This is a genomic window from Desulfosoma sp. (assembly GCF_052743555.1).
Genome location: NZ_JBRAHS010000010.1, coordinates 57,672 through 115,342 on the forward strand (window position 1 = coordinate 57,672; position 57,671 = coordinate 115,342).

General features: G+C 57.7%; 55 protein-coding genes, 2 tRNA genes and 2 pseudogenes (2 of these 59 cut by a window edge). 8 read left to right on the plus strand and 51 right to left on the minus strand.

Annotation, left to right across the window (positions count from 1 at the left end; all coding sequences use genetic code 11):
- The 26 genes from ACUVSA_RS07965 to ACUVSA_RS08090 form a co-directional block, all read right to left on the minus strand.
- Positions 1-808 carry the start of an aldehyde ferredoxin oxidoreductase family protein gene (locus ACUVSA_RS07965; protein WP_445894407.1) on the minus strand. The gene continues 959 nt to the left of window position 1, outside the view, so 808 of the gene's 1,767 nt are visible here — the first part of the coding sequence; the start codon lies at positions 806-808; the stop codon falls past the left edge of the window.
- 26 nt (positions 809-834) lie between these two features.
- A complete protein-coding gene (locus ACUVSA_RS07970; RefSeq protein ID WP_445894408.1) occupies positions 835-1,377 on the minus strand; it encodes a hypothetical protein in 543 nt (180 codons plus the stop codon).
- The gene (locus ACUVSA_RS07975; RefSeq protein ID WP_445891130.1) at positions 1,378-1,602 is read right to left on the minus strand and encodes a transcriptional coactivator p15/PC4 family protein; all 225 of its coding nucleotides are present in this window, start codon (positions 1,600-1,602) and stop codon (positions 1,378-1,380) included. It lies immediately after the preceding gene.
- Positions 1,603-1,685: 83 nt separating this feature from the next.
- Complete coding sequence (locus ACUVSA_RS07980) at positions 1,686-2,681, minus strand: RluA family pseudouridine synthase (protein WP_445894409.1); 996 nt, start codon at positions 2,679-2,681, stop codon at positions 1,686-1,688.
- A gap of 7 nt (positions 2,682-2,688) precedes the next feature.
- Positions 2,689-3,714: a PIN/TRAM domain-containing protein gene (locus ACUVSA_RS07985; RefSeq protein WP_445894410.1), complete on the minus strand. Its 1,026-nt coding sequence runs from the start codon at positions 3,712-3,714 to the stop codon at positions 2,689-2,691.
- 134 nt (positions 3,715-3,848) lie between these two features.
- Positions 3,849-4,328, minus strand: a complete 480-nt coding sequence (locus ACUVSA_RS07990; protein ID WP_445891127.1) for a CarD family transcriptional regulator — start codon at positions 4,326-4,328, stop codon at positions 3,849-3,851.
- A gap of 225 nt (positions 4,329-4,553) precedes the next feature.
- The gene (locus tag ACUVSA_RS07995) at positions 4,554-6,548 is read right to left on the minus strand and encodes a sodium-translocating pyrophosphatase (RefSeq protein ID WP_445894411.1); all 1,995 of its coding nucleotides are present in this window, start codon (positions 6,546-6,548) and stop codon (positions 4,554-4,556) included.
- Positions 6,549-6,602: 54 nt separating this feature from the next.
- On the minus strand, positions 6,603-7,202 hold the full coding sequence (gene pth, locus ACUVSA_RS08000; RefSeq protein WP_445894412.1) for an aminoacyl-tRNA hydrolase: 600 nt from the start codon (positions 7,200-7,202) through the stop codon (positions 6,603-6,605).
- Between the two features lie 66 nt (positions 7,203-7,268).
- Positions 7,269-7,898, minus strand: a complete 630-nt coding sequence (locus tag ACUVSA_RS08005; RefSeq protein WP_445894413.1) for a 50S ribosomal protein L25/general stress protein Ctc — start codon at positions 7,896-7,898, stop codon at positions 7,269-7,271.
- Between the two features lie 41 nt (positions 7,899-7,939).
- On the minus strand, positions 7,940-8,875 hold the full coding sequence (locus tag ACUVSA_RS08010) for a ribose-phosphate pyrophosphokinase (RefSeq protein ID WP_445894414.1): 936 nt from the start codon (positions 8,873-8,875) through the stop codon (positions 7,940-7,942).
- Positions 8,876-8,979: 104 nt separating this feature from the next.
- Positions 8,980-9,054: transfer RNA gene (locus ACUVSA_RS08015), tRNA-Gln, on the minus strand.
- Positions 9,034-9,933 carry a 4-(cytidine 5'-diphospho)-2-C-methyl-D-erythritol kinase gene (gene ispE / locus ACUVSA_RS08020; RefSeq protein WP_445894415.1) on the minus strand — a complete coding sequence of 300 codons (900 nt, stop codon included), beginning with the start codon at positions 9,931-9,933 and terminating at the stop codon, positions 9,034-9,036. Before ispE ends, ACUVSA_RS08015 begins: the two co-directional genes overlap by 21 nt.
- A 291-nt stretch (positions 9,934-10,224) precedes the next feature.
- Positions 10,225-10,677 carry a DUF1844 domain-containing protein gene (locus ACUVSA_RS08025; protein WP_445891121.1) on the minus strand — a complete coding sequence of 151 codons (453 nt, stop codon included), beginning with the start codon at positions 10,675-10,677 and terminating at the stop codon, positions 10,225-10,227.
- 302 nt (positions 10,678-10,979) lie between these two features.
- Positions 10,980-12,563, minus strand: a complete 1,584-nt coding sequence (serA, locus tag ACUVSA_RS08030) for a phosphoglycerate dehydrogenase (protein ID WP_445894416.1) — start codon at positions 12,561-12,563, stop codon at positions 10,980-10,982.
- Positions 12,564-13,152: 589 nt separating this feature from the next.
- Positions 13,153-14,562, minus strand: coding sequence for a M48 family metalloprotease (locus ACUVSA_RS08035; RefSeq protein WP_445894417.1), 1,410 nt, complete (start codon positions 14,560-14,562; stop codon positions 13,153-13,155).
- Between the two features lie 2 nt (positions 14,563-14,564).
- Entirely contained in the window at positions 14,565-14,975 is a 411-nt protein-coding gene (gene rsfS, locus ACUVSA_RS08040) for a ribosome silencing factor (RefSeq protein WP_445891118.1), read from the minus strand.
- A 31-nt stretch (positions 14,976-15,006) separates the two neighbouring features.
- The gene (gene nadD / locus ACUVSA_RS08045; RefSeq protein WP_445894418.1) at positions 15,007-15,696 is read right to left on the minus strand and encodes a nicotinate-nucleotide adenylyltransferase; all 690 of its coding nucleotides are present in this window, start codon (positions 15,694-15,696) and stop codon (positions 15,007-15,009) included.
- Positions 15,697-15,720: 24 nt separating this feature from the next.
- Entirely contained in the window at positions 15,721-16,977 is a 1,257-nt protein-coding gene (locus ACUVSA_RS08050) for a glutamate-5-semialdehyde dehydrogenase (RefSeq protein ID WP_445891116.1), read from the minus strand.
- 34 nt (positions 16,978-17,011) lie between these two features.
- Positions 17,012-18,142, minus strand: a complete 1,131-nt coding sequence (gene proB, locus ACUVSA_RS08055; protein ID WP_445894467.1) for a glutamate 5-kinase — start codon at positions 18,140-18,142, stop codon at positions 17,012-17,014.
- 772 nt (positions 18,143-18,914) lie between these two features.
- Positions 18,915-19,382, minus strand: a complete 468-nt coding sequence (locus tag ACUVSA_RS08060; protein WP_445894419.1) for a hypothetical protein — start codon at positions 19,380-19,382, stop codon at positions 18,915-18,917.
- Positions 19,366-20,367, minus strand: a complete 1,002-nt coding sequence (locus ACUVSA_RS08065) for a YihY/virulence factor BrkB family protein (protein WP_445894420.1) — start codon at positions 20,365-20,367, stop codon at positions 19,366-19,368. Before ACUVSA_RS08065 ends, ACUVSA_RS08060 begins: the two co-directional genes overlap by 17 nt.
- A gap of 14 nt (positions 20,368-20,381) precedes the next feature.
- Positions 20,382-21,728: a protein kinase domain-containing protein gene (locus ACUVSA_RS08070; protein WP_445894421.1), complete on the minus strand. Its 1,347-nt coding sequence runs from the start codon at positions 21,726-21,728 to the stop codon at positions 20,382-20,384.
- A gap of 39 nt (positions 21,729-21,767) precedes the next feature.
- Positions 21,768-22,499, minus strand: a complete 732-nt coding sequence (locus tag ACUVSA_RS08075; RefSeq protein WP_445894422.1) for a metallophosphoesterase family protein — start codon at positions 22,497-22,499, stop codon at positions 21,768-21,770.
- 59 nt (positions 22,500-22,558) lie between these two features.
- Positions 22,559-23,680: a glycosyltransferase family 4 protein gene (locus ACUVSA_RS08080; RefSeq protein WP_445891112.1), complete on the minus strand. Its 1,122-nt coding sequence runs from the start codon at positions 23,678-23,680 to the stop codon at positions 22,559-22,561.
- Positions 23,677-24,966, minus strand: coding sequence for a glycosyltransferase (locus ACUVSA_RS08085; RefSeq protein ID WP_445894423.1), 1,290 nt, complete (start codon positions 24,964-24,966; stop codon positions 23,677-23,679). Before ACUVSA_RS08085 ends, ACUVSA_RS08080 begins: the two co-directional genes overlap by 4 nt.
- Positions 24,957-26,138 carry a glycosyltransferase family protein gene (locus tag ACUVSA_RS08090; RefSeq protein WP_445894424.1) on the minus strand — a complete coding sequence of 394 codons (1,182 nt, stop codon included), beginning with the start codon at positions 26,136-26,138 and terminating at the stop codon, positions 24,957-24,959. The genes ACUVSA_RS08085 and ACUVSA_RS08090 overlap by 10 nt, the downstream gene beginning before the upstream one ends.
- Before the next feature lie 260 nt (positions 26,139-26,398).
- Here ACUVSA_RS08090 and ACUVSA_RS08095 point away from each other — a divergent pair, with 260 nt between their 5' ends.
- Positions 26,399-26,782, plus strand: coding sequence for a Rid family detoxifying hydrolase (locus tag ACUVSA_RS08095; protein WP_445891109.1), 384 nt, complete (start codon positions 26,399-26,401; stop codon positions 26,780-26,782).
- A gap of 164 nt (positions 26,783-26,946) precedes the next feature.
- Positions 26,947-27,021: transfer RNA gene (locus tag ACUVSA_RS08100), tRNA-Thr, on the plus strand.
- Positions 27,022-27,418: 397 nt separating this feature from the next.
- Here the strand turns inward: ACUVSA_RS08100 and ACUVSA_RS08105 are convergent.
- Positions 27,419-27,943 (minus strand): annotated as a pseudogene (locus ACUVSA_RS08105) (FprA family A-type flavoprotein); the annotation flags it as partial.
- 208 nt (positions 27,944-28,151) lie between these two features.
- Complete coding sequence (locus ACUVSA_RS08110) at positions 28,152-28,346, minus strand: ferredoxin (RefSeq protein WP_445891108.1); 195 nt, start codon at positions 28,344-28,346, stop codon at positions 28,152-28,154.
- Between the two features lie 634 nt (positions 28,347-28,980).
- On the opposite strand from ACUVSA_RS08110, the gene ACUVSA_RS08115 reads away from it, so the two are divergent.
- The gene (locus tag ACUVSA_RS08115; protein ID WP_445894425.1) at positions 28,981-29,709 is read left to right on the plus strand and encodes a DUF72 domain-containing protein; all 729 of its coding nucleotides are present in this window, start codon (positions 28,981-28,983) and stop codon (positions 29,707-29,709) included.
- 325 nt (positions 29,710-30,034) lie between these two features.
- Here ACUVSA_RS08115 and ACUVSA_RS08120 read toward each other — a convergent pair.
- The 18 genes and pseudogenes from ACUVSA_RS08120 to ACUVSA_RS08205 form a co-directional block, all read right to left on the minus strand.
- Positions 30,035-31,521 (minus strand): annotated as a pseudogene (locus tag ACUVSA_RS08120) (helicase HerA-like domain-containing protein).
- Positions 31,522-31,621: 100 nt separating this feature from the next.
- The gene (locus ACUVSA_RS08125; RefSeq protein ID WP_445894426.1) at positions 31,622-32,101 is read right to left on the minus strand and encodes a pyrimidine dimer DNA glycosylase/endonuclease V; all 480 of its coding nucleotides are present in this window, start codon (positions 32,099-32,101) and stop codon (positions 31,622-31,624) included.
- Positions 32,102-32,409: 308 nt separating this feature from the next.
- Positions 32,410-32,556, minus strand: a complete 147-nt coding sequence (locus ACUVSA_RS08130; protein WP_445894427.1) for a hypothetical protein — start codon at positions 32,554-32,556, stop codon at positions 32,410-32,412.
- A 552-nt stretch (positions 32,557-33,108) separates the two neighbouring features.
- Positions 33,109-35,781: a formate dehydrogenase subunit alpha gene (fdhF, locus tag ACUVSA_RS08135; RefSeq protein WP_445894428.1), complete on the minus strand. Its 2,673-nt coding sequence runs from the start codon at positions 35,779-35,781 to the stop codon at positions 33,109-33,111.
- 97 nt (positions 35,782-35,878) lie between these two features.
- The gene (locus tag ACUVSA_RS08140) at positions 35,879-37,342 is read right to left on the minus strand and encodes an NADH-quinone oxidoreductase subunit N (RefSeq protein WP_445894429.1); all 1,464 of its coding nucleotides are present in this window, start codon (positions 37,340-37,342) and stop codon (positions 35,879-35,881) included.
- Positions 37,343-37,357: 15 nt separating this feature from the next.
- A complete protein-coding gene (locus tag ACUVSA_RS08145) occupies positions 37,358-38,947 on the minus strand; it encodes an NADH-quinone oxidoreductase subunit M (protein ID WP_445894430.1) in 1,590 nt (529 codons plus the stop codon).
- Complete coding sequence (locus ACUVSA_RS08150; protein ID WP_445894431.1) at positions 38,944-40,725, minus strand: Na(+)/H(+) antiporter subunit D; 1,782 nt, start codon at positions 40,723-40,725, stop codon at positions 38,944-38,946. The genes ACUVSA_RS08145 and ACUVSA_RS08150 overlap by 4 nt, the downstream gene beginning before the upstream one ends.
- The gene (locus ACUVSA_RS08155; RefSeq protein WP_445892998.1) at positions 40,718-40,975 is read right to left on the minus strand and encodes a hypothetical protein; all 258 of its coding nucleotides are present in this window, start codon (positions 40,973-40,975) and stop codon (positions 40,718-40,720) included. Before ACUVSA_RS08155 ends, ACUVSA_RS08150 begins: the two co-directional genes overlap by 8 nt.
- Complete coding sequence (locus ACUVSA_RS08160; protein ID WP_445894432.1) at positions 40,972-42,477, minus strand: monovalent cation/H+ antiporter subunit D family protein; 1,506 nt, start codon at positions 42,475-42,477, stop codon at positions 40,972-40,974. The genes ACUVSA_RS08155 and ACUVSA_RS08160 overlap by 4 nt, the downstream gene beginning before the upstream one ends.
- Before the next feature lie 7 nt (positions 42,478-42,484).
- Positions 42,485-42,787, minus strand: coding sequence for an NADH-quinone oxidoreductase subunit NuoK (gene nuoK, locus ACUVSA_RS08165; protein ID WP_445892996.1), 303 nt, complete (start codon positions 42,785-42,787; stop codon positions 42,485-42,487).
- A gap of 34 nt (positions 42,788-42,821) precedes the next feature.
- Positions 42,822-43,337 (minus strand): NADH-quinone oxidoreductase subunit J family protein, encoded by a 516-nt coding sequence (locus ACUVSA_RS08170; RefSeq protein ID WP_445894433.1) that lies wholly within the window; start codon positions 43,335-43,337, stop codon positions 42,822-42,824.
- Positions 43,325-43,948 (minus strand): NuoI/complex I 23 kDa subunit family protein, encoded by a 624-nt coding sequence (locus tag ACUVSA_RS08175; RefSeq protein WP_445892994.1) that lies wholly within the window; start codon positions 43,946-43,948, stop codon positions 43,325-43,327. The genes ACUVSA_RS08170 and ACUVSA_RS08175 overlap by 13 nt, the downstream gene beginning before the upstream one ends.
- Positions 43,945-45,018: an NADH-quinone oxidoreductase subunit NuoH gene (gene nuoH, locus ACUVSA_RS08180; protein WP_445892993.1), complete on the minus strand. Its 1,074-nt coding sequence runs from the start codon at positions 45,016-45,018 to the stop codon at positions 43,945-43,947. The genes ACUVSA_RS08175 and nuoH overlap by 4 nt, the downstream gene beginning before the upstream one ends.
- Positions 45,019-45,020: 2 nt before the next feature.
- On the minus strand, positions 45,021-46,211 hold the full coding sequence (locus ACUVSA_RS08185; protein ID WP_445894434.1) for an NADH-quinone oxidoreductase subunit D: 1,191 nt from the start codon (positions 46,209-46,211) through the stop codon (positions 45,021-45,023).
- A gap of 25 nt (positions 46,212-46,236) precedes the next feature.
- The gene (locus ACUVSA_RS08190) at positions 46,237-46,719 is read right to left on the minus strand and encodes an NADH-quinone oxidoreductase subunit C (RefSeq protein WP_445892991.1); all 483 of its coding nucleotides are present in this window, start codon (positions 46,717-46,719) and stop codon (positions 46,237-46,239) included.
- Between the two features lie 28 nt (positions 46,720-46,747).
- Positions 46,748-47,275, minus strand: a complete 528-nt coding sequence (locus ACUVSA_RS08195) for an NADH-quinone oxidoreductase subunit B (RefSeq protein ID WP_445893003.1) — start codon at positions 47,273-47,275, stop codon at positions 46,748-46,750.
- A gap of 32 nt (positions 47,276-47,307) precedes the next feature.
- Entirely contained in the window at positions 47,308-47,661 is a 354-nt protein-coding gene (locus tag ACUVSA_RS08200; protein WP_445894435.1) for an NADH-quinone oxidoreductase subunit A, read from the minus strand.
- Positions 47,662-47,869: 208 nt separating this feature from the next.
- Positions 47,870-49,243, minus strand: a complete 1,374-nt coding sequence (locus tag ACUVSA_RS08205) for a B12-binding domain-containing radical SAM protein (RefSeq protein ID WP_445894436.1) — start codon at positions 49,241-49,243, stop codon at positions 47,870-47,872.
- A gap of 95 nt (positions 49,244-49,338) precedes the next feature.
- On the opposite strand from ACUVSA_RS08205, the gene dtd reads away from it, so the two are divergent.
- The 4 genes from dtd to ACUVSA_RS08225 all read left to right on the plus strand — a co-directional run bounded on the left by dtd (position 49,339) and on the right by ACUVSA_RS08225 (position 52,175).
- Positions 49,339-49,788: a D-aminoacyl-tRNA deacylase gene (gene dtd, locus ACUVSA_RS08210; protein WP_445892988.1), complete on the plus strand. Its 450-nt coding sequence runs from the start codon at positions 49,339-49,341 to the stop codon at positions 49,786-49,788.
- A 132-nt stretch (positions 49,789-49,920) separates the two neighbouring features.
- Complete coding sequence (locus ACUVSA_RS08215; protein ID WP_445894437.1) at positions 49,921-50,466, plus strand: hypothetical protein; 546 nt, start codon at positions 49,921-49,923, stop codon at positions 50,464-50,466.
- A 40-nt stretch (positions 50,467-50,506) separates the two neighbouring features.
- Positions 50,507-51,163: a metallophosphoesterase family protein gene (locus tag ACUVSA_RS08220; RefSeq protein ID WP_445894438.1), complete on the plus strand. Its 657-nt coding sequence runs from the start codon at positions 50,507-50,509 to the stop codon at positions 51,161-51,163.
- Positions 51,099-52,175, plus strand: a complete 1,077-nt coding sequence (locus tag ACUVSA_RS08225; protein ID WP_445894439.1) for an Lrp/AsnC ligand binding domain-containing protein — start codon at positions 51,099-51,101, stop codon at positions 52,173-52,175. Before ACUVSA_RS08220 ends, ACUVSA_RS08225 begins: the two co-directional genes overlap by 65 nt.
- 45 nt (positions 52,176-52,220) lie before the next feature.
- Here ACUVSA_RS08225 and ACUVSA_RS08230 read toward each other — a convergent pair whose 3' ends face one another.
- Positions 52,221-52,361: a hypothetical protein gene (locus ACUVSA_RS08230; protein WP_445894440.1), complete on the minus strand. Its 141-nt coding sequence runs from the start codon at positions 52,359-52,361 to the stop codon at positions 52,221-52,223.
- A gap of 240 nt (positions 52,362-52,601) precedes the next feature.
- Positions 52,602-53,183: a Tll0287-like domain-containing protein gene (locus ACUVSA_RS08235; protein WP_445894441.1), complete on the minus strand. Its 582-nt coding sequence runs from the start codon at positions 53,181-53,183 to the stop codon at positions 52,602-52,604.
- A 220-nt stretch (positions 53,184-53,403) separates the two neighbouring features.
- Here ACUVSA_RS08235 and ACUVSA_RS08240 point away from each other — a divergent pair, with 220 nt between their 5' ends.
- Positions 53,404-53,979, plus strand: coding sequence for a rhodanese-like domain-containing protein (locus tag ACUVSA_RS08240; RefSeq protein WP_445894442.1), 576 nt, complete (start codon positions 53,404-53,406; stop codon positions 53,977-53,979).
- 89 nt (positions 53,980-54,068) lie between these two features.
- Here ACUVSA_RS08240 and ACUVSA_RS08245 read toward each other — a convergent pair whose 3' ends face one another.
- The 3 genes from ACUVSA_RS08245 to carB all read right to left on the minus strand — a co-directional run.
- Complete coding sequence (locus ACUVSA_RS08245; protein WP_445894443.1) at positions 54,069-54,458, minus strand: metallopeptidase family protein; 390 nt, start codon at positions 54,456-54,458, stop codon at positions 54,069-54,071.
- Between the two features lie 57 nt (positions 54,459-54,515).
- Complete coding sequence (locus ACUVSA_RS08250) at positions 54,516-55,841, minus strand: DUF362 domain-containing protein (RefSeq protein WP_445894444.1); 1,326 nt, start codon at positions 55,839-55,841, stop codon at positions 54,516-54,518.
- Between the two features lie 266 nt (positions 55,842-56,107).
- Positions 56,108-57,671: the end of a carbamoyl-phosphate synthase large subunit gene (gene carB, locus ACUVSA_RS08255; protein ID WP_445894445.1), read on the minus strand. Its footprint extends 1,640 nt past the window's final position; only the last 1,564 of its 3,204 coding nucleotides appear in the window; the start codon falls outside the window, past its right edge — the gene reads right to left on this strand; it ends in the stop codon at positions 56,108-56,110.

Below are 57,671 nucleotides of genomic sequence, written 5' to 3' on the forward strand. Positions count from 1 at the left end.
TTCTCCAGGATTCCAGGGCCCCCTTGGCCCAATATCGGGTAGGGAAGCCGCCCACGGTGTTTAATAGGGCCACCATCATGGGCGTGCCATGGGTTCGGTAGGCCTGAGTGGCTTTGTGGTCCTTGAGGTCCTGGACGGTTCGGCGAGCGTAGGCCTTGATGCCCTCGGGATTCGCCACCGGCCTCGATCGGGATCCGTGGAAGACTACGGCCTTGATTTTCTTGGATCCCAGCACTGCACCCATGCCGCATCGGCCTGCGCTACGCCAGTAATCGTTTTCCACGACGGCGTACCGGACCAAATTTTCTCCCGCGGGACCAATGACCACCGCGGCGGCGCCATCCACGCCGCAGCGCTCCAACACCGCATCTTCCGTGGCAAAGGTGTCTTTTCCCCAAAGATCCGCCGCGTCGTGGAACTGCACTGTGCCATCCGAGATCTCCAGCCATACGGGCGTTGAGGAGGCCCCTTGAAGAACGATGGCGTCATAGCCCGTGCGGCTCATGGGAATGGCCGCACGGCCTCCGGAATAGGATTCCCCGTACAAGCCCGTCAAAGGAGATTTGGAAAAGATGCCGTGCCGGCACGAGCCGTAAATGGCCGTGTCGCTGGCAGGACCCAGAGCAAAAATAAGGTGATTTTCCGCCGACAAGGGATCCACACCCGCAGGATTTTTTTCCAGGAGCAACTGCGTGGCCAGCCCTTTGCCCCCAAGAGTACGCCGAAGGCGCTCTTGGTCCAACGGCACCACTTCCCAACGGCGTGCCCCCACATCCACCATCAGGTATCGCCCGAAAAAGCCCTGCATACAGCCTCCTTGCATTTTTTTCGGGTCTAGAGCGGCTTGAGGACGAAGACCTGCTTGACGGCTCGAGCCACGCGCACTTCGCTGACGTTCATGAGGCTTTCCGGGTTGGATTCCAGGTCGGACCAAGAGGCGAGGACGGTGGCATGGCCGTTGTGCGAAATGAGCACGGGCACGGTCTGCTTGGGCGGTTTTTTCCCTTCATAGAGGATGTCCGCCTTGTCCTCCGGTTTCACGAAGCGGCGTTCCACGGAATAGCTTCCCAAGGTTTCGTACAGGGGCGCTCGACTGTACTCTTGGGGTTCCAGATCCCGGACTGTTCCGTTGTCCACGATGAAAAAACGCGACGGGCTCTGTTCCTGGGCTACCTGCGGTCGAGCCTTGGGTTTCATAGTGTAGGTCTCCTTGATTTTTCCTTGCGCCATCCATCGCGCCGCATGCCAATCCACGGTCTCAGATGACAGCACTCCGCAGCCCAACCGGCACGTAAGGCATCGCAGCACCGGAACGAACCGCTCCTCCTTGGGGCACCAGACAAAATGGCTGCGAGGTGGGCTGGAGTCCGCGGGCATTTACGCCTCGAGGGCTTCCTCTAATTTCTTCACGGCGTCCTGAAGATCGGGAAGTAGTTCCGGGGAAAGGGTAACCCCTTTTTTGGACGGATGATATTCTCCGTCGTCGCCTTTGTAATAGATGCGAATGTCGATGTATTCCTTGCCTCGAAAAACATTGAGCGAGACGCGTATTTCTTCAAGAGCGTTTTTTTGAAAGGAATGAATGAGTCGATTTTCCGCCATGAATTCGCTATCTCCTTTTTTAGGGGCTTTCCACAGCCCTAACAAATCTTTTTCAGGGGGTCTTGTCAACGACTTTTGCCTGATCACGAAGACCTGGACGCTACAGCGCGTTCCAGGGCATTCCAGAGCCCTTGAAAATCGGCTGGAATCGGCGCCTCAAAGGCCATGGGGGATCCATGGCGCGGATGGACGAGGCTCAGACGCCACGCATGCAGCATGGTGCGGCGGGCGTGAGCGGCAACCGCCGCCCGTGTGGCGGGGTGAGGAATCTGGAGAGCGCGCCGCGGTCCGCCTCCGTAGGTCCCATCCCCGACCACGGGATGCCCCATGGCCTGGCAGTGCACACGAATCTGGTGTGTGCGTCCCGTAAGAATCCGCACCTCCAACAGCGAGACGGCATCCTGCCAGCTTTGACGCACCTGCCAGAACGTGACGGCTTCTTTGCCAAGCCGCTCCACCACGGCCATCTTTTTTCTGTGAATGGGATGTCGGCCGATGAGGGAGCGCATCTCTCCAGAAGATTGGGGCAAGGTGCCGTACACAAAAGCCAGATAGGTTTTGCGCACTGCATGGTCTTTGAACTGATCAATAAGATGCAGGTAGGCCGCATCGCTTTTGGCCACCACCACCACGCCGGATGTCTCCTGGTCCAATCGATGCACAATGCCCGGTCGCAGCGGCGCTCCTTGACTCGCTAGATGCCCGCAATGTGCCAAAAGGCCATGGACCAAGGTTCCTGAGAAATGGCCCGCTCCAGGGTGCACCACCAGCCCCGCAGGCTTATTGACAACGATCATGTCCCCGTCTTCAAAAAGCACTTCCAGGGACATGGGTTCCGGAGAGATCGCCCCGGCGCCCTCGTCGTTTACCCCGTGCACACACACCTCGTCCCCCACCTGCAGCATATAGGCGGGCTTGACTTTTCGCCCGTTGACGAGCACGCATCCCATGTCGATCCATTTCTTATACTGGGACCGGGATCGTGGCGGGTCCTGAGCGCTCAAAAAAACATCCAGGCGCCGTCCTTCGTCCGGCGCCTGAACATGGAGGATCTTGGTCACCTGGTTGCGATGGGGCATGGAGCTATCAGTGGCGCCGTCCCGATTCCGACGGCTTGAGAGTGGTAAAGATCATTCGACCTCCGGTGGTCTGCAAAATGCTCGTCACGGAGGCTTCCACTTCCTGGCCCAGCAGCTTGGCCGCATTTTCCACCACCACCATGGTGCCGTCTTCCAGATAGGCAATCCCCTGACCTTCCTCCTTGCCCTCCTTGAGAATCTGCAGGCGCAGAATCTCCCCCGGAAGCACCACGGGCCGCAGCGCACTGGCCAGGCGGTTGATGTTGAGGACCTTGATGCCTTGCACCTCAGCCACTTTAGACAAATTGTAGTCGTTGGTGACGATGGAAGCGTTCAGGCGCACGGCCAGGGCCGCCAGCTTGGCGTCCACTTCGTTAAGGTGAGGGAAATGCTGCCGTTCGATGCGAATCTCCGCCAATTCTTCTTCCTGAAGCCTTTTGAGCATATCCAAACCCCTTCGCCCTCGAAGCTTTCGCGACGGGTCGGGGCTGTCGGCAATGTGTTGCAGTTCTTGAAGGACAAATTCGGGAACGACAAAGGTTCCCTCTAAAAAGCCAGCTTGAAGAATGTCGATGATGCGCCCGTCAATGATGGCGCTGGTGTCCAAAATCTTAAGGGGGACGCCTCGCCCTCCGGGTCTTTGAAAAAACTGCCAGCTGGGCCAACCCAATTCTTCAATTTTTATGCTGCCCACCACCAGGCCCACATAGCCAAAGATGCACACCAAAACCACGGAACTGGCCACACGAATGGTGGCGTTTTCGATCCCGATAAAAGCAAAGCTCAGAAGCTTGACGATGAGCAAACCCATCACCAGGCCCAAGGTGCCTCCGACGAGCACTTTGATGGGTAAGCGGCGAACCGTCTTGACCAGCCAGACGGTAAAGAGCGCAAAACAAAACCCCACACCCACCCCTGCCCACGGGGCCCACGCATAGGGACTCAGACGCTCAATCTGGCCAGCGATGAGATACCCTCCCACACTGCAGACCACTATCAAAATAATCTTGGTGACCAGACTGGCCCAAGCCACATATTTCACCCCCTTTCTTCGCCAGATGCCGTCTCTTCACAACGGATTTGAGTAGTCCTGGAGAAAAACCCTTGAAGAACATCCAGCGGGAACGCCTGACCCCTGACACTCAACGACCTCAGCGGCCGGAAATGTTACCGAAGTATCTCGTCTATCTCACAGGCAATCTGGCTTTCCTGCGCCCCTCTCGCCATGGCCACTTCCGTCACCAGAAGCGCCCGAGCGGTCTCCAGCATCTTGCGTTCCCCAAAACTCAGTTCCTTGTCGTTTTGCAACACGGTGAGGTCTCGCAAGACTTCCGCCAGTTCGTAAATGGAGCCTGTTTTGATCTTTTCCATGTATTCCCGGTAACGACGGTTCCATGTGCTGGAATTGACCGAGATCTCGCGGCGACGCAAAATCTCGTAGACTCGGTGAACCTCCTCCACCTCGATGATCCGGCGCAGTCCCACCATCTGCGCGTTCTGGACCGGAATCATGATCTTCATGTCATTTTCCAGAATGCGCATGATATAGAAGTCTTGGGAATGACCGCCGATGGATTTGGTTTCAATGGCTTCAATCTTGCCGACGCCATGCGCCGGGTACACGGCAAGATCCCCGACCTTAAACATCCTGACCTCCCTGCCCCTCCACTACGCCCCATGCTGTGAAGGGGACGACCTGACCCAAGAGTCCCACACGGTAGGTCAAAAATTCGTAACTCTTAAGATAATAACACCTTGACAGGGCACTGCAAAGGGCAAACCGAGGTCGGGGACTGCGGCTGGAATGAATCTCGGGGAACCAAAGGCCCCCGCCGATGCGGGGGCCTTTTCGATCATACCACGGCAACGCCCTTAGCGGATGAGCAACGGAGCGATGACCAGCGAAATGACCGACACGAGCTTAATGAGAATGTTCATGGTCGGACCGGAGGTATCTTTGAACGGGTCGCCGACGGTGTCGCCCACAACCGCCGCCTTGTGGTTGTCGGAACCCTTGCCTCCGAAATGACCCTTTTCAATGTACTTCTTGGCATTGTCCCACGCGCCACCGCCATTGGCCATGAACAGGGCCAGCATGACGCCGGAGATGGTGCAGCCCAGCAGTGTGCCGCCCAGAGCTTCCGGACCGATAAGGAAGCCGACCACTACGGGAACCGTCACACCCACGAGGCCTGGCAGCATCATGCGGCGAATGGCGCCCTTGGTGGCAATGGCCACACAGCGGGCCGGATCGGGTTTTCCCTTGCCTTCCATGAGACCAGGAATTTCGCGGAACTGACGGCGGATTTCTTCCACCATGTCAAACGCCGCATCGCCCACGGCTGTCATGGTTAAGGCGGCCACGACAAAGGGCACAATACCGCCGATGAGCGCACCGATGGTCACATACGGGTTGGTGATGTCAATGCTAGTGAGTTTCGCCGCCTGCGCAAAGGCCTGGAACAAGGACACCGCCGTCAGGGCCGCCGCACCGATGGCAAACCCTTTGCCGATGGCCGCCGTGGTGTTGCCCAAGGCGTCCAAGCTGTCCGTGATAGCTCGGGTCTCGGGACCCAGTTCCGCCATTTCGGAAATGCCGCCGGCGTTGTCCGCAATAGGACCATAGGCGTCCACAGTCATGGTGGCCCCTACGGTAGCCAACATACCCACAGCGGAAATACCGATGCCGTAAATACCGCCCGTTATATACGCAACGTAGGTGGCCGCGCAGATTCCGATCACCGGCAGCGCCACACTTTCCATACCCACGGCCAAACCGGCGATGATCACCGTGGCCGGACCCGATTCAGACTGCCCGGCAATCTTGCGCACCGGCGCCATCGACGTGTAGTATTCCGCCAAAAGCCCGATAATGATGCCCACCACAAGACCGCTCACCACGGCATAAAAGACACCGTTGGGAAGCCCAAGGGCCTTGACCAAGTAGTAGGTGATCCCCACAAAAGCAATGGCCGCCACAAAGGTCGTATTCCGCAGCGCACTCTGCGGATTCATGCCGCTCATGGCCTTGAGACTGAACACACCCAGCAGCGAGGCCACCAAGCCGCCCATAACCAGCAAAAGCGGCATGGCCATGTAAGCAAACCGGTCCGCACCTTGGAGCATTTCCTGGGGCATGGTCGCCGCAATGGCAATGGTGGCGATAATGGCTCCCACGTAGGATTCGAAAATATCCGCACCCATGCCGGCAATGTCCCCCACATTGTCCCCCACGTTGTCGGCGATGACACCGGGGTTGCGCGGGTCGTCTTCCGGAATACCGGCTTCCAGCTTGCCCACCAGGTCAGCGCCCACGTCAGCCGCTTTGGTGTAAATGCCGCCGCCCATACGAGCAAACAAAGCGATGGAGCTGGCGCCCATGGCAAAGCCGTTGATGTAGTTGGCCGTCGCCGGATCTTTGGCGAAAAGATAATAGGCGATCCCTACGCCCAAAAGGCCAAGGCTGGCCACCGAAAGCCCCATGACCGCACCGCCGAAATAGGACACGGTCAAGGCCTTGGCCTGACCCCATTGATTCGCCGCCCAGGAAGTGCGGGAATTGGCCCGCGTGGCCGCCGTCATGCCCGTAAAACCGGCCAGAATCGAACAGGCCGCGCCACCCAGGAAGCAATAAGCCGTCTGAGGATTAACACCGAAATAAAGAAGACCGGCCACCACGGCAATGAAAATCAACAAAACCGAATATTCGGTCTTGAGAAAGGCCATGGCCCCGGCGTGAATCATCTCTTCCAGTTCTTTCATCTTGTCGGTGCCGTTGGGCTGTTTCTTGATCCAGCCAAAGATCAAGAAGGCGAACAAGAAGCCGACGACGCCAAAGATTGGTGCATAGGTCGTGTAATTGAGCATCGCTTCCATCCTCCTTTACCTTGTGCAAAATTTAACTTGGCAGGCCAAAAAAGTTTACTCCCCCTTTTCCACCCGAAGCGGCATTATTCCGGCCACGCCCCTGTGGTTATAAAGGTTCATGGCGGCATCTACGCCCTGAACCACCACGGCTCGAGCCGCCTCAGCACCCAGGGTCACCATACGTTCGAACCGATCCCGTTCGTCTTCGTAGGGCTCGCTCAGCACAAACACCTCCACGGGTTCACCGTGTCGAGGCCGGCCGATGCCCAATTTGAGACGGGGAAAGCCGCTGTCGCCCACCCGTTCCATGATGGATGCCACGCCCCGATGCCCCCCCGCACCCCCTTGGCGCACGATCTTGAGCCGCCCCAGGGGCATGTCCAGATCGTCATGAACCACGAGCATGTGACGGGGCAGAATCTTGAAGTAGTGCAGCATGGATTCGACGGCTTCTCCGCTTCGATTCATGTATGGCGTCGGCTTGATGCAGAGGATCCGCCGTCCTTGCACCAGAGCCTCACCCCACTGCGCTGCAAACTTCCGCTCCTCAAGGCTCGTTCCCCACGCCGCCGCCAAGGCATCCACCACGGCAAAACCCACATTGTGCCGTGTGCCTTCATAGCGCCGCCCTGGGTTGCCCAGTCCGACCACCACGTGAATCGGTGCCGAAACGGAAGGCTTTCGGCTCTCTGCCTTCGGGCAGAAACCTCCCTCAACCACCTATGCCTTTTTCACCCCCTCTCCACTTTCAGTTGGCGATTCCGACCCTTCATGCGCTTTTTCCGATTCCGGTGCGGCCACAGTGACCACAGTATAGCTGTCGTCGTCCAAGATCTCAAAGGGATAGTTGCCGCGAAGATCAGAAATGTGCAGCGATTCTCCTACGCGCAAATGACTCACATCCAGCGTGATCTTTTCGGGAATGTCCGTCGGCAGGCACCGCACGGACAAGCTGTAGCGCACCTGGTTGAGCATACCGCCCTCGGCGACGCCCACGGGTGTACCTACAAGTTCCACCGGCACGTCCGCCGTCATGGGCTCATCCAGCGCCACTTCGTGAAAGTCCACGTGCAGGACGCGCCGCTTGAACGGATGGAACTGCACTTCACGAATGACCACCTTTTTGGTCGTTTGTTGAGCTCCATCATCCACCATCAGCGGAACCAGCCGCGTTTCTTCCCCCATGTCCTTGAGACACTTCAGCAGCTGGTTCAAGGGAACGGATAAGGGCAGGGGGGAGGTTTTCGGGCCGTAGCACACGGCCGGAATCCAACCCTTTTGACGCAGCCGCCTGGATGGGCCTTTACCGGTTTGCGTTCGCACTTTCGCCGACAACTCCAACATCGCCATTGATCGCCTCCAGATGAAAGATGCATCGAGGAATCGAACCGCTAGGCAAAAAGGCGGCTCACGGGTTCATCTCGATGAATGTGATCCATCACTCGAGCCAGAAGGGGGGCCACACTGACCGCTGTAATTTTCGAGGATGCGGCCGCTTGGCTTGCCAAGGGAACGGTGTCCGTCACCACGAGCCGTCGAAGGGGCGAGGCTTCAATGCGTTCAACGGCTCCGGAGGACAGCACGCCGTGGACGCAAAAAGCCGACGCTTCCCGCGCTCCAAAGACCTTGACGGCCTGTGCCGCCGCACAGACCTTGGTCCCCGTGTCCACCATGTCATCATAGATGAGCACGGACCGGCCGCGCACATCGCCGACCACCACGGGCTCCCTTTGCCCCGTTTCCCGTTCCTGGTGAATGATCGCCAAAGGCAACACCAGCTTTTCAGCCAGCACGCGCGCTCGAGCCACCCCCGCGGCGTCGGGCGCGACCACCACGCTGTCCTGGGTCATTCCCTTTTGTATCTCATTCATAAAAAAACAATGCCCTGGAATATCGTCCACAGGCAGACGGAAAAAGCCCTGAATCTGCCCCGCGTGCAGAGAGCAGGACACCACCCGATCCACCCCCGCGGCACTCAACAAATTAGCCACCACCTTAGCGGTGATGGGAACCCGGGGCTTGTCCTTTTGATCTCGACGTCCATACCCGTAATAGGGAATAACTGCATTGATGCGTTCCGCCGAGGCCCTTTTGAGGGCGTCCACCATGAGCAAAAGTTCCATTAGGTGGTCGTGAACCGGCCGGCATGTGGACTGCACCACGTAGGCGTCTACGCCCCGCACGTTTTCACCGATTTCCACGCGGACTTCCCCGTCGGAGAACCGCGTCACCAGAGCCTTGCCCAAGGACAGGCCCAAATGGCGGCACACGCTTTCCGCAAGTCTCGGGTTGGAAGACCCGGCAAAGACTTTCAGTCGACTCCGCATGCTCCTCCGACCCGTCCCCCCAGGCGCCAAGCCTTCCCCGCCGCTCGTACCCCACCGTTGAGCCGCCCCTGGCGTCCCTTGCCGCCCATTTCGGAAAGCCCTCATGGCTGGGGTGGGAGGATTCGAACCTCCGAATGCGGGTTCCAAAGACCCGTGCCTTACCCCTTGGCGACACCCCAAAAAGCGATCCTGTCAACGTCCTGGCAGGGCTGAGGGCCGTTGAGGGTGGTGGTCACGACCCACCAACACCGTCCCCACGCTGCGGGGATCCGCTCCGCAACAGCCCTGGCGTGATCCACGGTTTCAAAGATGCCAAAAACCGTAGGTCCGCTCCCCGTCATGAGCGCCCCTACGGCCCCATTGCGCAGCAGCCACCCCTTAATGACGGCAATGTCCGGATACGCTTTCACAACCACCTCTTCCAGGTCATTTTCCAGACATGACGCCGGGTTGAGGGGGGAGGCCAACAGCATATGGATCTTAATGCGACTCTCCCCCCTTGTCAACTTCAAACTCCCGTAAGCCCAAGCCGCAGGCACACCATAGGGAGGCTTGATCAACAACACAGGATACTGAGGCACACCGGAAACGGGCTGCAATCGATCGCCCACACCCGTGGCCAAAGCCGGGCGCCCCTGGAGGAAAAAGGCCACATCCGCACCAAGGGTTCGAGCCAGTGCATGCAGGGCCTCGGGAGGCAGAGGTTCGGGCGCCGCGGCATTGAGGACGTTTAACAAGGCCGCGGCATCGGCGCTTCCTCCCCCCAGTCCAGCGCCCACGGGAATCCCTTTCATGAGATGAAGGCGCAGGCCGATGCGCCATCCCGATCGTCGAAAAAAGGCCTCGGCCGCCCGCCACACCAAATTTCGCTCATCCTTGGGCACCTCGGGGTGATCGCACCGCAGCTCTAGACCCTGCGAGCACGTCTCGATATCCAGCCGATCTCGAATCCCCACGGGCAGCATCAGCGTAGAAAGGTCATGGTAGCCGTCGGGGCGCTTTCGCAGCACTTCCAGCCACAAATTGATCTTTGCGCACGGGTTCACCGAGACTTTCATGGAACGCATCCTTGCCCGCATGTTCGGGAAAAGACATCCTTCTGACATGTTCCTGGACGCTTGCCTGAGACCCTGTACAAGCATATCTCGCCACGCACGGGGTGCCCACCCCACTTCCTCATCGCGAGGTCCCCCACGCTCACCAGAGCCATTCTGGTACAGGCTCCCGAGGGGCTTGCCAAAGACCACCCTTTGGAAGAGCGCCGCACGCCGCCATACCTTATCGCATCGTGCGGCGCTTTACCGGCATCGAGCGAAAGGGTCGTGGCAAAACCATTTTCCGATGGAATCTTAGGAATGGCTTTGTTTGACGAAGCGCAATCGCAGATCATAGAGCACTGTCTGCAGCAGCTGCTTCTCATCCTTGTCCAGATTGCCCTTGGTTTTTTCTTCCAGCATCGCCAGCGTATCGATGATCTGTTTGGCCAAGGGAAGGTCTTTTTCCACCTTTTGCGTTGTGGGATCCGGCACTTCCCCCAAATGCACCAACGCCGAAGAGCTCAACGAAAAAACAAAAGTGGAAAAGGTCACCTGAGGATATGTGCCGCTGGTTCGGGACTTTCGCGCGGCCTGATCGGCGTCGGCCTTGGCCTTTTCCTGCGCCGAAGGCTCTCCGCCGGCACCTTTCGGCTCCTGTCGGTCGTCCCCCGCGGTCGCTTCCTCGGTCCCTTGCGATTCCACTTCGTCCAATACGATCCTTCGCCGATCTCGAACGACAAAGCCCCTCTTTTCCTGCTCCTCCATAGGCCCTCCGTCACACGGCTTGCGGTCATGCCCCCCCTGTGGGCGGCCGGAGCATGAATCCTCAAGGCCCACCGGATACCCTTTTTAAAACAGTGGCTGCCCCCCCTCGGGAACGTGTCCGAAAACGGCTTTTCGGGACCCATTTCGTTTTATCCTGTAGGAGCCACGCAAAGCGCGATCAGGCGTCGCGGCGTGCGCCGCTCCTCCTGAAGGCACTCCCGGAAACGCTCATCCGGCGCGCATCTCCCGGCCCCGTGCTTCGCCCCGTTCCTTCAAGGGACCGAAACCACAGCCCTTTGACCCTAAAGTTCGAGAATCTGCACGATGTTAACGTTCTCCAAAGAGAGGAGTTCCTGGACCACATCCGGCGTCACCGGCGTATCGGTGCGCAACAAAATAATGTTCTGACCTTTTTCCAGCACCTGCCCCACATCCATCATGGAAATGTTGATGTTGTGGCGCCCCAGGCATGTGCCGATGGCGCCGATGGTGCCCGGTGTGTCGATATTGTAAATGAGCACCAGATGCCCTTCCATGGCGGCTTCCAGCCGAAAGTCGTTAATGCGCACCAGCCGCACGTCTTTTTTGCCGAAAATGGTTCCCGCCACCAGGTTCTCGTCCTGGGACGTCTTCATGTAGATACTGATGAGGTTCGTGAAGTCTTCGGCTTCGGCGCGCAGACTTTCCGTGACGCGAATGCCACGCTCCTTGGCATGCACCGGAGCATTTACGAAATTGACCTGCTCCCCCAACATGGGTGTCAGAATGCCCTTGAGCACTGAAATGGTCAGCGGCTTGGTGTCTCTGAGCTGACACACATCCCCCACATATTCGATGGAAATCTCCTGAGGGGCCCCCGGCGTGATCTGCTGCACCAGACTGCCCAGCTTTTCGGACAGCTCCAGGTACGGCCTCATGGTGGCCAGAACCTCTCCATCAATGGCTGGTGCGTTGACCGCATTGCGAATGGTGCCCTTGAGCAGGTAATCAATCACTTGATCCGCCACGGCCAAGGCCACGTTCTCCTGCGCTTCATCCGTGGACGCGCCCAAGTGCGGTGTGGCAATCACCTTGTCCAATTCCAACAAGGGATTGGTCTTGGGAGGTTCTTCCACAAAGACGTCCAGGGCCGCTCCGGCCACAACCCCTTCCTGAATGGCCTCGTAGAGGTCCTGTTCGTTGACGATGCCTCCCCGGGCGCAGTTAATGATGAACACGCCGGGTTTCATCTTCTTGAAAGCTTCCCTGTTAATGAGGTTGCGGGTTTCCTGGGTCATGGGCGTGTGGACGGTAATGTAGTCGGCGCGGCTCAGCAGTTCGTCAAACCCGACGGCTTCCACTCCCAGCTTGCGAATGGTCTCTTCGTTGATGTAGGGATCAAAGGCGATGACGTTCATTTTTAATCCCTTGGCCCGATCCGCCACGACGCGGCCGATGCGGCCGATCCCCACCACCCCGAGGGTTTTGTTGAAGACTTCCTTGCCTCGAAATTTCTTCTTTTCCCACTTGCCTTCCTTCATGGACTTGTTGGCTTGAGGAATGTTGCGGGACAGGGCCATGAGCATGGCAATGGTGTGTTCGGCGGTGGTGATCACATTCCCTTCCGGGGTGTTCATGACCACGATGCCACGCTTGGTGGCCGCCGGAATGTCCACATTGTCCAGTCCGATGCCGGCGCGGCCGATGACCTTCAAATTATCCGCCGCCTCGATGACCTCACGCGTCACCTTGGTGGCGCTGCGAATGACCAGCGCATCGTATTCCTTGATGATGCTGCAGAGCTCTTCATGCGTGAGACTCGTGTTGACTTCCACTTCAAAGCCGGGAACAGCCTTGAGCCTCTCAATCCCCGACTCGGATAGGTTGTCGCTCACAAGAATTTTCATGGATCCCTCCTCCAAGCCCCAGACCCGCGAACTGGGCCGTTGTGCGATGCCTTCTCAAACTTCCCCCTCGAGTGTAAAGTGAATGTCTAGCACTGCTTTTCGAAGATCGTCAAGAAATTGCTCATCTGCGGCGCCCCGCGGGCGGCCGGCAAAGAGCACAACGTCTGTCAAACATCCTGAAGACCCATCCAAGGCGTCAGTCGGAAAAGGTGGTGAAAGGACGGCCTTCAGCCATCCGCAACGGCTCGGACCGCGAGCAGGCGCTCCCTCGCCAAAAAGGTTCCACCTGGTCCACGGGCCGACGAACAAAGGACGCCGCAGCCTGTCGCTGCCGCTGGCTTGGGCGCGGTGCAGGAGATTGTTGAAGAAGCGTGTTCGACAATGGTTAAGCCGCGCCCTTTGGGCTTGAGGCCGCAGGAGCGCCGCACGGCGTGATCAGACATCTCGGCGTGCGCCGCTTCTCCTGTACCTGGGCTGGGACATGCTCCAAGGAGGCCATGGCAGAAGTTTTTCCGGCGCTCTGGAAAACCATCACCCCAGGAACGCCACTGCCCGGCCCGATCCTTGCGCCATAGGCCAAAATGAACATTCAGGACCCGCGCGCGGTTTTTCGGCTGTCTTTGAGCCAGCGCTCCAGTTCTTGAAGGCGCTCGTCCAATGCCGGCAGGTAACTCTTGGCCTTTTCCAAATGAAACGCCACAAGCTTGGCATCCCCGCGCCGCATGGCATGCCGGGCCAGATAGTAATGGGCCGGGCCCAGGTCCTGCATGCGCCCGTAGACGATCCCCAGTTGATAATCCAGCTCCGCGTTCAGCGGCGCCAAGCTTTCGGCCCTCTTGAGGTGTTGGAGGGCTTCCTGCCATTTTTCCTGTTCCTGATACAAGAGTCCCAAGCGCAGGTGCACCATGGGGGATTCGTCATCCAGGGCAAGGGATGAGCGCAGCGCTCTTTCCGCCTCTTCCAGGCGCCCCAGCCGATGATAGGTTTCTCCCAGGCCGTTCAGCACCAGAGGGCTCAAGGGCTTTGCGGCGGCGGCCTGGCGCAGAAAATTCAAGGCTTCATCCAGACGACCTTTGGACAAGTAAAGGCGCCCCAGCCCATAAAGGGCGGCCGCTGTGCGCGCCGGATCCTTCAGCCATCCTTGAAAACGCCCCTGTGCCGCCTCAAAGTCGGCGTGCCGACTCAGTAAGACAGCCTGCACCAAGGGATAGTCTCCCACCGCATCACGACCCCTTCCAGTGGATGGCCGAGCCCCCTTGCGCTCCACCAACTGCTCCAAATACCCCACGCGTTCTCCCAGGGCGGGGTGGGTCATGAGGTAGGACGGCACACGGGTGTCACTCTGCCAATTCATGCGCCGCATCTTTTGCATGACCCTCACCATGGCCCGAGGTTCGTAGCCCGCAGACACCAGGTATTCGAAACCCAAACGGTCCGCTTCCTCTTCGTTTTCTCGACTGTATTTCAACTGCAGTGTTTGTACTCCCGCCACGGTGCCCACGGCCAAAGCCTGTGCCGCATTGCTTTCCAGGCCCAGAAAAGCGCTCGCCAGCGTGCCCACAATCGCGGCGATGCTAAGAATCCGTCCTTTTTCGATTTGTTTGTGAATATGGCGGGACTGCACATGGGCCAGCTCGTGCGCGAGAATGCTGGCCAATTCCGCTTCTGAGTCCATGAGTTCCAAAAGTCCTCGAAAAACAAAGACGTAGCCTCCAGGAATGGCAAAGGCGTTGGGGGTCGCATCATCAATGACGAAAAAGGAGTAATTGTAATGCACCGGCCCTGCCGCGCGCACCACGCGCTGACCCACGGCTTGCACGTATCCGGCCACTTCCGGGTCTTCGATAAGGCGGAAATGTTCCCGAACCGTCTGCAGCATCTTGCGGCCCAGTTCTTTTTCTTCGCCCAGGTCCAGAGCCCACGCGCGAAACGGTCTAGGCCCCCACAACAGGCATAACACCAGCACGCCGCACAAAATTCTGTGGCCCAGTCGTGTCATTTTCATCCACCGCCGGGGCCCACCAGATGCTCATCCAACGGGACCGCGGCCCCTTCCGACCACAAACTCTCCAGGTCGTAAAGTTCTCGAACGGGCTGATAAAAGATGTGCATGATCACATCCCCGTAATCCAAAAGCACCCAATGCCCTTCCCGCTCCCCTTCCACACCCAAGGGGCGCATGCCCAGTTCCCGCAACCGCGCCTGCACCGCCTCGGCAATGCCCTGCACCTGACGGCTGGACCGGCCGCTGCAGATCAAAAAATAATCCGCCAGCGTGGTGATCTTGGAAACATCCAAAAGCACAATATCCAACGCCTTGCGGTTGTCGGCTTCCTTGGCGCAGGAAAGCGCCTTGGACAAAGAATCCATGCGGGTCCGCGTGTTCTTGGACTGTCTCACTGTATTGCCCATTCTGACTCCATCATGTATGTCTGGCTTCTTTTCACCGATACAAGCCTTTTCTTTTAATATAATCCATCACCGCGTCGGGGACCAGAAACCGAATGGATTTTCCTTCGGCCACCAGGGCTCGAATGCGGGACGAGGCGATATCCAACCGAGTGGTCTTCAGGCACACAACGGGCAGCCGGGTGTCTGACCGATACATGGTTCGGGCCGCCAAACCGCCTTCCGGACCCTCGTCCAAATCTCGGCTGTAGTCCGCGGACACATGCCTGTGAAGGAACGCCAGAACATTGTCGCCAACGGCAATCGGTCTTTCGAGCACGGTCACGGTGGCCAGCTGAAAAATGTCCTGATACCCCCACCAGGTGGGCATTTCGAAAAAAGCGTCGGTGCCCACCAGCAGAAAGAGTTCGGTTTCGGGCGGCAGTTCCTCGTGAAGGGCCCGCAGAGTGCGCACCGTGTACGATGTTCCCTGCAGGCGCTTTTCCATATCCGAGAGACCAAAACGGGGAAGACCGGCTGCAGCCAGTTCCAGCATGCGCCACCGGTGTTCGTAAGCCGCAAGGTGCGGGTCGGGCTTGTGGGGCGGCACCCAGGCCGGCAGGAACAGGCACAGGTCCAGCGCCAGAGCTTCCACGGCCTCTTCGGCCATCCGCAAATGGCCTAGGTGCACCGGATTAAATGTGCCGCCCAAAATGCCCAGACGCCTCAAGCCGTGTCGGCTCATGCCCCCGTGCCCTTCTTTCCGGCCCTATTCGCGCAGTTGCCCCGAGCCAAAGGCGATGAACTTGGTGGTCGTCAGCTCCTCCACACCCATGGGGCCAAAGGCGTGCACACGTGACGTGGAAATACCGATTTCCGCGCCAAGTCCCAATTGGTAGCCGTCGTTGAACCGCGTGGATGCGTTGACCAGTACCAGACTGGACTGCACCTCCTGAACAAAGCGCATAGCCCGATTCACATCTTCCGTGAGAATCGCCTCCGTATGGCTGGAACCGTAGCGCGTGATATGGTCAATGGCTTCGTCCATGGACGCCACCACCTTGACGGCCAGAATCAGGTCCAAATACTCCGCGCCCCAGTCCTCCTCCGTTGCTGGCCGACATCCAGGCACCAACCGGCAGGTTTCGGGACATCCCCTCAGTTCCACACCATGGCGGCGAAACGCTTCGGCCATGCGCGGCAAGAAGAGCGGGGCCGCCATGCAATGCACCAAGAGGGTTTCCATGGCGTTACAGACACCGGGCCGCTGGACCTTGGCGTTGAGACACACCCTTTCGGCCATGTCCATATCCACTCTTTCATCCACATAGATGTGGCAGACCCCCTTGTAATGCTTCAGAACCGGCATGCGCGCGTTTTCGGCCACAAATCGAATGAGTTCCTCGCCACCTCGAGGAATCATCACATCGATGAACTCTTCCAGGTGCAGCAGCTCGAGCACCGCTTCCCGATCTGTGGTCGCCAGCACCTGCACGGCCGCCTCCGGCAACCCCACATCGCGAAGGGTTTCCTGAAGAATGTGGGCCAGACATCGATTGGAATGAAAGGCTTCCGATCCTCCTCGAAGAATCACAGCATTGCCGGCCTTGATGCACAGTCCCGCCGCGTCTACTGTGACATTGGGCCGGGATTCATAAATGATGCCTACCACGCCTAAGGGAATGCGCATCCGGCCCACACGCAAGCCGTTGGGTCGCGTCCACATGCCTGTGACCTGGCCCACGGGATCCGGAAGCTGCGCCACCTGGCGTAGTCCGTCCGTCATTTCCTTGAGCACTTTCTCGGTAAGGCGCAGTCGATCCACCTTGGCCTTGGGCAACCCTTTTTCCTCTGCGGCCGCCACATCCTGCGCGTTGGCCTGAGCGATGCGATCCCGTTGCGCAAGAATTCGCTGCGCGGTTTCTTCCAGAAACTGTTGCTTCACCGTCATGCCCGCCTTGGCCATCTGGTGCGCCGCCTCACGGGCCCGCTTTCCCATCGCTGTCATTTCTTCTCTGTATCCCATGGCTCTTCCTCTTTTCTCGGCGCACGGTCGAAAGCTAAGGTTCGTTGAGCACGAAATTGTTCCGATGGATGACCTCGTCGGAATGCTTATATCCCAACAGGCTCTCAATCTCCTCGCTGTGATGCCCTTTGATGCGATCGATTTCTCCGGACCGATAGTTGGTGAGGCCCACACCCACCAGCGTGCCCATTTCATCCACGCAGCGCACCGCAGCACCCACGCCAAAGGTCCCCCGCACTTCGCAAATCCCGATGGGCAAAAGGGATTTTCCCGCCTTTTGCAAAGCCCTCACTGCACCCTGGTCCAGCACCAATTCCCCCGCTGGTTTGGGCAGGTTGGCCAGCCATATCTTTTTGCCGTGATAGAGTCGGCGTTTGGGCAGAAAAAGGGTTCCCAAGGGTTCGCCGTCAAAGAGGCGCACTAAGACGTCCTTTTCCCGCCCCGGCCCGATGACCATGGGAATGCCCGACGCCAGGCATTTCTTGGCGGCCTGCAGCTTGCTCAACATCCCTCCCGTGCCCACTGAACCAGGCTCAGGCGTTGCGCAGGCCGTCAGTTTCGGGGGGAACCCCTGCACCACGCGAATCAGTCGCGCGTCAGGCCGACTTCGGGGGTCACGGTCGTAGAGGCCTTCCGTGTCAGTGAGGATCACCACCAGGTCGGCGGCCACCAAGCCGGCGATGAGGGCCGAGAGTTGATCGTTGTCGCCGAACTTGATTTCTTCCACCACCACCGTGTCGTTTTCGTTGACCACCGGCACGATGTTCCAGTCCAGCAGGGTCTCCAGGGTGTTGCGGGCGTTGAGGTACCGGTGCCGATGGGCCAGGTCTTCATTGGTGAGAAGAATCTGGGCTGTGAGCAGCTCAAACTTGTCAAAGGCTTCTTCCCAGGCGTTCATGAGAAATGTCTGGCCGATGGCGGCCGTTGCCTGCTTCTGGGGAATGGTGCGGGGTTTTTCCTTCAGGCCCACCTTGCGCATGCCGGAAGCCACGGCTCCGGAAGACACGATCAGCACTTCATGACCCCGGTGCTTCAGTTCCACGATCTGATCGGTCAGCCGATGGATAATCACTCGGTCGAGGCCTCGAGGCGTGGTGAGGACCGCGCTGCCGACCTTGACCACCACACGGCGGCATCGTTGAAACCAGGAGGCGCGATCCGGCATACCCTCCTGCCCCTGGCCGAAAACATCCCCTTGCAACACCTCGTCTTGGTGAGCGTCTTCCAAAACCGGCATGCTTGGCCGTCCCTCCGTGATGTCACTTTCCTTAGGAGCGCGTGCGAAAATGGCTTTTCGGTGCCGTTTTCGTTTTATTCTGCAGGAGCGGCGCAAGCCGCGGCTTCAGGCCGACGCCGGTCCCTTGGCCATTCAGGTCCATGGAGTGATCGCCCCGTGCGGCACTCCTACAAAAAGAATTTTTCCAGGAATCCCTCAACCTTTGCAAGAACAAAAGCTTCAGCGGGCGTTCTCTCGAGAAGGCATGGCAACCGTGAAAACATGTGATGGGTTGATTTGGCGCCAGAAGCAGCGCACGCCGCCGTCCCTTATCGCGCCGTGCGGCGCTCCTACAGCATCGAGCCGAAAAAATCGTGGTGAAACCATTCTCGGACGGCCTTCGATGGGGATCGCTACGCCATTCGCTTTGAAAGAATGGCTTTAGGCCATCCATCCGGCTTTCCGCCATCCACCCATTCGCGGACGCGCCGGAGCGCGTCCCTTCGATCCCGAGGGCTCGCTCACTCGACTCATTTCGGAGGGACCGCCTCCTCGCGGTCCGACTCGTTCGCAGGGACCGGCTTCATACCGGAGCGTTTGTCCCCCCACCCGGGTTTCGTACGGAGGGACTGTGTCCTCACGATCCGCGCATTTGCGGCGCGCGGAGCGCGTCCCTTCGAAACCATGGGCACGGCAATCCTCGGTACGGACACAAAATCCCTTACACAGCAGACTCGGACGAGTTTTTGCAGCATGGGTCGGGCGGGCCGGAAGATGAAAGAGCGCCAGCGAACATGTCCCGGCATAAGCTTTCCAGGGTTTTTCCAACGAAAGAGGAAAAGTAGCCGTGTAAAGCCGCGCGAAGAAGTCTATGCGCCGAAAGCTCTGAGGCGCCGGTATCATGGAGCGGGCACGATTCCGTTTTACCCAAGGAATCCAGCAAAAGCACTTCGCCTGGAAATTCCTTGGTATAAAGCCATTGCGCCAGATCCTGCAGCGCAATGCGCGACGGATGCTTGGCCAGCGTGTAGCGCCCCCCAATGTGAGCGTCTTCCACAAGGATACGGTGTTCTACGAGAAATTCCGAAATATTGAGAAGTGTCTCCGGAGGAACGCCCATCTCGTCGGCAAGCGGTGCCAGTTCAACGGGCCCGTCACCTCGAAGGAAGCGTTCATAGACGCGAAACACCAGAAAAAAAACCCAAAAAGACTTGCGAATACCGATGCGCCGCCCCTCCTTGGTCCTGTTCCAGGATTAGGGCCTTGGCATTCTGCAGCGCATAGCTCAGCTGGCCTCCCCACAAAATGATGATCCAGGTGAGAGACAGCCACACAAAAAACAAAGGCACGGTGGCCAAATTTCGGTAAAAATTGATCGCCCCACCCGCATGCCCTACGTAGAAATAGAAGCCTTTTTTGGACAATTCCCACAACACGGCGGCACACAAACCGGCGATCAGAGCATTTTGCAGCCGCACGCGCGCCGACGGCAGATAAAAGTAAATTAGTGCGAAACAAATGGTTTCCACAAGAACGGGAGCGCACACGTTGTACAGGGCACGAGACAGAAAATGCCTGGTCAGAAAAGCCTCCACGGCCCCTCCCTCGGGAACCAAAACATTGCCGATCCACATGGAGGCGACGATGACAAAGGGGCTTGAGGTGAGCAGCACCCAAAAGGCGGTGACTTTTTGAAAATAATGGCGCGATCCATGGACCCTCCAGATGTTGTTGAAAACCCTTTCCGCCGTAATCAAGATGTTGAGCGCTCCCATGATCAGACCCACCAAGGCGGCCAAGTTGATGAGGCCTGCCGGGCCGGCTTTGAACACAGTGGGGGAAATGTAACTTTCCAACCATTCCATGACCTGGTGTTGAAATTCGGGCACCACAGCCGGCAGGATCTTTTGCTGCACAAACTCCATGATCCGTTGCCCACCGCCCAAGAGCCCCACAAAGCTGAGGAACAACACCGCAAGGGGAATCAGCGATAAAATGGTGGCAAAGGCCAGACTCGCCGCTCGATCGAAGCAAAAATCACGCTGAAACTTCCACAAACTCAGGTAAAGGACTCGACCCCCATGTCGCGGGCTCTGCTTTATCTTGCCTTCGCTGCGCCCTCGATACCCCTCAAGGAGATATTGTCGCACTCGCTGCATCAAGCCCCTGGGCATGGTCTTTCCTTCCGTCACATCGATGATTCCTGAGGCCCGGCCACAGCGCGCCCATGCGTGCGGCAGGAAAAATCCCCCACACCCACATAGCCCAGTTCGGAACTGGCATACCAGGCTGATCGATAAGAACAGCGATCCGCCGACCAGAACCGCTGCACGTGCCGCGAAAACACCGATTCCAAGCAAAAGGTTTCCGGATACCGTGGCCTTTTGAGAATGGTGGCCACTTCGGCCACCGTCGGCAGTCGCCAATCCGTGCGGCCGCCCAGAGCCCCAAGGCACAGATGCTCGGTGTATCGGCGCGCCTCGGGCCACGACAGCCTGTCCTCGGAACCATCGCGCTGCCACCACAACCCAGTGGTAATATCATAGAGGCAATCGGGATACACAACCCAGGTATTGATCGTCTCACGGTGAGGGCGCCACAGATCATCCAAGCCGAAAAATGCTTGAGCGTCTCTGCGCCGCACCCTGACGGGTTCCCGGCGACACTGCACCTTTTCCCCGCTCTGAAGCGGTGCGTCGTGCCACAAGCGGCACGCGTGATCCAGCGAAGCATCAAGGGCGTGGCGCAGCCGGTTCAAGGCGTACCGCAAGCCCTGCGTGCTGCGATAGCGCCGCGCCGGATCGGCGGCACAGGCTTTGCGAAAGAAAGTCTTCCATGCCGTGCCATCAAAGGGGTGGGGCAGGGCGGCCACAACCGGTTCCACGGGTAGCGACCCCGTCAGAAGCCGAAAAAAGACGGCGGCGGCACTGTAGAGGTCCGAAGCCGGTGAGGCGTCATCGGGATGGCGCTCTTGTTCCGGTGCCGCACAATAGGGTGTCCCCACGATGAGCTGCTTGGGCTTCGGAAAGGAAACGCCAGGAATCTTGGATAATCCGAAATCGATCAGCTTCACGGTCCCGTCATCCGCCAAAAGCACATTGGCGGGTTTCACATCCCGATGCACCATGCCGGTGCGATGCATGGCTTCCAGGCCCGAAAGCAACTGTTCCATGAGGCGAAAAGCTTCGCCGGCCGGCACGGGTCGAGTGGGCCGCTCCAGCACGGCACCTTCACCGATATGATCCGCCAAGGAATGGCAGTGGTATTCCATGACGAAGTAGGGCCGCCCATCGTGAACACCGTGATCCAGCACGCAGGCCAGGTGAGGATGGCGAAGCCGCGCCATGACGGCGGTTTCCGTAAGGAAGAGTCGGCGCGCCTGGTCTTCGCCGAGAATCGTCACCAGGTGCGGATGGGGATCGAGAAGTTTCAGAGCGAGGATGCTGAGAGTGTCGGGATCCCACACGCGATAGACTCGGCCCATGCCGCCCCGCCCCAAAAGCCCGAGAATCTGATAGCGCCCGATCCGCCGCACGCGATGCCCCTCATGCCTACCGACACAGCGCGGAATGGCTCACCAGAGCCGGTCGGCGTTGATGCGCGGAAAACCCAAAGCCAGAATCTTTTCCACTGTCTTGGCGATTTCGTAAGACACACGCCGCACCAGAATCGTCGAAGACTCCGTGTTCCAAAGAACGTACTTGGAGCGATTGTCTCCGTCCCGAGGTTGACCGACACTGCCCACATTGATGATGTACCGGGCGGCTGGATCCATAGTGAGCGCATCCGCTTGAAACCGACCGACGCGCCCTCGGTCTCCGTCCCATCGCACCCACAGCAGCTGGTGTGTGTGTCCCACAAAACACACCGGGGCTTCGTAGATGGAAAAAAGCTCCGGCAGTTCTTCCATGGAGAGTTCAAAAAGGTACCGAGTCACGGAATCCGGAGGACACCCGTGCACACACAAGGCCCCTTCCACGAGGAGCGTCTTCGGCCATGCCGTCACGGTGCGAAGCCCTTCGGGGCTGAGCAGTTCCTGGGTCAATTCCAAGGATCGTCGCGCCGAGGGGTTGAACCATTCCAGGTGGTCAGGTTGTTTGAGGGCCCATTCGTGGTTTCCCAATACACTGGGAATGCCATGGGATTGAAGGAGCTGCACCACAGCTTCGGGATCGGGACCGTAGCCCACGGCATCGCCGAGGCACACCACGGCGTCGGGACGAGTGTTCTTCAGATCGCGCAGTACCGCCTCAAAGGCTTCCAGGTTCCCGTGAATGTCGGAAAGCACCGCAACGTTCATGGTCATGAAACCCAAACTGTTCCGGCACATTTTGCGGTTTTCGGGCGTCCTTTTTTCGAACAAGCTCACGCCGCGTGCTCAACGAGTGATTCCAACAAGCCCACGAGGTAGCGCACCTGCCGGTGCAGGTTGTGATGCCGATGCACGTAACGAACGGCTTTCCGCCCGAAAGCAAGGCGCTGCGGTTCATTCTGCAAAAGATTCCGGACCGCCTCAGTGTACGCCTGGGCGTCCCTGTGGCAAATCAAAATGCCCGTAAGGCCGTCGCACACAACCTGACCCACACCGCCTTCCCGAAGCGCCACCACCGGAAGGCCGCAGGCCTGCGCTTCCAGATACACCATGCCCAAGGATTCTCGAATTCCCGGAAAAACAAAGAGATCACCGGCACTGTAATACGCGTACAGGTCCCGGCGCGCCACACGCCCCGCAAACACCACGCGCCGGCCCAGGTGACGCGCGGCCGTTTCATGGATTTCCGCTTCCAAGGGACCATCACCCACGACCACAAGGCGCCAGGGCAGTGGATCCTCACGCATTCCAGCCAGAGCATGAAAGAGAAAGTGCAGACTCTTTCTTTTCACGCCGGGGCGAAACCTGGCCACGGTAAGCAGCACCGCGTGGTGAGCGGTGAAGCCGTAGTGAGCCCGAACGACGCGGCGCGCCGCCTCACGGCGCTCAAACATTTCCGGAAAGATGCCGGGCGCCACATAGGCCAGGCGATTTAAGGGCACAACACGCTCCAGGGCCTCGAGATCGTTTCGGTTGTTGGTGACGGCCAGGTGAGCGCACTGGAGAGCCCATCGGTTTAGATAAAAACCCAGCCGCGTGGCGGCGTGCCTTCGGTACTTGGTGCCGTACATGGGCTGCACCAGCACATAAGGAATCCTCAGAAGGCGGGAAAGCCACGGGCCGATGACATCGGGAGCCTTGTAGTAGCTGTGGTAGCTCAACCACAGGTGCGGCCGCCAGGCCATAGAGCGGCGAAACGCCTCCACGACCCCTTGTACGGCTCGATGCCAGCCGCCTTTTTCCCTCCAAAACCAACGGGCTCGAAACCGGCTCATTTCCCGGCACGCGTGTCCGGCGCCTTCCAAAGCCTGGACAAGCCCCCGAGCGATGGTCTGGTCGCCCGAAGGATTTGAATGTCCCAGAGGCTTGTTGGGGCCATAGAACGCGATTCTCAAGGAATGCCGACAGCCTTTCGCAAGAGTGCCTCAAGGTGTCCAATACAGCGCTCACTGTCAAAGTGGGTTTCCACTGTGCGGCGCGCGGCCCGCCTTTGGGACTCCAAGGACGTTCCGGCTTCCAGCACGTTCTTGATGGCTCCGGCCAGAGCGAGAGGCGATGCCGGGGGCACCAGAGTCCCGGTCACGCCGTCTTGCACCAGTTCCGGAATGGCCGAATGGCGTGTGCTCACCACCGGCACACCGACGGCCATGGCTTCGACCAACACGTTGGGAATGCCGTCGCGATCGCCGTTGGGCGCCGTCTTGCACGCCAAGACAAACACATGGGAACGGCGGTAAAAGTCGATGACCTTTTCGTGAGGCAACGTTCCATGAAAGGTGACGCGAGGCCACAATCCCAAGCGCCTCGCCAGGTCTCGAATCGTGTCCTTGTTCTCCCCGGAACCGATGTGGTCAAAGTGAAAATCGACGCCCCACGTTTCCAGGATTTTCAGGGCTTGCAGAAGATCATCGTAACCTTTTTTGGGCACCAGGCGGCCCACCGAAAGCACGCGAAAGGGAGGCGCCGGCAAAGGGGCTGTGCCGTAGGCAAAGAAATGCAGGTCGATACCGTGATAAATCGTGTGAATGGCCACAAAGGTCCGGTGCTGAACACCCGTGGCTCCACCCGCATCCAATAAGGATCGCAGGTAACGGGCATTGTAGGCCGTGCAGGTGACCACGAAGCAAGCCCTGCGCATCTTCCGACGCAGTTGTTCTGGGTCCGAGGTATAAATGTCCTTGGCGTGCGCCGTGAAACTGTAGGGGACGCCGGTCAATTGGGATGCAAAAAAAGCCACCGACGTGGGCGTGTGACAAAAATGCGCGTGCAGATGCCGCACGGGACGCCCCATTACGCGATGGTACGCCAGATACCCCCCCTGCAGAAAATGGCGAAGAGTGGCCGTGGTGCGGCGATCCACGGCACGGCACGCCGCGTCCCGAAAGCTGCGCACGTAACGCACCCCTAAAGACGCCCACAGGCGCAGGTTGGGAACCATCACGGCTGGAAGGTGCGGCAGCACATACTCGGGAACGTAGGTCACCGGAGCGCGAATCCGGCGCACACTTTCATGGGTAAAGGACTCTCGAGGTCGCCGCAGGGAATAGATTTCGATGGGCAGGCCCCTGGATTCCAAAAGCGCGATTTCTTGGCTGATAAAGGATTCGGAAATGCGCGGGTAGCCCTTGAGAATCATGCCCAAGCGAGGAGCTTGATGGCCGCCCGGTGCATTCACGCCCATTGCACTTGAGCCCCCTTATGGCATTCGGAAACGCGCGCTCGTATGACTTCCAGGGCCGTGAAGGGAAATTCCAAAGCTTTGGCGGCCATGCCGGTGCCGTTGGCCAAAAGGGTCGCCACTTTTTGGTAGACGGCCGTAGGGCTCAGACGCTCCGGATGCAGGTATTCACAAAAGCCGCGACGACACAAGACTTCCGCTCGAATGAGCTGTTCTTCCCGCGGTACCGTTCGAGGAATGATGAGAAAGGGTTTTCTTTGGCTGATGATTTCACAGACCGTGTTGTAGCCCCCCATGCTGACGATGACGTCGGCGGCGCCGATGAGCCCTTCCATAAAGCGGTGAAACCGAAAAAGCTGAAACCCGAGGGCTTCGCACCGCTTGGCCACTTCCTTGAAATGCATGGGCGACAGGAACGGTCCGGTGACGATCACCGCCTTCATGGCGGATGGCGCCGCGTTTTCTTCAAAGGCTTTCAAGAACGTGTTGACCACGGGATAGCCGTCCCCGCCGCCGCCGGTGGTCATGAGCACCATCTTGTAATGGTCTTCCATGCCCAGTTCCCGGCGCATCTGTTTCACCTCCGACGCCGACGGCACATGGCGCGGAATGTAGCCGGTAAAGGTGATCTTGCGGGCTATGGGCTCCGGAATGCGGTATTCCCGCACGGGGTCATAAAAGGATTGGTCCCCGTAAACCCAAATTTCATCGTACAAGGCTTCCATGGCTCCATAGATGCCTTTGCTTTCCCAGTCCTCGATGGTGGCCTGCGCTCCGTCCATGATGTCACGAAGCCCCAAAATGGTGGTGCAGGAAGGCAGGCTTCGGCGCATCCAATGAAGCGTGTCCACCACTTCGCGCTTCAGTCCCAAAGGGGCCTTATCCACAATGAAAAAATCGGGGCCAAAGGCCTGGGCCGTGCTCAAGATGATGCTTTTTCGAATCTCCAATACCTCGGTGGCCTCCAGCTTCATGGAAAGGGGCAGATATTCCTCATTGGTCATCTTGATCATGCCGGGAATGCGGACAAAATCGACGCGGCGCGGAATCTTGAAGCGGCCCACGAGGGGGGAGCCCGTCAAGATAAGCACCGTGGCGGGAACCTTGCGCAGGCTTCGAGCGATGGCCAGCGTGCGGCGGATATGACCCAACCCGAAGGTGTCATGGCTGTACATGAGGATTTTTTTTACGGGTAAGGAAGCCACGCGTCCCCCGTCGTCCTACGTCGGCCATCCGCTCAACATTTCGACATGTCTCGAATTCCTTGGGCGCATCTTAAAGACATGAAACCGCCTTGGCAACCGTCTTTTCCGATGCTACAAAGGCCTTCGAGCAAATCCGTAGAGCGCGCCGCGAAGGACAGGACGTCGGCACCGGCCGCGTCGGTCCCGAGGCGACCGTAGTGCTTGAGCCATCAACGGAGGGAAAACAGCGTATGCCGCTGCATTTGGTGGAAACAAAAACGGCTCCGGCGGCCATCGGACCTTACAGCCAAGCCGTTCAGGCCGGCCCGTGGCTCTTTGTGAGCGGCCAGATTCCTTTGGTGCCCGAAACCGGCCAAATGGTGGAAGGTGGCTTCGATGCCCAGGCGCGTCAGGTGCTGCGTAATGTGGCCGGGATTCTGGCCGCGGCAGGCTATGCCATGAGCGATGTGGTGGCCGTGGATGTCTTCCTGACGGATCTCGGCCATTTTCAAAGCTTCAACGCCTTGTACGAAGAGGCTTTTGAAGGCCATAAGCCCGCTCGCGCCGTGGTGCAGGTGAGCGCCCTGCCTCGAGGCGCTCCAATCGAAATGAAGTGCGTGGCCTTTAAAAACTAAAGGCCCGCTGCCACACCGCCTCTGATTTCACCGGCACCCGTTGCCGATGGTCGTGCACCGCACGGCTCCACACCCGGAAAATGGGGAGCGCCGCCGTGCATAACCCTGTGATTTCGCCTTGACCGGCTGAAAACCCCCATGCTATAAGCCTTGGCGCTTTTCAGGCCGGCGTAGCTCAGGGGTAGAGCAGCTGATTCGTAATCAGCAGGTCGCGGGTTCGAATCCCATCGCCGGCTCCAGACACCAGGGGGCTGCAGCATCGGCTGTAGTCCCTTTTGGCTTCCTCAGCCATGCGCCTTCTTCCAGGGTCCTCATGTCCTATCGCGCCCAGGAGCTTGTCCGAGATCATGTTCCGTAGGAGCGGCGCAAGTCGCAACCCCTGATCGCAGGCTGGCAACAGGCACACCCTGACCCGTGCAGCAAAGGAGGCCACGGGACAGCACTTGCGAAACGCCGGCTCTGAGGATGCTCTCGGGCCAGTGGATCTTCCCCGTTCCTGCGCGAAACGAATTTGAGCCTCCACACGCTCGCTCGAAGTTGGCTCTTCCAATTGCCAAGAGATCGGGGCTCGGCTTGACGTCCTCAGAGTCTTCACCGGCGTGTTCAGGAAAATCCGTTTTCCCGGTGCTGGGCCGCAAAGGATCCAGTCACGGACAGGAATTGGACTTTAGGCCGAAGGGCATTGGCCAAAAAGGCGGCATAGGCGGCCAGCGGGTGAGGGCCTGTGAGCACCGGTGGTGTGCCGACGACCAATGTGGCCGCATCCACCAAAACCATGGCGAGTTTCCCGATATCGGTCACGGCCAGGTTAAAGGGTTCGACGGAAACACCGTGAGCCACCAGGGTCGTGATCAAACGGTCCACCATGATACGGGTGCTGTCGTTGATGGACACAAAAAGCAGCACGACCACATTCTTTGGAGGGTCCGAAATCCAGTTCTCGTAAGCTTCCATGATCCAGGACGGATCATTGTGGATTTGACCGTGGCTTGGCGCGATGAGTCGAACATTCAGGGGCCGGACCTTTTCCAGGTCTTTGACAATCACCGGTCGAAACGGCCTCATGATTTCGGCAAAATACCTCTTGGCCGCTTCATAGACACGGGCTTTGTCCACCGTATAAAGATCGAAAGAGGCGATGTGCGACCCAAAAAAGTCACATAAGCGTTGTAGGTCGTCCCAGCGGGAAGGGGAATCGAGGCATCGAACAGCCGTCGATCCCAGTCCACAGCCCCCAACCAGAAGACCCTTCCCGTGATCTTTTTAAGATCCATAACTGTATTCCTTTCCATAGGGAGCGAAGCCCCACGTCCTCGGCACACAGGAAGAGCGCGCCACCACCCGCCACCGTTCACATCCTGTGGCAGGTTTAGTCTTCCCAGGAAATGCACTCAGCCGGACAGGAGGCCATGGCCTCTTCAATGCACGCCTCGTCGCCCGCAGCGCCCGTGATCACATAGGCTTTTTCTTTCTCCGAATCCATGGCGAACACCTCGGGACAAAGCTCCACGCAGGTTTCGCATCCCAAACAGCACTCCTCGTCGAGAATAACCTGTCGGCTCATTGCTCACTCCTCTTCTTGAAGCCCATGAGAGAATCGCTTTGATGTGAAGGAACATTCACTTCAAGCCTATCTTAAGTCCTTCTCGCACCCCGGTCAACTTTGGCGGAATCCCGGCCTTGTGGTAAGGCCTCGCGGTAGGCCAGGGCGTAGAGCTCCCGGAAGTCCGCAAGTGCGATGTCAAGATACCCTTCACGGGTCTTCATGGCCTGCAGAACGTCCTCATCCGTCAACTCCGGCGCTCGGGCCGTAGCTTGCTCTAGGGCGTCCCTTTGACCCTCTGGCTTTTTTTCCATTTTCTTTTCCCCCTCTGCTGGTTCCGGCTGTGGGCTCCACCAAATCTCACACACCGCCTTTCAGGACCCGGTCTTTGTGGTCACAGCCGATCCGAAAAAGCCTTTTGAACAAGCGGCGCCAGCGACTAATCCCCACTGCGTTGTGCAGCGCTTTTGCAACCTCCAACGATGGACATGCTTCAAAGGAGGTGTCCGCATTCAGAAAGCCCGTGCTTGATTCCCTGGAGTTTTTTATGGTCGGCTTTTCGTCAAGGCATGCTATACAAGCGTCACAGACAACTCGTTGACTTACTTTAATTTTTTTTTCAGCGCTGGATGGATCGATTTCTGGGAGAGCCGCCATGGAGGAAATGGGCGTTCACATCGGGACATCCGGTTGGAACTACCCCCACTGGAAAGGCCGCTTTTATCCGCAAGATTGCCCTAAAACTCGATGGCTGGATTTTTATGCCACACAATTTCACACGGTGGAAGTCAACGCCACGTTTTACCGACTGCCCAAACCGGCGACCTTCAACGCATGGAAGCACAAAACGCCCGAGAATTTCACTTGGGCCGTAAAAGCCAATCGATTCATCACTCATGTCAAACGCCTAAAAGACGTGAACGAGCCTCTGGATCGTTTCTACCGGTGTACATCGGAGCTTGGGCACAAGCTGGGCCCCATTCTGTTCCAGTTGCCTCCGAGCCTTACCTACGATGAAGAACTGATTCGGGATTTCCTGGACCGGCTTGATCCAAGGTACCGACATGCCCTGGAAGTGCGTCACCCATCGTGGATTCGGGACTCGTTCTTCAGCCTTTTAGAACAACGAAACGTGGCCTTTGCCATCTCCGACACGGCTGGGCGCTACCCGTTCCACGACGCCGTGACCGCCCGGTTTGTTTACATTCGTCTTCACGGAAGCCAAAAGCTTTATCGATCTCCTTACAGCCGGCAAGAACTGGAGACCTGGGCCGACCGGATTCGATCCTGGAACCGGGAAACCTTCATTTATTTCGACAATGACGCCGAAGCCCACGCGCCGCACAACGCCCGGGAGCTCCATGAGCTTCTGCAGTTCGCCTGATCCCGGTCATGACCGTGATGGGGAGAGACCGCGTCCTCGCGGGCCGCGTCATTTGAAGGAGCGGCTTCCTCGTGGTCCTCGCGTTTGGAGGGACCGCGTCATCACAGTGGGGGGTCTTTCGGCGGGACCGGCTCCTGCCGGTCCGCGGCTTATCGGACTTCCGGAGGGCTCTCGGCAGGGGAATGAAATGGCGATGAATTCCCAGACCCAGAGAGTTCTCGGCTGGGAAAACGAAACGGCGGACGCGCTGAAGCGGGTCCCTCCCAACAGAAATGGCTCTTTATTCGAGGCCGAGCATCCTTACACCCACATTTTGAAAAGCCTCTCAGCGGCGGGTTGTCCCGAGGATGCCGCCCAAGACGCCACGCAAAATGCGCCGGCCAATCTCGCTGCCGATGGTGCGCGCCGCCTGCTTGGCCATGGTCTCCACCAAGCCTTGGCGGCGCTTGCCGCCCCAAAGCACCTGGCCCAGTCGGCCGCCTTCCTCGGCACCGTCGCGTCCTGGGCGCTCGCCCGTAGAGTCCTTGGACGCCATAAAATCAGCCGCTCGACGACTCAGCCTCTCATAGGCCGATTCCCGATCCACGGCCCTGTCATATTTGGCACCCACGGGACTGCGCGCCACCACCGCGGTTCGCTCCTCCGACGTGATGGGCCAGATACGGCATCGCGGCGGGCACATCAGAGTGCGCTCCACTGGCATGGGCACACCCCGCTCCTCCAGGGTCGACACCAGCGCTTCACCAACCCCCAGCAATGAGAGAACCTGCACAACATCCAAGCGAGGATTGGGCGCCAATGTTTCCGCAGCCGCCCGCACCGCTTGTTGGTCCCTTGGCGTCACGGCGCGCAGCGCATGTTGGGTTCGGTTGCCGAGCTGGCCCAGAATGTCCACGGGAATGTCGTCCGGATATTGGGAACAGAAATAGACGCCGACCCCTTTGGACCGAATGAGCCGAACAACCTGTTCCACGCGACGGCGCAGGGCCGGCGGCGCATCGTCAAAGAGCAGGTGCGCCTCATCAAAGAAAAAGACCAGTTTCGGCTTGTCCGCATCCCCCACCTCAGGCAGGTTTTCAAACAGTTCCGACAACAGGTACAGCAAAAAGCTGGAATACAGCCGAGGTTTCTGCATCAGTTGATGGGCGGCCAAAACATGAATGACGCCACGGCCGCTAAGGTCCGTGCGCATGAGGTCCATAAGGTCCAGGGCCGGTTCGCCGAAAAACACCGACGCGCCTTCCTGTTCCAAAGACAGCAAAACCCCTTGAACGGCCGCCACAGACTGGGCGCTCACAAGGCCGTAATGCTGGGAAATTTCCTTTCGATTCTCCGCCACATAGCCAAGAAGAGCCCGCAGGTCTTTGAGATCCAGTAGCAGCAAACCCTCCGAATCGGCCACATGAAAGGCCACCTCAAGCACGGCGCTCTGGGTGTCGTTCAGCTCAAGGATGCGGGCGAGCAATGTGGGCCCAAGTTCAGTGACTGTAGCGCGCACCCTATGCCCCGCTTGACCAAACAGATCCCAAAACACGACCGGATTCGCTTCGGGCGTATACCCCTGCCATCCGATTTCGGCAACACGGCGCATGATCTTTTCACTGGACGTGCCGGGCATGGCCAAGCCCGCCACATCTCCTTTCACATCGGCGATGAACACCGGCAAGCCGTGGCGAGAAAACCCTTCAGCCAGCACCAGCAAGGAAACAGTTTTACCGGTACCGTGGCGCCCGTGATCAGTCCGTGGCGATTGGCGTATTTCAAAAGCAAGTAGACAGGCTTTTCGCCCTTTCCCACAAGGATTCGATTCATGGTTTACTCCCCGTCGTGCAGCGCGCCACCCGTCGGCTTTCGCGGCCAGCAACGCCTCCCCTGCGGCCTGTGCATCCGCCACTTGGCGCCAACCAGATCCCTAAAGACTCAGGTATTCTTTGAGCCAGGAGGGCTTACGACGCCGCGTCCAGGTGGCAAACCGCAATTTTTCCCCCACATAAAACCGCCGATAGGCCGTCACGGGATCGCCGGGCACCTTGTACTTGTCTGGCATGGCCTGCGCAAAAGGGGTCAAGCCCACGGCGGGAAAGCGCAGCCTGGCCACCTGCTCCAGAACGCGCACGGAGGCGTGATCCGTTGATTTTCCATATCGATATTTGTACTCACGGTTGAGGGCCCTCGTCAAACGCATGAGCCACCGCACGTTGTCATAGGACTCTTCGGCCCACAGCACACACGGATGTTTCCTATGCGTAGGTTTGTAGGGCGTCTCCAGGCCCTTTTTGTTCAGGGCCGTGCAGATGATCTGCACACTTTCCAGAATCATCTTCACCACATGCTGATCACAATGATAGCGGGCACACTGTACCGGATCCAAATCGAGAACGAAAATATTCATGAATCCTCGTCCGTTGTAACCTCGACTTTTAACCGTTTTCCAAAGGTCCGAAGGGGACGGGTAAAGAGAAAGCAGGCTGCATAGAGAACGATTGCTTGTTGCTCTCCACCACCGGCCTTTTCAATGGGGATAAGATCACCATCCAACGGTTGGGAGCTGAGCCGCCCCTGGGTTTGCCGAAGCGCCCAGCAATCAGACACGCAACACATAACCAAGACCAGCAACAAGAAGGCTCTCGATTAGGCGGTCGGCTCCAGCGACTTGTTAGCCCGGGCTCCTTGTGCTTAAAGTGGGCTGGGTGTATGCCCTCACCGCTTTCGCACGGCAGCGGCAGGCACAGGGAAATGAGCCATGATCGCTGACCAGTTGTAGTCGCGAACGGGGAGTCCAAGGCGAACTTTGGTGGAAAGCTCCACGTGCTCGATTTTCACTCCAGCAAAGAATGCCTCTTCCACGGATACACTCCTTTCGCAGTTGTAGGCTGCCACCATTGGGGCAAGGACAGTAACGGTTCGCCTCATCTTACCACCGGCTGTTCCTCCCTCGGCATGAGGAGCAAGAACAACAAGAAGAACAACCCCGTTAGAAGGCCGGAGGCCCAAATGAAGGCACTCGACACCCTGCCCATCAGCCCCAGGAAGAGGATCACAAGAGTGATCAAGCCGCTATCTGCAAGGCCGGCCTTCACAATTGCCGCGTTGCGTACCTGGTCTTAGAGTGCAAACCAGTAGGCGACGCCAAAGGCGGTGCAAGTCCCGCCAGAGGGTCTCAGATAGATTCGGTCTGCAGGGATGGGAGGTTTCAGAATGGCCAGCAGGGACATGGGGCCGAGGAGGGCAGGCAACCCCCACGCAAACAGGGTGAGGAGGACTTTTACGAAAAGGACGCGGCCGAACGATCGGATCACATACACCTAGGGCCTCAAGGTTGACTTTTCACGAAATAAGTAATCCCCGGTAGAGTGCCGATCTTTCTACCGGGGATGTAGCGGTGTCGGTCGAGTCTCCTTAAGCGGCTTTCTCCACCTTGACGGCGCAGACCTTGAATTCCGGAATCTTGGAAACGGGATCCAGCGCGTTGATGGTCAGTCTGTTGGCCGCCGCTTCGTAGAAGTGGAACGGAACGAAGACGACACCCCGCGCCGTGATGTTGGAAACAAAAGCCTTGATGGTGATGCTGCCGCGCCGCGAGGAGATGCGCACTAATTCCCCGTCGGCGATCTTCAGCTTCTTGGCGTCCTGGGCATTGATTTCCACGAGGGGTTCCGGATACAGGCGGTTCAGCGCGCTGCCTTTTCGGGTCATGGTTCCCGTGTGATAATGCCAATGGACGCGGCCCGTGGTCAGCACAAACGGATACTCGGCATCGGTAGGTTCCGCCGGGGGCTTGTAATCGATGGCGAAAAAGGCGCCCTTGCCTCGCGTGAACCGGCCCACATGCAGAATGGGCGTTCCCGGGTGATCCGTTGTCGGGCACGGCCAAACCAATCCGCCCTTTTCCAATCGCTCATAGGTGATGCCGCCGTAGCTGGGCGTCACGGCGTTGATTTCCCTCATGATGGCTTCCGGCCCATCGTAAACCATGGGATAGCCCATACGCTTGGCAATTTCCGCCGTAATCCACCAGTCTTCCTTCGCTTCTCCTGGCGGATCCAAGGCCTTGCGCACTCGAAGCACTTTGCGTTCCGTATTGGTGAAGGTGCCTTCCTTTTCCGCAAAGCAGGCGCTGGGCAGCACTACATGAGCCAGTTTGGCCGTTTCGGTCAAGAAGATGTCCTGAACGACCAAGAAATCCAAAGAAGCCAGCGCCTTTTCGGCATGGTTGATGTCGGCGTCGCTGAGCACCGGGTTTTCACCCATGATGTAGAGCGCCTTGATGGTCTTGCCCGCCGCCAGGCCCATCTCAGTGACGGTCATGCCCACCTTGTCGGGAAGTTTTTCCACATTCCAGGCTTTTTCAAATTTGCGTCGATTTTCTTCGGCTGTCACCACCTGGTATCCCGAGTAGACATTGGGCAACCCGCCCATGTCGCAGGCCCCCTGAACATTATTCTGACCGCGCAGCGGACACACACCGCCACCCGAAACCCCAACATAGCCGCAGAGCATGGAAAGAGCCGCAAGGCACTTGACATTGTCGGTTCCCGAGGTGTGCTGCGTAATGCCCATGGCGTAGAAAATGGAACCCGGCCCCGAAGTGGCAAAGAGGCGGGCTGCGGCCATAATCTCCTTTTCTTTCAAGCCCGTAATCTTAGCCACCGCCTTGGGCGTATACTTTTCCAGGCACGCTTTGAGCTCTTCGAACCCTTCGGTGCGCTCCTCCACATAGGCCTTGTTGTAGAGCTCCTCCTTGATAATCACGTGCATCAGCCCATTGATCCAGGCAACATCTGTGCCCACAGCGGGCTGCAACCACATGGTGGCAATGTCCACCAGCTTGATGCGGCGCGGATCCACCACAAGGAGCTTTGCCCCGCGCTTGGTCACCGCTTCGTGGATATAGTTCGCAACGATCGGGTGGTTCGCTGTGGTGTTGGTTCCCGTGAGCAGGATCACGCCGGAATTGAGCACATCCTGGTACGGGTTGGTCATGGCTCCGGATCCAAGCGTGGCGGCAAGACCTGCCACCGTCGAGCTGTGTCAGAGACGAGCGCAGTGATCGACGTTGTTGGTGCCGATCACCGCGCGTATAAACTTCTGAAATAGGTAATTTTCCTCATTGGTGCATCGAGCCGACGAAAACCCGCCGATGGCATCGGGCCCATGCTCCCCTTTGATGCGGGCCAGATTTTTGGCCACCACATCCAAAGCTTCATCCCAGCCGGCTTCAACAAGCCGGTCACCGCGTCGAATCAGCGGCTTTTTGAGCCGCTCCTCACTGGAAATGAACTCGTAGCCGAACCGACCCTTAACGCACAAACTCCCTTCATTGACGCTCGGATCGGGCCGACCGTTCACCGATACCACTCGATTATTGAGAACACTCAGTTCGATTTGACAGCCGCACCCGCAGTAGGTGCACGTGGTGGGAATTTTTTTGGTGGTAAAGACCCTCGCCTTGATGGGGCTCAGGTTTTCCGTCAAAGCTCCTGTGGGGCACACCTGCAGGCATTCGCCGCATGAGACGCACTTTTCCGGTGTTACCCACATCTCCAGCGAGCCGTTCACTTCCACAAAGTCGATGGCGCCTTGGCCCTTGATTTCACGGCAGGCCGCCGCACACCGCTGACACAGGACGCATCGATCCCGCCAATATTTGATCAGCGGGGTAGCGTAAACAACCTCCGTGCGCTCCTTCGGTGCTTCGTATTCCTCCGCCGTCACGCCCAGTTCAAAGACCAGATCCTGCAATCGGCAGTCCCCAGCCTTGTCACAAATGGGACAATCCAAAGGATGATGCGCCAGGAGCCGCTGCATGGCCTTGCGCCGCATTCCCTGCAACATTTGGGAATCGGTGGTCACGACCATTCCGTCTTCGACCGCGGTTTTGCACGCCTGAACGGGCGTGCTTTTTCCCTGCACTTCCACCACGCACAGGTTGCACGAACCAATGGGACGCAACCGCTCGTGATGGCACAGCGTCGGAATCCGAACGCCCGCGGCCTTGGCCGCATCCAGAATGCTGCTTCCGGCGGCCACCGCCGCCTCCCGACCGTCAATCGTCAGCTTCACCAAACTCATGGCTTTGTCTCTCTTCTCGAACCCACATGCCTTTCACCTCGCCCTGCGCGCAAGTCTAGCCCGTATTAGGCCCACGGACAACCCCTGCTCATCAGGCCTAGAGAAAGGACAGGAAGGACGCCTTGACCATCGCCACATAGGTCGAAGGGAACAGGCCCAGCGTCAGCACCCCGTAGGCGGAAATGAAGACCGCGACAATGAGCGCTGGAGACAGGGCCGTGGCTGCCGGCATATCTTCGGTGCGCCCTGGAGCTTGCATGTACATGGCCACCGTCACCCGCAAGTAGTAATAGACGGACACCACGCTGTTCAGCACACCAATGATGGCCAGCCAGATAAAACCCTGTTTGACGGCGGCGGAAAAGATGTAGAACTTGCCCATAAAACCACCCGTAGGCGGAATGCCCGCCAGAGAAAACAGAAACAAGCTCATGGCCAGGGCCGCCACGGGATGCTTGTAGCCTACGCCTCGGTAATCTTCCACCTTCACCCGGGATTCTCCATCGCCCGCCAGCATGGTGATCACCGCAAAAGCCCCCACGTTCATAAACGTGTAAACCAACATGTAATAGAGAATACTTGTTAGACCCAATTCTCCGGCGGCAATAAAGGCCACCAGCACATACCCCGCATGGGCGATGCTGGAATAGGCGAGCATTCTTTTGATGTTTTCCTGCACCAGCGCCACGACGTTTCCAATGGTCATGGTCAGGACGGCCAAAATCCAGATGACCATGACCCAGTCCGTCTGCAGTCGGGGTAACGCCTCCATGAAAATGCGCACAAACGCTGCAAAGGCTGCCGCCTTAGGTCCCGCGGACATGAAACCCGTCACCGGAGCCGGAGCACCCTCATAGACGTCCGGGGCCCACATGTGAAAGGGTACCGCCGCCGTCTTGAACCCAAAGCCAACGATCAGCAACGCCATTCCCATGACCAAAACGGCCGCGCCGCCCCCTTCCTGAGCCAGGTACTTGGCAATGTCTGGAATCTGGGACGTTCCCGTGGTTCCGTAGATGAGCGCGATACCGTAAATAAGGAAGGCTGAGGCGAAAGAGCCCAAAATGAAGTACTTGATGGCTGCTTCGTTGGACAACATCCGCGTGCGCGTATAGCCGGCTAACGCGTATAGGGAAATGGACATGAGTTCCACGCCCAAAAAGATCGTAATCAATTCCGCCGCGCCGGCCATGACCATCATGCCCACGGTGCACATGAGCATTAAAGCGTAGTATTCGCTGTGTTGCATGGCTTCGTTGTGCAGGTATTTGATGGAAATGAGGACGGTTAGGCCGGTGCCCAGCAGAAAGATGATCTTGAAGAACCGGGAAAAATTATCCACCACCCACATGTCCATGAAGGAATATTCGACGATCCGCGCATCAAAAGGCCCGGGCTGCTTCCACACGAGAACCAGGGCGACGGCCACTCCCAACAAGGACACGTAAGCAAAAGAATCGGGATATTTCCGTCCGACGACAGCTTGAATCATCACCACGATCAACCCGCAAGCGACCAGAACCAACTCCGGAGCTATCGCGCTCAGACTGATGCTGCTCATCACCTGTTCCATAAGTTACCGCCCTTGGCCCTTTGTCTGCTGTTCAAGATCCACTTTGGCAAAAAGGTGCTGCACCCATACCGGTTCCTGATAAAGGGTCTGCGCCGTGCGTTGCGTCTGGACGGATTCCAACAAATGGGTCACCGACGCATCCATGGTTCGAAGGAAGGGTTTCGGATAAAGCCCGATCCAGAAGATAAAGACCATGACCGGAAGCATGTAGGCGTATTCACGCACGGTCATGTCCTTCAAGGTACGGTTTTTTTCCTTAGTAATGGGGCCGTAGGTGACCCGCTTGACTGTCCACAAGAGGTAGACCGCTCCGAGGATCAAACCCACGGTGGCCGCCAGACCAAACTTCAAGGACGCCTGAAAAGCCCCGATGAGAATCAGCAGTTCGCCCACAAAACCGTTGGTTCCTGGAACCCCCATGGACGAGAAAGCCACCATCAGAAAGATAAAGGCAAAGATAGGCATCACCTTCATGATGCCGCCGTATTCGGAAATCAGCCTCGTGTGCCGCCGCTCATAAAGGATGCCAACGATCAAGAACAAGGCCCCTGTGCTGAGGCCATGGTTGATCATCTGAATGAGGCTTCCCTTGATGCCGTCCACGTTCAAGGCGAACATACCCAGCATGCAGTATCCCAAGTGGCTGACACTGGAATAGGCCACCAGCTTCTTCACGTCGTCCTGGGCCAGGGAGACCAAGGCTCCATAGATGATCCCGATCAAAGCCAGCGCCAGAATCAAAGGCACAAAGAACAGCGTCGCCTGCGGAAAGATGGGCAGGCAAAACCGCAAAAAGCCGTAGGTTCCCATCTTCAGCAGCACGCCGGCCAGAATGACGCTCCCGGCCGTGGGCGCTTCCACGTGCGCGTCGGGAAGCCATGTGTGGAACGGAAACATGGGCACCTTGATGGCGAAAGCCAGAGCAAAGGCTAAAAACAACCACATTTGAATGTGCGCGGGCAGGCCCAGTTGGTGGTAGTCCAGAATGTGAAAGCTGAAAGTCCCCGTGGCCTCGTGGTACATGAAGTACAGCACGAGAATGGCCACCAGCATGAGCACGCTGCCGCTCATAGTGTAAATGAAGAACTTGACCGCCGCGTAGATCCGCCGAGGCCCTCCCCAGATGCCGATAATGAAATACATAGGGATGAGCATCGCTTCCCAGAAGACGTAGAAGAGAATGAAGTCCAGAGCGCAAAAAACGCCGATCATTCCCGTTTCCAGAAGCAGCAGGGACGCCATATAAGCCTTGACTCTTTCCGTTACCGCACTCCAGGTTGACAGGACGGAAATGGCCGAGAGGAAGGTAGTCAGGAGCACCAGAAGCAAACTGATGCCGTCGATGCCCATCTGGTAGCGAATGGCAAACTGAGGAATCCACGGCGCGTCTTCCACGAACTGCATCTGCCATGTGGTGGTGTCGAATTGAAAATAGAGCTGCAGCGACACGAGAAAAGTCGCCACGGCCACCAAAAAAGCCGTCCATTGAATGGCCTTCTGATGCCGGCTCGGAATGAGACACACCAAAGCCACGCCCAAAAGAGGCAAAAACGTGGTCACAGACAAGATGGGATAATTCGCCGCATTCATCATAGACTCATTAAGGTGGAGAAGAGGTAATAGCCCAAAATGACGATGCCGGCGATGAGCATCGTCGCCGCATAATGCCGCACAAACCCGGTCGTCGTGTTGCGGACCAGCCGAGAAGCCGCAAGAAAGAAATCAGCGATACCATTCACGGCGCCGTCAATGCCTCGAACATCCAGGATGCGCGCCAGAATTCCGGAGAAAAACAAGGTGAAGCGGGAAAACCACGTGTCGTAGACGTTCCCCACGTAGTCGTCCGTCTTGGCCACAGGCCGATTGGCCAACCACATGAATACACGGCTCCCCTTGCGATAGAACCAATCCGTATCGATGCTGATGGTCGGTTCCGGATCCAGCTTCTCGAGCAGCATGAAGAAGCCGAGGCCCGTGAACAGCAGAATGCCCAGAGCGCTGGTGACGTGGTCACCCGTGTACGGATCGAAATGCACCGGGAACGGAAGCAAGTCATACAAGGGTTTGGGAAAACACCCGATGGCGATACACAAAAACGCCGCAATGGACATAGCCCAGATCATGTTGGCCGGAGGTTCCTTGGCTTCCAGCCCGGAATCTTTCCCAAAGAACATGTAGTAAGGAAGTTTCAAGCCCGTATGAAGAAAGGTTCCCGACGAGGCCATGGTCAGGAGAAGAGCCACCAGAGGGCGATGGTCGGCGCCGGCTGCGGCCACCACCATGGACTTGGTGACAAAGCCGCTGAAGAGCGGAAAGGCCGAGATGGCGAAGCCCCCGATCATGTAGAGCACCAAAGTGATGGGCATGGTGCGGTAAAGGCCACCCAGCTCCGTGAGCTTTCGACGCCCCGTCATGTGAATAACGGCGCCAGCCCCCATGAACAGAAGACCCTTGTAGAGGATGTGCGCAAAGGCGTGGGACACTGATCCATTGAGGGACATTTCCGTGCCGATGCCGACGCCGGTAACCATGTACCCCACCTGGCTCACGATGTGGTACGCCAACAGCCGGCGTGCATCGTTTTCCAACACCGCGTAAACGACGCCGTAGAGCGCCATAATGGTTCCCAAATACACCAAAAGTTCCGTGCCGGGAAACACGCGCACCAGCACATAGACAGCCGTCTTGGTCGTGAAGGCGGACATGAAGACGGAGCCGGTGACGGTCCCTTCCGGATAGGCGTCGGTCAGCCAAGCGTGCAGGGGCGGCACAGCGGCGTTGATGATCACGCCGATGAGCATCAGGTAGAAGCCCAGGCTGCCGTCCTGCTCCAGAGGCCCCACAATCATGGATCCGCTCCCGAGCGCATGCAGCACAACCCCGGCCAGAAGGCAGACGCCCCCAAAGGCATGGACTAAAATGTATCGAAAACCGGCTCGAATGGCCTCCGGTTCCCGCCGGGCAAACACCAGGTAGACGGACGAAAAGGCCATGAGTTCCCAAAAGATGAAAAGCGTCAGGTAATCCCCCGCAAAGGTGACCCCCAGGGAACCACCCACATAAAGCAGCGCCGCCACATGCTGACCCGCCTCGTCCACGTGCAGGGCGTAGACCATGCCAATAAAGGACATGATGACAAACACCCAGCCGAACACGATGCTCAATTTGTCCACAGAACCAAAGCACATGGACTGACCCAGAAAATTCCACGTCCAATAGGTGCCATGAGGCAGGTACATCATGAGGTACATGGCTGCCGTTCCCAGAAGCGGAATCAGCAGCATCCCCGCCTTTTGTATCCGTCCCCGCAAGAACGGCAGAAGAAAAGCACCAGGAATGTAGAAGACGGACGGGTGAATCCACTCAGTCATTGTAGTAATCCTCGTCCCTCATGATGCGGCACTGATGGCCGTAGAACTTGGATGCCAAAATGATGACCACACACGAGACGAACCCGTAGAACGCGCCCCAACCGGGAATTCGGTCCCAGATGTAATGCACATGTTCCCGGTGCACCAAGAAGTCGGAAATGAACGTCACGATGAGCATGGAGATCCCGATCTTCTTCACTTTTTTGGAATTCGCCGGGTCCCCTATAAACGAGACAAGTTTTCGAATCATCGGATCACCTCCTTGGCCAAAGTGAGGAAGTAGTCGGGAAAGATACCGATGAGCAGGGAGATGATGGCGGTGAGCACCAAGGGAACCACCACAAATTTCAATTCCCGAGCTTCCTCATGGTGCCCGTCTCCATGGCCGTGGCCATGGCCTTCGGCACCGTGCGCTTCATTCTCCTTTTCAAAAAACGCCTTGTAGGTGACAGGCAGGAAGTAGGCCGCATTCAACAGCGTGCTCATGACCAAAACCAGCAGAATGGGCACCTGATGGGCTTCGATGGATCCCAGAGCCAGAAACCACTTGCTCGTAAATCCGGCCGCCGGCGGCACCCCGATCATGCTCAAGGACGCAATGAAAAAGGCCGCCATGGTCCATGGCATTTTTTTTCCGATCCCCGACAGCTGGCTGATTTCCGTTTTGTGCGCACCGGCGTAAAGGGAACCCGCGCAAAAAAACAGCGTGATCTTGGAAAAGGCGTGGTTGGCGATATGCATGACCCCGCCAACCATACTGCTGGGAGTTAAAAGCACCGCGCCTAAGATAACGTAAGACAGTTGGCTCACGGTCGAATAGGCCAGCCGCGCTTTCAAGTTGTCCTTGGTCAAGGCGATCACGGACGCCATGATGATGGTAAAGGAAACCACATAGGCCGCCGTGATCCCCAGATGCATGCGGGTCATGAGGTCCACACCATAGATGTGAAAGACCACCCGCAGGATGGAAAATACGCCTACTTTCACCACCGCCACTGCGTGCAGCAGAGCGCTCACGGGCGTCGGCGCTACCATGGCCGACGGCAGCCAGTTGTGAAAGGGCATCACGGCCCCTTTGGCAAATCCGAAGAGGAACAGGAAAAAGGATGCGAAAAGCAAGGTGGATCCCGCCTGCGGACGCAGCAACCCGCCCGGCTGAAAATCCGTGGTTCCGGCGGTCATGTAGACGATGATGATCCCGGCCAAAAGCAGGGTCTTGGATAAGCCCAGGAGGTACAGGAAATACTTTTTAGCGCCTTCCAGAGCTTCTTCCGTTTCCTTATGGCCGACCAAGGGCACCGTGGCGAGACTTAAAATTTCATAAAACAAGAATAGGGTCACCAGGTTGGCCGAAAAGGCGACGCCCATGGTGGCGGAAAGACTGATGGCGAAGCAGCTGAAATAGCGGGTCTGAGCATGTTCCTTGCCCGCTCGCATGTAGCCGACGGAATAAAAGGTGGTGACAATCCATAAAAAGGAGGACACCGTGGCAAAGAGCAGCCCAAAGGCGTCCACGCGGAATTTCAAATCAATGCCTTTATAGAAACCTTCCACCAGGGTGCATTCGATGGTGTGCCCGGAAAGAATGGCCGGAGCCATGGAAACGACGATGGAAAACTTGAGGATCCCGGCCAAAACCGACCAGAACTCCCTGAGGTTAGGGTTCTTGTCGCCGGTTTTCAGGATCAAAGGCACCGCCAGAAGAGATACCAGCACGGCCAGCAAGGGTTTGATCGACAGAATGGTTTCCACGTCCTTCCTAACCTTTGCTTAGATGGATTTCGTCCACATCGACGGTCGGCTTGTTGCGGAACAGCGCAATGAGAATCGCCAACCCCACGGCTGCCTCCGCCGCAGCCACGGTCATGATCATGAACACATACACATGACCGTCCAGGCTGTTGAGAAACCGCGCGTATGCCACAATGGTGAGGTTCACGGCGTTGAGCATCAATTCAATGCACATGTAGATGATCAAGGCATTGCGATGCGCCAGCACGCCCACCGCACCAATGGAAAACAAGATCGCACCCAACATGAGGTATGCATTTAACGATACCATAGGCTCCACCCGATAATTCGACGGCCTTACCCTTTTAAGCCTTCGAATTATCTATCCTCCTCTTGGCTAAAATCACTGCCCCAACAATCGCCGCCAGCAACAGGACAGAAGCAATTTCAAACGGCAGCAGGTATTTAGTAAAAAGCATCCAGCCCACCGCCTTGGTGGTGCCGAAGTCCGGAGCCACTTCCAGCGTGGTCACCAAAGCCCCCAGCCGATTCATGACCACCACCATGGCCACCATCAAAATGCCCATCACCACGGTGCCCGCCACCTGAATGAAGAAGACATTCTTGGCGAGCTTCCCTTCCTTTTCCTCGATGTTCAACAACATGATGACGAAAAGGAAGAGCACCATGATGGCGCCGGCGTACACGATAAGCTGCAACACGGCAATCAGGTGCGCGTTCAGGAGGGCATACAGACCCGCCAGAAAGGACATGGTCGCCACCAGGCTCATGGCTGCGCGCACAGGCCGCTTGGTCGTCACCATCAACAGGGCCGAAACCACCGCCCCCACGCAGAAGGCATAGAAGACTAGTAGTTCCATTTGGAATATATCCTTCTCACATAAGAAAGACGCGCCTTGACTTTCCCCTCTGGCCTCAGCAACTGGTCCTTTTCAAAACGCAGCCGGTGGCGATCCCTTTGCGCCAGGCCCTGGTATTCATCGCTCATGACGATGGCTTCCTTGGGGCATACTTCCTCGCAATACCCACAATAGACGCATCGGCCGAGATCCAGCGTGTAGCGCTCTGGATAGCGCTCCCCAGGCGCCTTTTCCGCAGCCACAACGGAAATGGCATGGGCCGGGCACATTTTTTCACACAAGCCGCAGGCCACACACTTGGGCGCGCCGTCCGAATCGGCCACGAGCACCGGACGACCGCGGTAGGCGGGCGGCAGCGTGAGTTTTTCTTCCGGGTAGTAGACCGTAAAGACCTTGCGCTTCTTTCCGGCCGGCGGGAAGATGAAGCCGATCATGTTGATGAAGAAGTGTTTGCTGGTCACCACCAGCCCGCGCACGATTTCGGCCACGTACAGCTTTTCCCACAGGGTCATGTCCAGGCGGCGTCGCACCTTCTTGGGCTTTAAGACCGCCGCGGGAATGCCGACCTGCACGGAAGACGCGGTGTGCTCCAAACCTGTCGTTGTCCTCATAGCAGCAAAACCACCAGCCCGGTAATTGAGAGGTTGACGAGGGAAAGCGGCAGCAACATCTTCCAGCACATTCGCATGACCTGGTCATATCGGAAGCGCGGAAGCGTCCACCGGATGGTCATTTGCAGCCAGATGAAGAAGGAAACCTTGGCAAAAAAAACGGCGATGTTCACCAGCATAGCCAAAGCGGCGGCACCGTTCGGTCCTGCAGGCGCAAACCAGGAAAGCAGCATGGCGTCGGTGACAAAGGGAATGTGCCAAGCACCGAAAAACAGAGTGGTAACGACCGCGCTGATGGTCACCATCTCCAGGAACTCGGCCATCCAAAACATGATGAACTTCATGCCGCTGTATTCGGTAAAATACCCGGCCACCAGTTCCGATTCCGCTTCTGGAATATCAAAGGGAATCCGCTTGTTTTCCGCAATGGCGCAGGTCATGAATATAACGAAGCCCACCGGCTGCAGGAAAATGCCCCAGCGAAAGAAATTTTCCTGAATGGCTCCGATGTCCGTCAGCTTCAGCGAGCCGTAGACCATGATCAGACCGATGATGCTCAAGCCCATGGCTACTTCATAGGAAAGCATCTGGGCCGAAGCCCGAAGGCCGCCCAAAAGGGACCAGTTGCTTCGAGACGACCAACCTGCCAGCACCGTGCCGTACGTGGCCAAGCCAGCCAGAGCGAACACATAGAGAATGCCCACGTCCAGGTCCGCGATGACCAGATGGACTTCCCGCCCGAACAGTTCGTAGCGGCCCCCAAAGGGCACGATGGCAAAGGCTGCGATGGCCGGCACCAGGGAAATGAACGGCGCCAGAGTGTGAAAGAATTTATTGGCGTTGGCGGGAACGAAGTCTTCCTTGGTGAGCAGCTTGATGGCATCGGCAAGAGAATGGAAAAGCCCGATGGCCGTAAAGCCCAAAATGTCGGCTCGGTTGGCGCCGATGCGATCCTGCATCACAGCGCTCTGCTTTCTCTCCACCCACCCCAAAATGGGTGCAAACACACCCACGTTGACCGCGAAGATGAAGAGGATCTTGGCAACGGATTCAATGAGATCTGCAGCCATGGCTATCTATCGCATTCTCCGCCGATCATGTTAATCATGTCGAATGTGGGAACGATATCGGCGAGCAACCGACCTTTGACCAGCCTCGGCATGGCGGCGGTCAAGGCAAAACAGGGCGGCCGCACTCGACACTTGACCGGCTTGCCGCTGCCGTCGCTCACCAAATAAAATCCCAACTCTCCATTTCCGCCTTCCACAGCCTGGTACACTTCACCGGGCGGCGGCTTGATGCCTTCGATGACCGTCTTGAAGTGGTAAATCAGAGAATCGATGCGGGAGTAGATTTTTTCCTTGGGTTCCATGCGCACCTGGGGCATGCGCACGTTGATGGGCCCATCCGGCATTTGGGCCAGAGCCTGTTCTACAATGCGGATGCTTTGCTGAATTTCTTCCATGCGCACCAAGTACTTGTCGTAATTATCGCCCGTCTCTCCGATGGGCACTTCAAAGTCCATGCGATCGTAGACCAGATAGGGCTGCGCTTTTCGCACATCGTAGGGCACACCGCAGGCTCTAAGGCACGGCCCTGTAAACCCGTAGGCAATGGCCTCTTCCGCCGAGATAGCCCCCACGCCACGCATCCGGTCGATGAAGATGCGGTTCTTAGTCAACAGTTTGTCCACGTCCTTCCACAGACGGCGGACTTCTTGAAACACATGGCGCACTTTTTCTTCAAAACGCTCAGGAAGATCGTTTTTCAGGCCCCCGATGCGCACGTAGTTGACGGTGACTCGAGCGCCGCACAGGGACTCGATGAGATCCCAGACCAGTTCCCGAGCTTCCACAAAATAGAGGAAGGCCGTAAAGGCACCCAATTCCAGACCGGCCGCCGCTACGTTGGTCAGATGGTCCGCCAGACGAGACAGTTCGCAGGCAATGACCCGCAAATACTTGCACCTTTCGGGCACATCGATCCCCAAAAGCTTTTCCACAGCCAGGGCATAGCCCGTGTTGTTGATCAGAGGAGAGACGTAATTGAGGCGGTCCGTGTAGGGGATCACCTGCTGCCATGTGCTGTTTTCGCACATTTTTTCAAAGCCGCGGTGAAGGTAGCCGATCTCCACGTCGAGGTCCACGATGGTTTCGCCCTCGAGGGTGGCCAGGAACTTCACCGTGCCATGGGTCACTGGGTGGGAGGGACCCATGTTGATGACCATGAGTTCGGTATGGAGGTCTCTGGCGATCTCAGTCATGGCTTCGCGCGTATCCGTTGGAGTGTTAGTTGATGGGGCCGATCAAGGGCTGCCGCTTCTTTAAGGGATAGTCCTTGCGCAACGGATGCCCTTCAAAGCCTTCGTAGAGCAGAATGCGCCGGAGATTGGGATGCCCTTGAAAGATGACGCCGTACATGTCGTAGGCTTCCCGCTCAAACCAGTCCGCGGCAATCCACACCGGGACCACCGAATCGATGGTAAGGTCCGACTCGGGCATCAGAGCTTTCAGGCGAACCCGCCGATTGTGCGCCAGGGAATAAAGATGGTAGACAACCTCAAAGCGTGGCTCCCGGCCGAGATAGTCCACCACCGTGAGGTCCATCATGAAATTGTACAGCAGATCGGGATCATCCCTGAGAAAGAAACAGATGTCCCGAATCTTGTCCTTGCTGACGATGGCCGTGTCGTCCCCTCGATATTGGTGCGTTCCGACCACGGCGTCCGGAAACTTCTGAGTCAGCTTCTTGAGCGTGACGCTTTCGTTCATAAGCCCCAATCCTCGTCTGCCTCCGGCCCTAACACCGGCTCACCGGCGCTTCACCCCGCGGCCAATCCGACCACCGCTCCTCCTTGACCTTTTGTTGCAACTGTAAAAGACCATCCAAGACCATTTCCGGGCGCGGCGGACACCCCGGCACATAAATGTCGACGGGAATCAAGGTATCGATGCCCTGCACCACGGAGTAGTTGTCATAAAACCCCCCGGATACGGCGCACACGCCAAAGGCAAAAACCCACTTGGGTTCCGCCATCTGGTTGTAGACCTTGACCAAAATAGGAGCTTGCTTGTGGCTGATGGTCCCCACCACCATGAGCAGATCCGCCTGGCGGGGTGAAAATCGAGGCAGCGCCGCGCCGAACCGGTCCAGGTCGTAACGCGGGCCAGCCACGGACATGAATTCCATGCCGCAACAGGCCGTCACGAAGGGATAAAGGAAAAAGGAATACTTGCGCGCCCAGTTGACCGCCGCTTCCAGCCGAGTCAACACGACGCTGCCGTCCAGTAGCCTTTCCGGCCCTGTGCTTTCCCGTGCCTTCGTCATCAGGTCACGCGTCGCTTTCCATCGCGAAAGCTTCAATCCCATTCCAAGGCTCCTCTGCGCCATATGTAAGCCAGGCCGACGGCCAAAATGAAAACGAAAAGCATCATTTCCACAAAGCCGAACCAACCCAGATCGTTGAACAGAACCGCCCAGGGGTAAAGAAACACGGTTTCAATGTCGAAGATCACAAAGAAAAGGGCCACCAAGTAGAACTTGACCGAAAACCTCTGCTTGGGGTTAACGATGGGGCTCTCGCCGCATTCGAAAACCTCCATCTTTTCCGCAAACTTCTTCTTCGGCCCGATGTAGGTGGTGGCGACGATCATGCCAGCGGCCGTAGCCGCCGCCAGGAAAAGCATCATGAGGACAGGAATGTAAGGGTTCATCCGCGCGATCCCATGTCAATGGTTCTCACTGCGCCGCCAAGGATCCCAGCTGGGATTGTGATCCTTGGCACGCACCATAGCCCCCCTTTCGCCCGGCCACGACTTCACAGCCGCATATGTAACGGCCAGATGCCCACAATGGCAAGAATCTATAGCGCCCTTATCAAGGGCGGTCAAGAAATTTTTCACGAACCTTTCTTCCCAACGATCACGATGCCACTGCGCGGCGGGCTTGACGGGCCAGTCTTTTTAAGGCTGCAAGGTCTTCGCGGCGAAAGCCAGCACGCTGGCACGCAAAAAACGAATTGTTGTGGGTTAAAGGTTCCGCTTCCAATGGATAGGCACTGATTTTCACCGCTTCGAGCCACATGGGCGTTCCGGGAATGGGGGAAAATTCCGCCACAAAAGGCTGGGCCTGCGCCTTTTGCACCACTTCGATGGCTTCCGCCACCTCTTCCGGCGTCTGTTGGGGAACGCCTGCCAAGAGATAGACCCCGATGTTTTTGGAAGAAAAACCTGCTCGATGCAAGTTGTCCACGGCCTGGTGAAACATCTTGAGGTCAGTCTTGCCGCCCCACCGACGTTGGCGCTCAGCGCTGGTCGTTTCCAAACCCAGCCGCACCGTCACAAAACCCGCCTCAAACAAAAGGCGGCACCATGACGGATCCGTCAGGGCCCGAACATGAAGAGCGTTGGGGGTGTGAAACCTTAAACGCAATCCTGTGCGTAGAACCCTCTTCAAAAGCTCTTTGAGCGCCACCTTTCCGTTCAAGAGCAGCGCATCGTCGTAAAAAGCAAAATCGCGAATTCCTGTGTGCTCATGAAACCGAAGCATTTCATCAAAGATGCGCTGAACCGAAAAGGCCACCTGCTCTTTCTGCAGAACCGACGACGCGCAATACGGACACCGGTACGGACAGCCCAGGCTCAACAGCAGCGGCCCATAGGTCGGCGAAGGAATGAGGTCCAGCGCCGGTGCGGGAGCCTGGCTAAGGTTGTGCCAGGCCGCACGGTTCTCGAAAGAGAGGCCCAAAGCCTCTTCCAGCGCTTTGGCCACCTGATCCATGGAGCCGACCACGACCCGGTCGGCTCCACTGTGCCTTTGGGCGTGCTCTGTACACAAACGCGCATAGATGCCCCCGAGCCATACAGGGACGCCCGGCCAGATGTCCCGAATATGAGCGATGGTTTCCTGAACACCAGGATACCAATAGGTCATATGGCAGGTGACACAGATCAGATTCGGTTTGGGCACATGGGAGAGCTTGTTTCGGAAACTTTCCGGATGGATACCGTAGCGAAAATAGGGGCGCTTCAAGTCCGCCAAGGGCGCGGGAACAGCAATGGGCGTTTTGTCGTACTTTCCCGTCCCAAAGGCATCGTCTCGGCCGGGCAGAACATCGGCACGCTCTTGCGTTTCCGGGTCATGGCGCTGGAGACAATCGACCAAAAAGACGCGGCACCCTCCGTCGCGCAGAAGAGCCCCCAGAAGCAGCAGTCCCAGGGGTTTGGCCCACATATCATAGGCGGCAAAATCCGTAATCCACGGATTAACGAGCAGCACGGTAGGGCAGCGGGCCATCCATTCCCTTCCTTTGTCAAAACCGTTTGCCATTCTGCGGCGGCCTTTTATATCTTGCGGCGGTGGCTGGGGTCAAAAACGAGAGGGAAGAATGCATGCGAGCCGTCGTGCAGCGCGTTTCTCAAGCCAGCGTAGAAGTGCAGGGGCAGCAGGTGGGAGCTATCGGATTCGGCCTTCTGGTGCTCCTTGGCGTGGGCCGCAAAGACACCGAGGCGGACGCCCGCTACCTTGCGGACAAAATAGTGCATCTGCGGATTTTTGCCGATGACGAAGGGAAATTGAACCGTTCGGTCCTGGAAACAGGCGGGGCTGTTTTGGCCGTGTCCCAATTCACTTTGTGGGGCGATTGCCGCAAGGGACGCCGCCCTTCGTTCGTGGAAGCGGCACCGGCCGAACCCGCACGCCGTCTTTACGAGACTTTCGTCCAGGCGGTGAAGGCCTTGGGAGTTCCCGTCGCCACCGGGGTTTTTCAGGAAACCATGTCCGTCCATTTGACTAACGACGGTCCCGTGACCCTGCTCTTGGATAGTCAAAAAACATTCTAATGGAAAAGGTCTAGAAATGTACTCAAGAACACCAAGAGTCGAAGGGCAGCAAGCCGAAAAGAAGCGGCCATAGCCTTGCCGGACACGCGCTAACAACTGAGAAACGCTTTTAACCTGATGTCTAGAGGAGCCATGATGAACGACAACACCGTGCATACCACTGGAGCCCGTGCGCACGCGACGGCACCCAATGGAGAGGACATTCCCATTCTTGTGGACCGTGAAGGAGACTGGTTTTACGGAGATCGGCCTATCTTTCGAAAGGAAATCCTCGAGACCTTCTACCAATGCCTGCGCCTCCTTCAGGACGGGCGCTACGTTCTGGAATGGCAGGGCCGTCTCTATCCCATTGACGTGGCCGACACGCCCTTTGTCATCACGCGCGTGGACCGCGTCACCAACGGCTCGGAAAAGACCTCCATCCGACTGACCTTTAAGCATCTTGCGGAAACCGAAATTTTGGAACCGGAAACCTTGTGGGTCGGCCCGGAAAACGTGCTTTACTGCCGCGTCCGTCAGGGGCGTTTTCCCGCGCGCTTTTCCAGGCCCGCCTACTATCAGGTGGCCCAATGGATCGAACCCTTGGACGACACTCGATTCGCCCTGCGGCTCGGCCAACGGCTTTATCCCATCGCCCAGCCCCAAGACCTTACCGGAGGCGGGCTGAACGGCTCATGAACCTTCGAGCGGCTCGAGGAGGACGACGCGAGCGGGCGCCATGCGTTTTTTGACCATATCCGACGTGGTCAGTGCGGAACTCTATCCCGTGGCACACTCCGAGGCCTTGGAACCTCTGGATGCGGTGCTGTCTTGTGGCGATGTGCCGCCGGAATACTTAACCTACCTGGGCCACGATTTTCGCGTGCCCGTGTTCTACGTGCGCGGCAACCATGACCTTCGCCATGCCAGGCGACCTCCACAAGGCGCCACCCATGTCCATGGCCGCCTTGTCCATTTCAAGGGACTGCGCATCGTCGGCTTTGAAGGCTCCATGTGGTACAACGGCGGCCCCATGCAATACACCGAAACTCAGATGCAATGGACCGTCTGGAAAACCCGCCCGCTCATCTGGTGGCACGGCGGCGTGGACATCGTCCTCGCCCACGCGCCGCCCCGAGGCTTCGGCGATGGAAACGACCTATGCCACCGTGGGTTTCGATGTTTCGTCCGCTTCATTCGTTCCCACCAGCCTCGATGGTTCCTTCACGGGCACGTGCACCGCACCTTTCACGAGCCCTCTCAAAGGCTCCTTCGGCTTGGAGACACCATTATTGTCAACACCGTCGGCTGGCACATTCTGGACACAGACCATGAAACGATGGCTCGCTCGGCTCGGGCTGTACAACCCAACACCTCGCGAACCCCCCGGCGCTGAGGGCTTTCATGAATGGCAGCGCGAGGACGGCAACTTTGAATGCCGGGATCGCGGCCTGCGTACGGTGCCCCTGGCCAAGATCGTCGGCAGCGTTGGCCGATACCAGGATTTCGACGAACGCTTTCGGCTGAAGAGTCGAAAGCCCTCGGAGCGGCTTGAACAGATCAAGAACGCCATGCGTCAGGGAGCCGCCCTGCCGCCCGTAAAATTGTGGCAGATTCGAGATGTCTATTACGTGGAAGACGGCAACCACCGCGTGGCCGCCGCCAAGGCCTTGGGCCACGACGAAATTCTGGCCCACATCGTGGAGTTTATCCCCTCCGGTGACAACCTTCGGGACGCCATCTATCGTCAACGGGCCCATTTCCTCGATGTCACGGGCCTTCACGCAGACATTTCCCTCACCGAACCCGGCCAATACGACCGACTACTCAGCCAGATTCAGCGCCATCGGGAATACCTTCAAGAACGGGAACGGCCAGACATCACTTTGAAGGAAGGGGCGGCGGATTGGTACCTTCACATCTACCGCCCCCTGACGGGGCTGTTGTCCCGCGCACGCCTGGCCGAGGGATTACCCGGCCGAACCACCGCCGACCTCTACGCCTACGTGTCTGTGCGCCTCTGGGAAAAAGGGGAACGGCGCCAGTACGGCATCGGCCTCAATGACATGCTTCCCGACGATATGGAGGCCTTCAGGGAAAAAATGAAAAACGCCGACACGCTCCATTATCCGGAAATGCAACGAACCATCACGGCTTTTGTCCTCATGAACGTGCAAGCCAAAAAAGAAAACCGCATTGTGGAAAAGCTTCTGGATCTGGAAGAAGTTCGGGAAGTGCACAGCGTCTTTGGCGATGTGGATCTCTTAGTCAAAGTGCAGTTGCATCGTGACCTTCTCAGTTCCGATGCGGAAACCATTTCCCAATTCGTTCACGAAAACATCCGCCAACTGCCCGGCGTGATTGCCACCAAGACGCTCATTCCCGGAACCTCCCGCATCAAAAATTAACTATCCGCCTTTCTTGCCCGCAGCGCGGCGCCGGCGCTTTCAGGCTCACCCACCCAGACATAACCGGCCTTGTGGAGACACCCTTGGGACCGCCAAAACGCCGCACAGGACAATGCGAGCCACCACCAGTGGCATGGGCACCCCGTCGCGCTCGAGGGCCATCCACACTTGCGTAATGGAGCTCACGAAAGCCCGAGGTCGCGGAACCTTTTCGAGAACACCTTCTACAGAACGAAACAAAACGCCCTCGAAAAGCCATTCTCGAACGGCCTCATAGGTCCTGGAACTCATGCTTTGAAAAAGCGCATCACATCACCGGCGCACGGCCTTTAGAAGGACTTGGTGTGAACGACAATCACCAACCATACCCGCACAAACCATGGAGTTCCAGGAAGCTTTCGGCCAACCGGCTACGGGTCTCGGCCGTTACGGTTCCGCCACCACCGCCTGTGGAATGCTCACATGAATCACGCCCCGAAATTCCTCGGCTGCATAGCCTCGAGCCCGGTCGCCGGGGTAAAGGGTGTCCAGGGCTTGCCTGACGTTTTCCGGCATTTTTTCTTCCAAGCCGTGGCATGTGAGGCACAAGCCCGTGGTGCGGATCGGTTCGAAGTAATGATAGGTCTTGTTATGCAGCCGCAGCACGGCTTCAAGAGGCTCTTGGGCCTGGGCGCGGGCTTCCATCTCGTGGAGCACTTTTGCTTCCATGGCGTCGGGCCGATTCATCTCATTGCGCCATCGAAGACTCGTGCGCTTCACGGTCATGGACGGCACGTCCATGAGGCGCGGTATGCCCTGGGTCAAAAGCAATGCCTTTTGCGCACAGACTCGAATGGCCTGCCCGGGACCCCCTGCCTGTATGGCAGAGGTCAGCTCCGACTTCAAGACCCGTTGCAGTTCAAACGCCGCATTGGCTCCCAACTGTCGAGCCCGTTCTTCTTGTGGCGCCGTCTCCGCCGCCCCAAGACACACGGCGGCCAGCAGACCGACCACGACAAGCCTTAGCACTTTCGAAACCTTTGGCACGGAACACCCCCACGCTCATTGTTCTCAGCCTTTTCATAGGCAGTTATTATACAATCGCATTGATCGTTGACAGAGATAAAACAATGTTTAATTTTAGGTCAAGGGGGAATGTGGGGGCAGACGAGGCATGCTTTGGCTCAGCAGAAGATCGTGTTCAGAGGCCGCTGAGCCACGGGAAAGGCGAGAATGGAGGAGACGAAAGATGCGAAGACGTGCATGCGTGTGGGTTGCTTTATGGATCGTTGTGGTTTTCACCGCGGGCGCCATGGCCGCGGACCCGCCTTCGGACGAAAAGAAAAGAACAAGTCTCAATAAATATGTGACGGCCATGGAAGCCTATGAAATGTGGAAGGCGGATCCTCAAAAGGTCAAGATCGTGGATGTGCGGACTCCGGAAGAGTACGTCTTTGTGGGCCACCCCGCCATGGCCGTGAATATTCCATTGGAGCTTTGGACCGGTGAGTGGAACGCCGAAAAGAAGGATTTTCCTTTGGCCCCGAACCCCAATTTTGAAGCCCAGGTCAAGGCACGATTTCAACCCAACGACGTCCTCCTTGTCATGTGTCGCTCGGGACACCGCGCCGCCAAGGCCATCGAACGCCTGGTGGCTGCCGGCTTCACGAACGTCTACAATATCGTTGACGGTTTTGAGGGTGATAAAATCAAAGATCCGGAAAGTTATTACGACGGCAAGTGCATGAAAAACGGCTGGAAAAATTCCGGAGCTCCCTGGACCTACAGCCTGGACCCTCAACTGGTTTTCATACCCAAGCCGTAAGCTTCAAAGGTTCAAGGCCCCCACGCCCATCAAGGCCTCCCCCTCAGGGATGAACGCTTTGTCCTCCTTTGTTGACGCCCGATCCACCTTCAGCCGTAACCCAATTCCTCGAGGCGCTCATCGCTGATCCCCAAGGCATGGGCGACCTCATGAACCACGGTGCGTTCGATTTCTTCCATGAGCTCTTCCCTGGAGCAGCACAGCTCTTCCAGCGGCTCCTGAAAGATGTAAATGGTATCCGGGTATAAAGGGGGGGCCGTCAGACTTCGCTCCGACAAGGGCACGCCATCGTAGAAGCCCAAAAGAGTCTCTTGGGGCGAAAGCCCCAACTCCGCCAGCAGTTCCCGGCTCGGCCGCCGTTTCACGGCAATCACCATGTTCTGGAGATGTCGCCGAATGTCCCACGGAATGCGCTCTACGGCCTTTTCGACGATCTGTTCAAACGCCTTGCGGTTGAGCCGGATTTTTTTGCCCGCCATGGCCGGATGTCCCCATTCTGTGTAATGCCGTCGAAATACGGAAAAAACCCGCCAGGTTTAATCCGCCTGGTAAAAGGATTCGTCGAATTCAGGCCGTCCCGCATACTTTTTCATGAACCGACCGGGATAAAGGGCGGCGCTTTCCAGAAAGGATAGGTCCACCGGAATGCCGGCTTCATGAAATGCCCGGGCCACTTCGGCCGGCTTGGGCGGGCACCCCGCTACGGCGATGGGATGACGAATGGCCCCATTGTCTCGATGCAGGCGGGTCATACAACGTCCTAAAAGGATCGTGTGTTTCATGCCCGGCGTGGGGCTCATGGCCTTTCCCGTAAGCACCTCCACATCGTCCCACGGTGTACCGTGCCAGGCGCGAGCCACGGCCGTCAGAATCAATCCGTTCATGAACGAACAATAGGTGCACAGCGTGTCGTCGTACTTTCGATACCTCACTCCTTGAATGCCCATGGCGGCCATGCCCATGGGAAGTGTTCCCTGATCATTGTAGTCAAAAGTGTAAGCGTGAGGACGCCTCAGGGCTTCCAGCGAGGCCCCTTCAATGAGCACATCCGACAGATCCCCGGAACGACCGGCGTCGTGGGCGGCCCAAGCCAGGTGCGGCACTTCCTTGGCCGAATATCCCAAAAGCGCCGCACCCAGCAAGTCCGCCGACAGAACATTCTGTGAAGCCACAAGAACATTCATGCGATGGGCCGTACCGTCAAAAACTGGACCCCGCTCGTTGCTGTAGATGCCGTCGATGAGCGTAAAAGTGGGGGGCAAGGCTTTGGGTAAAGCCGCCACCATGCGGTGGAGGTTCCAGTGTGTGTCGAGGCTGTGACAGCGCTTTCGAGACGCGAGATCAATCAATCCCTTCACATTTTTGATCCCCAAACTGACCACGGTCTGCGCGTGGGTTTTGAGTACGGGTAGGTTCACGATGAGATCGCTGTCCAGGGCGTCCACATTAAAATCCAGTTCCACGCCATCGGTAATGGGCACCTTGCGAAAGGGCCTCTGAAACACGTCCACCAGGTGAACGCCGTAGCGCTTGGCCAGCGTTTCATATCCCAAGGCTCGAAAAGCCCTTTCGGCCAGTCCCGTGTCCTTGGGGTTCAGATTCACGAGACCTTCGCCGAGAAGGAGGCGCTGCACGCCGGCTTCCTTAAGACAGCGCACCACATCTTCCACCACCCGTGTGGTGGTGATGACACCCCATTTGGGAAAAGGGGTCTCGGAAGTCCAGCACACCACGTTGGGTTTGACAAAAACGCGGGTGTGCGGCCCCACGGAACCAAAACCCCCGGCAGCCTCCACCGCGCGAACCACCGAGTCATAAGGCTTTTCATATTTTATAAGCCCGACGCGATGCTTGCTTTCCATATTTCCCTCTCGCCCCGCGAAGAGCATCTCCGAGAACGCCATCAGGCGGAGCGCCGCACGGCACGATCTCCGGCTGGACCCGAATGGCCATGGAACCCACAGCGGTCAAGGGTTGCGGCTCACGCCGCCCCTACACTCAAGCCCATGCGTCCATGAACGGCCCAGCCTTTTCAGCTCGTTTCGACGCCACAATTAGACCCCACTGCTATGGTCGGACAATGTCCTTGATCGGGCCTTCAGAAAGGAGCCTCAAGAGGCCCCGTCTTTTATCGAATGGCGGCATGGTATTCCTGAAGGGACTTGACGTCCCCGTGCCCGCGGCGCCACGCCTCGATACCCCGCGCCGCCGCTTCAGCCGCCGCAATGGTCGTGATGTACGGTATCTTGTATTTCACGGCGGCTTTGCGAATATAGGAGTCATCGTATTCGCTGCGCCGACCGCTGGGCGTGTTGATGACCAGTTGAATTTCGCCGTTTTTCACAGCGTCCACAATGTTGGGCCGGTCTTCATGCATCTTGTCGATGGGGTCACAAGGCAGGCCATTATCCCTGAAATAGCGGAAGGTACCGCGGGTCGCTCGAAGGCGGAATCCCATCTGAAGAAACCGCTTGGCCACTTCCAGAGCCGCCGGCTTGTCCTTGTCGGTGACGGTAAAAAGCACGCAGCCTTCTTCGGGAAGCCGCTGCAGGGCCGCATCTTCGGCTTTGAAAAACGCCAGCCCAAAGGATTCCGCCAGGCCCAGCACTTCCCCTGTCGAGCGCATTTCAGGCCCCAGCACCGGATCCACTTCCGGAAACATGTTAAACGGAAACACGGCTTCCTTGACCCCGTAATGCCCGAGGGTCCGCGTGCTGGAAAGGCCCAGATCCGCCAGAGTTCTTCCCATCATCAGCTCCATGGCCAGGCGGACCATGGGAATGTTGCACACCTTGGACACCAAAGGCACCGTTCGCGATGCTCGAGGATTGGCTTCCAGCACATAGACCGTGTCCTTGGCGATGGCGTACTGAATGTTCATGAGACCCACCACGTGGAGTTCCACGGCAATGCGGCGCGTGTATTCTCGAATGGTTTCCAGATGGCGCGCCGGTATGCTGATGGGTGGTATGACACAGGCGGAATCCCCCGAATGAATACCAGCCCTTTCAATGTGTTCCATGACCGCCGGGACAAAGGCGTCCTTGCCGTCCGCTAAAGCATCGGCTTCCGCCTCGATGGCGTCTTCCAGAAAACGGTCGATGAGAATGGGCCGGTTCGGTGTCACACCGACGGCCGCCCGAACATATTCGCGCAGCATCTCTTCATCGTAGACCACCTCCATGCCTCGGCCTCCCAACACATAAGAAGGCCGAACCATCAGAGGATAGCCGATGCGCTGCGCAACCTCCAAAGCTTCCTCCAAGGTGGCGGCCATGCCCGAATCGGGCATGGGAATGCCCAGTGCTTCCATGCGCTTTCGAAAACGATCGCGATCTTCCGCCAAGTCGATGGCATCGGGTGAGGTGCCCAAAATGGTCACGCCCGCTTCGGCCAGTTCTCGGGCGATGTTGAGCGGCGTTTGGCCGCCGAACTGGACCACGACGCCCATGGGCTTTTCTTTTTCATAGATGGCGAGCACGTCCTCCACGGTGACGGGTTCAAAGTAGAGCTTGTCCGAGGTGTCGTAATCCGTGGAAACGGTTTCGGGGTTGCAGTTCACCATGATGGTCTCATAGCCCATCTCCCTCAAAGCAAAGGCCGCATGAACACAGCAGTAGTCGAATTCGATACCCTGGCCGATGCGATTGGGACCTCCGCCAAGGACCATCACCTTTGGGCAATCCCTGGAT

Coding starts and splice junctions, on each gene's coding strand:
- ACUVSA_RS07970 (WP_445894408.1), bottom strand. CDS start 1,377: ATGCCCGCGGACTCCAGCCCACCTCGCAGCCATTTTGTCTGGTGCCCC.
- ACUVSA_RS07975 (WP_445891130.1), bottom strand. CDS start 1,602: ATGGCGGAAAATCGACTCATTCATTCCTTTCAAAAAAACGCTCTTGAA.
- ACUVSA_RS07980 (WP_445894409.1), bottom strand. CDS start 2,681: ATGCCCCATCGCAACCAGGTGACCAAGATCCTCCATGTTCAGGCGCCG.
- ACUVSA_RS07990 (WP_445891127.1), bottom strand. CDS start 4,328: ATGTTTAAGGTCGGGGATCTTGCCGTGTACCCGGCGCATGGCGTCGGC.
- ACUVSA_RS07995 (WP_445894411.1), bottom strand. CDS start 6,548: ATGCTCAATTACACGACCTATGCACCAATCTTTGGCGTCGTCGGCTTC.
- ACUVSA_RS08005 (WP_445894413.1), bottom strand. CDS start 7,898: ATGGCGATGTTGGAGTTGTCGGCGAAAGTGCGAACGCAAACCGGTAAA.
- ACUVSA_RS08010 (WP_445894414.1), bottom strand. CDS start 8,875: ATGCGGAGTCGACTGAAAGTCTTTGCCGGGTCTTCCAACCCGAGACTT.
- ispE (WP_445894415.1), bottom strand. CDS start 9,933: ATGAAAGTCTCGGTGAACCCGTGCGCAAAGATCAATTTGTGGCTGGAA.
- ACUVSA_RS08025 (WP_445891121.1), bottom strand. CDS start 10,677: ATGGAGGAGCAGGAAAAGAGGGGCTTTGTCGTTCGAGATCGGCGAAGG.
- serA (WP_445894416.1), bottom strand. CDS start 12,563: ATGAAAATTCTTGTGAGCGACAACCTATCCGAGTCGGGGATTGAGAGG.
- ACUVSA_RS08035 (WP_445894417.1), bottom strand. CDS start 14,562: ATGACACGACTGGGCCACAGAATTTTGTGCGGCGTGCTGGTGTTATGC.
- rsfS (WP_445891118.1), bottom strand. CDS start 14,975: ATGGGCAATACAGTGAGACAGTCCAAGAACACGCGGACCCGCATGGAT.
- nadD (WP_445894418.1), bottom strand. CDS start 15,696: ATGAGCCGACACGGCTTGAGGCGTCTGGGCATTTTGGGCGGCACATTT.
- ACUVSA_RS08050 (WP_445891116.1), bottom strand. CDS start 16,977: ATGGGATACAGAGAAGAAATGACAGCGATGGGAAAGCGGGCCCGTGAG.
- proB (WP_445894467.1), bottom strand. CDS start 18,142: ATGCCGGATCGCGCCTCCTGGTTTCAACGATGCCGCCGTGTGGTGGTC.
- ACUVSA_RS08065 (WP_445894420.1), bottom strand. CDS start 20,367: ATGCCCAGGGGCTTGATGCAGCGAGTGCGACAATATCTCCTTGAGGGG.
- ACUVSA_RS08075 (WP_445894422.1), bottom strand. CDS start 22,499: ATGACCATGAACGTTGCGGTGCTTTCCGACATTCACGGGAACCTGGAA.
- ACUVSA_RS08085 (WP_445894423.1), bottom strand. CDS start 24,966: ATGGGCGTGAATGCACCGGGCGGCCATCAAGCTCCTCGCTTGGGCATG.
- ACUVSA_RS08090 (WP_445894424.1), bottom strand. CDS start 26,138: ATGTACAGCCATGACACCTTCGGGTTGGGTCATATCCGCCGCACGCTG.
- ACUVSA_RS08095 (WP_445891109.1), top strand. CDS start 26,399: ATGCCGCTGCATTTGGTGGAAACAAAAACGGCTCCGGCGGCCATCGGA.
- ACUVSA_RS08110 (WP_445891108.1), bottom strand. CDS start 28,346: ATGAGCCGACAGGTTATTCTCGACGAGGAGTGCTGTTTGGGATGCGAA.
- ACUVSA_RS08115 (WP_445894425.1), top strand. CDS start 28,981: ATGGAGGAAATGGGCGTTCACATCGGGACATCCGGTTGGAACTACCCC.
- ACUVSA_RS08125 (WP_445894426.1), bottom strand. CDS start 32,101: ATGAATATTTTCGTTCTCGATTTGGATCCGGTACAGTGTGCCCGCTAT.
- ACUVSA_RS08140 (WP_445894429.1), bottom strand. CDS start 37,342: ATGAGCAGCATCAGTCTGAGCGCGATAGCTCCGGAGTTGGTTCTGGTC.
- ACUVSA_RS08145 (WP_445894430.1), bottom strand. CDS start 38,947: ATGATGAATGCGGCGAATTATCCCATCTTGTCTGTGACCACGTTTTTG.
- ACUVSA_RS08150 (WP_445894431.1), bottom strand. CDS start 40,725: ATGACTGAGTGGATTCACCCGTCCGTCTTCTACATTCCTGGTGCTTTT.
- ACUVSA_RS08155 (WP_445892998.1), bottom strand. CDS start 40,975: ATGATTCGAAAACTTGTCTCGTTTATAGGGGACCCGGCGAATTCCAAA.
- nuoK (WP_445892996.1), bottom strand. CDS start 42,787: ATGGTATCGTTAAATGCATACCTCATGTTGGGTGCGATCTTGTTTTCC.
- ACUVSA_RS08170 (WP_445894433.1), bottom strand. CDS start 43,337: ATGGAACTACTAGTCTTCTATGCCTTCTGCGTGGGGGCGGTGGTTTCG.
- ACUVSA_RS08175 (WP_445892994.1), bottom strand. CDS start 43,948: ATGAGGACAACGACAGGTTTGGAGCACACCGCGTCTTCCGTGCAGGTC.
- nuoH (WP_445892993.1), bottom strand. CDS start 45,018: ATGGCTGCAGATCTCATTGAATCCGTTGCCAAGATCCTCTTCATCTTC.
- ACUVSA_RS08185 (WP_445894434.1), bottom strand. CDS start 46,211: ATGACTGAGATCGCCAGAGACCTCCATACCGAACTCATGGTCATCAAC.
- ACUVSA_RS08190 (WP_445892991.1), bottom strand. CDS start 46,719: ATGAACGAAAGCGTCACGCTCAAGAAGCTGACTCAGAAGTTTCCGGAC.
- ACUVSA_RS08195 (WP_445893003.1), bottom strand. CDS start 47,275: ATGACGAAGGCACGGGAAAGCACAGGGCCGGAAAGGCTACTGGACGGC.
- ACUVSA_RS08200 (WP_445894435.1), bottom strand. CDS start 47,661: ATGAACCCTTACATTCCTGTCCTCATGATGCTTTTCCTGGCGGCGGCT.
- ACUVSA_RS08205 (WP_445894436.1), bottom strand. CDS start 49,243: ATGGCCCGCTGCCCTACCGTGCTGCTCGTTAATCCGTGGATTACGGAT.
- dtd (WP_445892988.1), top strand. CDS start 49,339: ATGCGAGCCGTCGTGCAGCGCGTTTCTCAAGCCAGCGTAGAAGTGCAG.
- ACUVSA_RS08215 (WP_445894437.1), top strand. CDS start 49,921: ATGATGAACGACAACACCGTGCATACCACTGGAGCCCGTGCGCACGCG.
- ACUVSA_RS08220 (WP_445894438.1), top strand. CDS start 50,507: ATGCGTTTTTTGACCATATCCGACGTGGTCAGTGCGGAACTCTATCCC.
- ACUVSA_RS08225 (WP_445894439.1), top strand. CDS start 51,099: ATGAAACGATGGCTCGCTCGGCTCGGGCTGTACAACCCAACACCTCGC.
- ACUVSA_RS08240 (WP_445894442.1), top strand. CDS start 53,404: ATGCGAAGACGTGCATGCGTGTGGGTTGCTTTATGGATCGTTGTGGTT.
- ACUVSA_RS08245 (WP_445894443.1), bottom strand. CDS start 54,458: ATGGCGGGCAAAAAAATCCGGCTCAACCGCAAGGCGTTTGAACAGATC.
- ACUVSA_RS08250 (WP_445894444.1), bottom strand. CDS start 55,841: ATGGAAAGCAAGCATCGCGTCGGGCTTATAAAATATGAAAAGCCTTAT.